This window comes from Rouxiella sp. Mn2063 (assembly GCF_049319665.1).
Classification (GTDB): Bacteria; Pseudomonadota; Gammaproteobacteria; order Enterobacterales; family Enterobacteriaceae; genus JBMOUD01.
Genome location: NZ_JBMOUD010000010.1, coordinates 115,343 through 173,013 on the forward strand (window position 1 = coordinate 115,343; position 57,671 = coordinate 173,013).

The 57,671-nt window shown below is 47.3% G+C and carries 50 protein-coding genes (1 of these 50 cut by a window edge); 21 read left to right on the plus strand and 29 right to left on the minus strand.

Features of this window, described 5'->3' with window-relative positions; translation table 11 throughout:
• Nucleotides 1-1,564, plus strand: partial view of an EAL domain-containing protein gene (locus ACL9RG_RS15525; protein WP_422793522.1) — the 3' portion only. 668 nt of this gene lie to the left of the window's left edge; only the last 1,564 of its 2,232 coding nucleotides appear in the window; the start codon falls outside the window, past its left edge; the stop codon is at nucleotides 1,562-1,564.
• Between the two features lie 62 nt (nucleotides 1,565-1,626).
• On the opposite strand, the gene ppx is transcribed toward ACL9RG_RS15525, so the two are convergent.
• From ppx to purM, 5 genes are all read right to left on the minus strand, one after another.
• Complete coding sequence (gene ppx / locus ACL9RG_RS15530; RefSeq protein ID WP_422793582.1) at nucleotides 1,627-3,168, minus strand: exopolyphosphatase; 1,542 nt, start codon at nucleotides 3,166-3,168, stop codon at nucleotides 1,627-1,629.
• Between the two features lie 164 nt (nucleotides 3,169-3,332).
• Nucleotides 3,333-5,399 (minus strand): polyphosphate kinase 1, encoded by a 2,067-nt coding sequence (ppk1, locus tag ACL9RG_RS15535; RefSeq protein WP_422793523.1) that lies wholly within the window; start codon nucleotides 5,397-5,399, stop codon nucleotides 3,333-3,335.
• Nucleotides 5,400-5,777: 378 nt separating this feature from the next.
• A complete protein-coding gene (gene speG / locus ACL9RG_RS15540; protein WP_422793524.1) occupies nucleotides 5,778-6,353 on the minus strand; it encodes a spermidine N1-acetyltransferase in 576 nt (191 codons plus the stop codon).
• A 149-nt stretch (nucleotides 6,354-6,502) separates the two neighbouring features.
• Entirely contained in the window at nucleotides 6,503-7,141 is a 639-nt protein-coding gene (gene purN / locus ACL9RG_RS15545) for a phosphoribosylglycinamide formyltransferase (protein WP_422793525.1), read from the minus strand.
• Nucleotides 7,142-7,188: 47 nt separating this feature from the next.
• The gene (gene purM / locus ACL9RG_RS15550) at nucleotides 7,189-8,226 is read right to left on the minus strand and encodes a phosphoribosylformylglycinamidine cyclo-ligase (protein WP_422793526.1); all 1,038 of its coding nucleotides are present in this window, start codon (nucleotides 8,224-8,226) and stop codon (nucleotides 7,189-7,191) included.
• A 395-nt stretch (nucleotides 8,227-8,621) separates the two neighbouring features.
• Between purM and upp the strand changes: the two genes are divergently transcribed.
• The 3 genes from upp to hda all read left to right on the plus strand — a co-directional run bounded on the left by upp (nucleotide 8,622) and on the right by hda (nucleotide 11,578).
• A complete protein-coding gene (gene upp / locus ACL9RG_RS15555) occupies nucleotides 8,622-9,248 on the plus strand; it encodes a uracil phosphoribosyltransferase (protein ID WP_422793527.1) in 627 nt (208 codons plus the stop codon).
• Between the two features lie 134 nt (nucleotides 9,249-9,382).
• Nucleotides 9,383-10,666 carry a uracil permease gene (uraA, locus tag ACL9RG_RS15560; RefSeq protein WP_422793528.1) on the plus strand — a complete coding sequence of 428 codons (1,284 nt, stop codon included), beginning with the start codon at nucleotides 9,383-9,385 and terminating at the stop codon, nucleotides 10,664-10,666.
• A gap of 204 nt (nucleotides 10,667-10,870) precedes the next feature.
• On the plus strand, nucleotides 10,871-11,578 hold the full coding sequence (gene hda / locus ACL9RG_RS15565) for a DnaA inactivator Hda (RefSeq protein ID WP_422793583.1): 708 nt from the start codon (nucleotides 10,871-10,873) through the stop codon (nucleotides 11,576-11,578).
• A 6-nt stretch (nucleotides 11,579-11,584) separates the two neighbouring features.
• On the opposite strand, the gene arsC is transcribed toward hda, so the two are convergent.
• The 4 genes from arsC to ACL9RG_RS15585 form a co-directional block, all read right to left on the minus strand.
• Nucleotides 11,585-11,941 carry an arsenate reductase (glutaredoxin) gene (gene arsC / locus ACL9RG_RS15570; RefSeq protein WP_422793529.1) on the minus strand — a complete coding sequence of 119 codons (357 nt, stop codon included), beginning with the start codon at nucleotides 11,939-11,941 and terminating at the stop codon, nucleotides 11,585-11,587.
• A 350-nt stretch (nucleotides 11,942-12,291) separates the two neighbouring features.
• Nucleotides 12,292-13,794, minus strand: coding sequence for a M48 family metalloprotease (locus ACL9RG_RS15575; RefSeq protein ID WP_422793530.1), 1,503 nt, complete (start codon nucleotides 13,792-13,794; stop codon nucleotides 12,292-12,294).
• A 246-nt stretch (nucleotides 13,795-14,040) separates the two neighbouring features.
• Nucleotides 14,041-14,508 (minus strand): thioredoxin-dependent thiol peroxidase, encoded by a 468-nt coding sequence (gene bcp / locus ACL9RG_RS15580; RefSeq protein ID WP_422793531.1) that lies wholly within the window; start codon nucleotides 14,506-14,508, stop codon nucleotides 14,041-14,043.
• A 32-nt stretch (nucleotides 14,509-14,540) separates the two neighbouring features.
• A complete protein-coding gene (locus ACL9RG_RS15585) occupies nucleotides 14,541-15,119 on the minus strand; it encodes a glycine cleavage system transcriptional repressor (RefSeq protein ID WP_422793584.1) in 579 nt (192 codons plus the stop codon).
• Nucleotides 15,120-15,266: 147 nt separating this feature from the next.
• Here ACL9RG_RS15585 and dapA point away from each other — a divergent pair, with 147 nt between their 5' ends.
• The 7 genes from dapA to ypfH all read left to right on the plus strand — a co-directional run bounded on the left by dapA (nucleotide 15,267) and on the right by ypfH (nucleotide 22,577).
• Nucleotides 15,267-16,148 carry a 4-hydroxy-tetrahydrodipicolinate synthase gene (gene dapA / locus ACL9RG_RS15590; protein WP_422793532.1) on the plus strand — a complete coding sequence of 294 codons (882 nt, stop codon included), beginning with the start codon at nucleotides 15,267-15,269 and terminating at the stop codon, nucleotides 16,146-16,148.
• 16 nt (nucleotides 16,149-16,164) lie between these two features.
• Complete coding sequence (bamC, locus tag ACL9RG_RS15595) at nucleotides 16,165-17,250, plus strand: outer membrane protein assembly factor BamC (RefSeq protein WP_422793533.1); 1,086 nt, start codon at nucleotides 16,165-16,167, stop codon at nucleotides 17,248-17,250.
• 65 nt (nucleotides 17,251-17,315) lie between these two features.
• Complete coding sequence (purC, locus tag ACL9RG_RS15600; RefSeq protein ID WP_422793534.1) at nucleotides 17,316-18,029, plus strand: phosphoribosylaminoimidazolesuccinocarboxamide synthase; 714 nt, start codon at nucleotides 17,316-17,318, stop codon at nucleotides 18,027-18,029.
• 293 nt (nucleotides 18,030-18,322) lie between these two features.
• Nucleotides 18,323-19,189 (plus strand): KPN_02809 family neutral zinc metallopeptidase, encoded by an 867-nt coding sequence (gene ypfJ / locus ACL9RG_RS15605; RefSeq protein ID WP_422793535.1) that lies wholly within the window; start codon nucleotides 18,323-18,325, stop codon nucleotides 19,187-19,189.
• A 120-nt stretch (nucleotides 19,190-19,309) separates the two neighbouring features.
• Nucleotides 19,310-19,762: a DUF441 domain-containing protein gene (locus ACL9RG_RS15610; protein WP_422793536.1), complete on the plus strand. Its 453-nt coding sequence runs from the start codon at nucleotides 19,310-19,312 to the stop codon at nucleotides 19,760-19,762.
• Between the two features lies 1 nt (nucleotide 19,763).
• Nucleotides 19,764-21,812, plus strand: a complete 2,049-nt coding sequence (locus ACL9RG_RS15615; protein WP_422793537.1) for a tRNA(Met) cytidine acetyltransferase TmcA — start codon at nucleotides 19,764-19,766, stop codon at nucleotides 21,810-21,812.
• Nucleotides 21,813-21,953: 141 nt separating this feature from the next.
• Nucleotides 21,954-22,577, plus strand: a complete 624-nt coding sequence (gene ypfH, locus ACL9RG_RS15620) for an esterase (RefSeq protein ID WP_422793538.1) — start codon at nucleotides 21,954-21,956, stop codon at nucleotides 22,575-22,577.
• 97 nt (nucleotides 22,578-22,674) lie between these two features.
• Here the strand turns inward: ypfH and ACL9RG_RS15625 are convergent, their stop codons facing one another.
• The 8 genes from ACL9RG_RS15625 to ACL9RG_RS15660 all read right to left on the minus strand — a co-directional run bounded on the left by ACL9RG_RS15625 (nucleotide 22,675) and on the right by ACL9RG_RS15660 (nucleotide 27,904).
• Nucleotides 22,675-23,067 carry a DUF943 family protein gene (locus tag ACL9RG_RS15625; RefSeq protein WP_422793539.1) on the minus strand — a complete coding sequence of 131 codons (393 nt, stop codon included), beginning with the start codon at nucleotides 23,065-23,067 and terminating at the stop codon, nucleotides 22,675-22,677.
• Nucleotides 23,064-23,918 (minus strand): DUF3289 family protein, encoded by an 855-nt coding sequence (locus ACL9RG_RS15630; protein WP_422793540.1) that lies wholly within the window; start codon nucleotides 23,916-23,918, stop codon nucleotides 23,064-23,066. The genes ACL9RG_RS15625 and ACL9RG_RS15630 overlap by 4 nt, the downstream gene beginning before the upstream one ends.
• A gap of 381 nt (nucleotides 23,919-24,299) precedes the next feature.
• Entirely contained in the window at nucleotides 24,300-24,485 is a 186-nt protein-coding gene (locus tag ACL9RG_RS15635; RefSeq protein WP_422793541.1) for a YpfN family protein, read from the minus strand.
• 18 nt (nucleotides 24,486-24,503) lie between these two features.
• A complete protein-coding gene (locus tag ACL9RG_RS15640) occupies nucleotides 24,504-25,190 on the minus strand; it encodes a M15 family metallopeptidase (RefSeq protein WP_422793542.1) in 687 nt (228 codons plus the stop codon).
• The gene (dapE, locus tag ACL9RG_RS15645) at nucleotides 25,187-26,314 is read right to left on the minus strand and encodes a succinyl-diaminopimelate desuccinylase (protein ID WP_422793543.1); all 1,128 of its coding nucleotides are present in this window, start codon (nucleotides 26,312-26,314) and stop codon (nucleotides 25,187-25,189) included. The genes ACL9RG_RS15640 and dapE overlap by 4 nt, the downstream gene beginning before the upstream one ends.
• 1 nt (nucleotide 26,315) lies before the next feature.
• Nucleotides 26,316-26,702 (minus strand): ArsC family reductase, encoded by a 387-nt coding sequence (locus ACL9RG_RS15650; RefSeq protein ID WP_422793544.1) that lies wholly within the window; start codon nucleotides 26,700-26,702, stop codon nucleotides 26,316-26,318.
• A 218-nt stretch (nucleotides 26,703-26,920) separates the two neighbouring features.
• A complete protein-coding gene (locus ACL9RG_RS15655; RefSeq protein ID WP_422793585.1) occupies nucleotides 26,921-27,355 on the minus strand; it encodes a GNAT family N-acetyltransferase in 435 nt (144 codons plus the stop codon).
• A gap of 66 nt (nucleotides 27,356-27,421) precedes the next feature.
• Nucleotides 27,422-27,904 (minus strand): tetratricopeptide repeat protein, encoded by a 483-nt coding sequence (locus ACL9RG_RS15660; RefSeq protein WP_422793545.1) that lies wholly within the window; start codon nucleotides 27,902-27,904, stop codon nucleotides 27,422-27,424.
• A 213-nt stretch (nucleotides 27,905-28,117) separates the two neighbouring features.
• On the opposite strand from ACL9RG_RS15660, the gene ypfM reads away from it, so the two are divergent.
• Nucleotides 28,118-28,177 carry a protein YpfM gene (gene ypfM, locus ACL9RG_RS15665; protein ID WP_422793586.1) on the plus strand — a complete coding sequence of 20 codons (60 nt, stop codon included), beginning with the start codon at nucleotides 28,118-28,120 and terminating at the stop codon, nucleotides 28,175-28,177.
• Nucleotides 28,178-28,326: 149 nt separating this feature from the next.
• On the opposite strand, the gene acrD is transcribed toward ypfM, so the two are convergent.
• Complete coding sequence (gene acrD / locus ACL9RG_RS15670) at nucleotides 28,327-31,494, minus strand: multidrug efflux RND transporter permease AcrD (protein ID WP_422793546.1); 3,168 nt, start codon at nucleotides 31,492-31,494, stop codon at nucleotides 28,327-28,329.
• A gap of 407 nt (nucleotides 31,495-31,901) precedes the next feature.
• Entirely contained in the window at nucleotides 31,902-32,525 is a 624-nt protein-coding gene (locus tag ACL9RG_RS15675) for a response regulator (protein WP_422793587.1), read from the minus strand.
• 194 nt (nucleotides 32,526-32,719) lie between these two features.
• Here ACL9RG_RS15675 and nudK point away from each other — a divergent pair, with 194 nt between their 5' ends.
• Nucleotides 32,720-33,295, plus strand: coding sequence for a GDP-mannose pyrophosphatase NudK (nudK, locus tag ACL9RG_RS15680; protein WP_422793547.1), 576 nt, complete (start codon nucleotides 32,720-32,722; stop codon nucleotides 33,293-33,295).
• Nucleotides 33,296-33,428: 133 nt separating this feature from the next.
• Here nudK and ACL9RG_RS15685 read toward each other — a convergent pair whose 3' ends face one another.
• Nucleotides 33,429-34,523 (minus strand): hypothetical protein, encoded by a 1,095-nt coding sequence (locus ACL9RG_RS15685; protein WP_422793548.1) that lies wholly within the window; start codon nucleotides 34,521-34,523, stop codon nucleotides 33,429-33,431.
• Nucleotides 34,524-34,951: 428 nt separating this feature from the next.
• Between ACL9RG_RS15685 and ACL9RG_RS15690 the strand changes: the two genes are divergently transcribed.
• Nucleotides 34,952-36,025 (plus strand): DUF1176 domain-containing protein, encoded by a 1,074-nt coding sequence (locus tag ACL9RG_RS15690; RefSeq protein ID WP_422793588.1) that lies wholly within the window; start codon nucleotides 34,952-34,954, stop codon nucleotides 36,023-36,025.
• Nucleotides 36,026-36,139: 114 nt separating this feature from the next.
• Here ACL9RG_RS15690 and ACL9RG_RS15695 read toward each other — a convergent pair whose 3' ends face one another.
• The gene (locus ACL9RG_RS15695) at nucleotides 36,140-36,949 is read right to left on the minus strand and encodes a 5'-nucleotidase, lipoprotein e(P4) family (protein ID WP_422793549.1); all 810 of its coding nucleotides are present in this window, start codon (nucleotides 36,947-36,949) and stop codon (nucleotides 36,140-36,142) included.
• A gap of 287 nt (nucleotides 36,950-37,236) precedes the next feature.
• Nucleotides 37,237-38,355 carry a porin gene (locus ACL9RG_RS15700; RefSeq protein WP_422793550.1) on the minus strand — a complete coding sequence of 373 codons (1,119 nt, stop codon included), beginning with the start codon at nucleotides 38,353-38,355 and terminating at the stop codon, nucleotides 37,237-37,239.
• Between the two features lie 263 nt (nucleotides 38,356-38,618).
• Here ACL9RG_RS15700 and dinG point away from each other — a divergent pair, with 263 nt between their 5' ends.
• On the plus strand, nucleotides 38,619-40,793 hold the full coding sequence (gene dinG / locus ACL9RG_RS15705) for an ATP-dependent DNA helicase DinG (protein ID WP_422793551.1): 2,175 nt from the start codon (nucleotides 38,619-38,621) through the stop codon (nucleotides 40,791-40,793).
• Between the two features lie 115 nt (nucleotides 40,794-40,908).
• Here the strand turns inward: dinG and ACL9RG_RS15710 are convergent, their stop codons facing one another.
• Entirely contained in the window at nucleotides 40,909-41,814 is a 906-nt protein-coding gene (locus ACL9RG_RS15710) for a DUF7164 domain-containing protein (protein ID WP_422793552.1), read from the minus strand.
• 348 nt (nucleotides 41,815-42,162) lie between these two features.
• Between ACL9RG_RS15710 and ACL9RG_RS15715 the strand changes: the two genes are divergently transcribed.
• The 4 genes from ACL9RG_RS15715 to ACL9RG_RS15730 all read left to right on the plus strand — a co-directional run bounded on the left by ACL9RG_RS15715 (nucleotide 42,163) and on the right by ACL9RG_RS15730 (nucleotide 47,099).
• Nucleotides 42,163-42,804, plus strand: a complete 642-nt coding sequence (locus tag ACL9RG_RS15715; RefSeq protein WP_422793553.1) for an FMN-binding negative transcriptional regulator — start codon at nucleotides 42,163-42,165, stop codon at nucleotides 42,802-42,804.
• A 63-nt stretch (nucleotides 42,805-42,867) separates the two neighbouring features.
• Entirely contained in the window at nucleotides 42,868-43,830 is a 963-nt protein-coding gene (ybiB, locus tag ACL9RG_RS15720; RefSeq protein WP_422793554.1) for a DNA-binding protein YbiB, read from the plus strand.
• A gap of 219 nt (nucleotides 43,831-44,049) precedes the next feature.
• Nucleotides 44,050-44,394 (plus strand): zinc ribbon domain-containing protein YjdM, encoded by a 345-nt coding sequence (locus ACL9RG_RS15725; RefSeq protein WP_422793555.1) that lies wholly within the window; start codon nucleotides 44,050-44,052, stop codon nucleotides 44,392-44,394.
• Nucleotides 44,395-45,239: 845 nt separating this feature from the next.
• Nucleotides 45,240-47,099, plus strand: coding sequence for a M3 family metallopeptidase (locus ACL9RG_RS15730; RefSeq protein WP_422793556.1), 1,860 nt, complete (start codon nucleotides 45,240-45,242; stop codon nucleotides 47,097-47,099).
• A gap of 189 nt (nucleotides 47,100-47,288) precedes the next feature.
• On the opposite strand, the gene ACL9RG_RS15735 is transcribed toward ACL9RG_RS15730, so the two are convergent.
• Nucleotides 47,289-47,924: a flavin reductase family protein gene (locus ACL9RG_RS15735; protein WP_422793557.1), complete on the minus strand. Its 636-nt coding sequence runs from the start codon at nucleotides 47,922-47,924 to the stop codon at nucleotides 47,289-47,291.
• A 210-nt stretch (nucleotides 47,925-48,134) separates the two neighbouring features.
• Here ACL9RG_RS15735 and rlmF point away from each other — a divergent pair, with 210 nt between their 5' ends.
• Together rlmF and ACL9RG_RS15745 are read left to right on the plus strand one after the other, a co-directional pair.
• On the plus strand, nucleotides 48,135-49,106 hold the full coding sequence (rlmF, locus tag ACL9RG_RS15740; protein ID WP_422793558.1) for a 23S rRNA (adenine(1618)-N(6))-methyltransferase RlmF: 972 nt from the start codon (nucleotides 48,135-48,137) through the stop codon (nucleotides 49,104-49,106).
• A gap of 312 nt (nucleotides 49,107-49,418) precedes the next feature.
• Entirely contained in the window at nucleotides 49,419-50,723 is a 1,305-nt protein-coding gene (locus ACL9RG_RS15745) for a methyl-accepting chemotaxis protein (RefSeq protein WP_422793559.1), read from the plus strand.
• A gap of 810 nt (nucleotides 50,724-51,533) precedes the next feature.
• Here the strand turns inward: ACL9RG_RS15745 and ybiO are convergent.
• The 5 genes from ybiO to dps form a co-directional block, all read right to left on the minus strand.
• Complete coding sequence (gene ybiO, locus ACL9RG_RS15750; RefSeq protein ID WP_422793560.1) at nucleotides 51,534-53,792, minus strand: mechanosensitive channel protein; 2,259 nt, start codon at nucleotides 53,790-53,792, stop codon at nucleotides 51,534-51,536.
• 179 nt (nucleotides 53,793-53,971) lie between these two features.
• Nucleotides 53,972-54,694, minus strand: a complete 723-nt coding sequence (gene glnQ, locus ACL9RG_RS15755; protein ID WP_422793561.1) for a glutamine ABC transporter ATP-binding protein GlnQ — start codon at nucleotides 54,692-54,694, stop codon at nucleotides 53,972-53,974.
• A complete protein-coding gene (gene glnP / locus ACL9RG_RS15760) occupies nucleotides 54,691-55,350 on the minus strand; it encodes a glutamine ABC transporter permease GlnP (protein ID WP_422793562.1) in 660 nt (219 codons plus the stop codon). Before glnP ends, glnQ begins: the two co-directional genes overlap by 4 nt.
• 161 nt (nucleotides 55,351-55,511) lie before the next feature.
• Nucleotides 55,512-56,255 carry a glutamine ABC transporter substrate-binding protein GlnH gene (glnH, locus tag ACL9RG_RS15765; RefSeq protein WP_422793563.1) on the minus strand — a complete coding sequence of 248 codons (744 nt, stop codon included), beginning with the start codon at nucleotides 56,253-56,255 and terminating at the stop codon, nucleotides 55,512-55,514.
• Between the two features lie 611 nt (nucleotides 56,256-56,866).
• On the minus strand, nucleotides 56,867-57,370 hold the full coding sequence (dps, locus tag ACL9RG_RS15770; protein ID WP_422793564.1) for a DNA starvation/stationary phase protection protein Dps: 504 nt from the start codon (nucleotides 57,368-57,370) through the stop codon (nucleotides 56,867-56,869).
• Between the last annotated feature and the right edge of the window lie 301 nt (nucleotides 57,371-57,671).

Here is a 57,671-nt window from a genome sequence, read left to right on the forward strand (position 1 = left end):
TACGGCAATGATGCTATTGCTTTGTGTGCCAAATGTCTCCGAATCTTTTGAAAAAATACTCCTTAACGATTATGCGCTTACGCTGCTTTTGCCGGTAATGATGTTTGCCGCTATGCGTTATGGTTATCACTTTATCAGTATTATTTGGTTTGCCTCGCTGATTACCCTATTTTTCAATTACCGGGCGTTTGTCAGTCAGCTAAATGTCGTAGATAACTTGCTATTTATCTCTGCATTAATGGTGGTATTTACGCAATGCCTGTTATTGATGTCGTCTATATCTTCTCGCCAGCGTATGTTGATGTATAAAATCAATACCGCGGCCTTACGAGACCCTGTTTTAGGGTTGCCCAATCTGCGGGCGTTTAGCCGGGATTTGGCGCGTTATCCTCGTTCTTTGGTCTGTTTTATGCGCGTATCTGAAATGGACGTGCTTAGCCGCAACTATGGTATGCAATTGCGCATTCAGTTTAAACAACAGCTGGCGCTGGCGATCAAACCTAGCCTTAATGCTGGCGAAAATATTTATCACTTGCCCGGATATGACTTAGTGCTGCGGCTTAATTGTCATGAAAATGAGGTTAGGTTGGCGCAGTTGCAGCAGCACCTTAATGATTTTCGTTTGATTTGGAATGGGCTGCCTGTACATCCGAATATTGGCCTGTCTTATTGTGTTGTGCATCCGCCGGTTCAACATTTATCGATCCTGTTAGGGGAGTTGAGTGGTATCGCTGAAATATCTCTAACCACCGGCGTGCCTGAGTCAAACCGCAATAATCATAATCAGGTGCATGAGATAATAAAAACCAAGGTTCAGATCCTGCATAACATTCAACGCTCTCTGGACGAAGATAGTTTCATATTAATGGCGCAGCCTATTATCGGCGTACGCGGTGATAGTTATTACGAAGTTCTGCTGCGGATGAAAAACGAGCAGGGCGAAACGATTATGCCTAATGACTTCTTCCCGGTTGTCCATGAGTTTGGCCTGTCTTATCAAATTGATATGTGGGTTTTGGAAAATACGCTTAAGTTTATGGATCAAAACCGTGAATCGTTGCCAAGTTTGCGTTTTGCTATCAACTTCTTACCCTCAACCTTATGCCGGCCAATGTTCAGCCGCGAGTTTAAAACGTTGATGCAAACCTATGGCATCGAACCCTATCAAATCGTCATTGAGCTGACCGAGTCACACTTGCTGCAGGATTTAGGATACGCGGATAAAACCATGCGTGAGTTACGTAACTTTGGTTGTCGCGTGGCAATTGATGATTTCGGTACGGGTTATGCCACCTACGATCGCTTGAAAGCGATTGACGCGGATATTTTAAAAATAGACGGCAGTTTTGTTCGTAATATGCTGACTAATCAACTCGATGCTTACATCATCAGCTCGATTTGTCAGGTTGCCAGAATGAAACGGATGTCAATTGTTGCCGAATATGTGGAGACCAAAGAGCAGATGGAGGCATTGCGCACTCAAGGGGTCGATTATATGCAGGGGTATTTACTCGGTGAACCACAGCCATTGGAGCAATTGTTAAAAAGGGAAGCCATCGTCTGACCGGGCTATATCGCCATATTTTTCCCCTTCCCAGGCCGCGGGAAGGGGGCGTTGAGGACGGCTTAAATGTCGTCGTCGATATCTTGTTCTTCCAGCATTAACTTCCAGCCAGTCACTGCATCCCAATAACTTTGCTCACGTTCAAAATCAAGCTGTACCAGGTTATTTTGTGCCAAATAACCGGTAGGGAAAACTAACGTCCAGTGGGAGTCATCGGTATGCAAATGCAAGCTTTCAGGGCGTGTTGTTGATTGACGCTGATTGTTAAGCAGTGCACCGAGGCGTAGTAACTGAATCAGCGGCAGATAATGTTTCTTTCTAAATAAGTTTAGCCGTGGCAGTTCATCAAGGCGGATGGCTTTACGGTGAAAACGCACCAGCGTTGCCAGCAGTGTTTGCTGTTCTTGGGTGAAGCCCGGCAAGTTGGAGTTTTGCAGAACATATGCCGAGTGGCGATGCAGCGCACTGTGATTAATACTCAACCCGACTTCATGCAACATGGCTGCCCATTTCAGCAGAGCACCTAGCTGTGGTTGCGCTAATTTAGGGTTTTGTTCTACCCATTGGGCATAGAGATTCTCGGTGGTATCGAGTACGCGTTTAGCTTGCTCGCGGTCAATATTATAGTGGTCTGCCAGGCTTTTCGCAGTGCGGCTACGAATATCCTGATGGCGGAAACGACCTTCCATCTCATACAGCACACCTTCACGCAAAGCACCGTCAGAGAGACGGAGCTCTTTAATTGCCAAGGCATCAAATACACCACAAAGAATGGCCAGACCTGCGACAAATACCGATTGGCGATCTTCTGCTAGTCCCGGCAGGCTTAATGAGCTGAAGTTTTTAAAGCCCATGACTTGCTCAACCAACATCTCTAAACGTTCCGGGGTGATTAGCCCGTCTTTCTCGCCCATTTCTACCAGCACTTCATGTGCGGCTTTAATGGTACCGGAAGCGCCCAATGCATATTGCCAGCCTTCAAGGCGATATTGCCAAGAGATGGTTTCCAACTTTTGCGCCGCCGCTAAGCGCGCACGTTTGAAATTATTACGGCTGATTTCACCCTGCGGGAAGAAGTATTGCGCGAAGCTGACACAACCCATTCGGCGGCTTTCGGCCAGTAATGGTTGGAAATCCTCACCAATGACTAACTCGGTAGAACCGCCACCGATATCAATCACTAACTTACGCCCCTTTTCTGGCTGCGTATGTTCAACGCCCATAAAAATTAAGCGCGCTTCTTCCTGACCGGAAATAATTTCGATTGGGTAGGGGATAACCTCGGCAGCACGCTGCAAAAAGGCTTCTGCATTGACGGCCTGGCGTAATGCGTGCGTACCGACAATGGTCACGTTATCGGCTGAGAAGCCTTGTAAGCGCTCGGCAAATAATGCCAGGCAATCTAGCCCTCGCTGCATCGCTTCTTCAGAGAGAACATTGTTACTGTCGAGTCCATCAGCCAGATGGACTCGTTGTTTCAAGCGGCCTAACACTTGAAGTGCACCGTTTACAACGCGAGCGATCACCATATGGAAACTGTTAGAGCCAAGATCAATGGCGGCAATTTCCTGTGGTTTAGTAGTTATCGTGCTATTTAGCGGCATAAAAGTTAGTTGCTCCAAGGTATCAGGCCCGGTGGTTATACCCGTCATCCTTGAAGTTGCTTCTGCGTTGGCTGCGCTTGCTTACCCGAATCACTTACGTGAGTAAGCTCATCGGGTGTGCGCTCTTGCCGCCTTGATGCAACTCCAATTATTTTGTGTATAAGTTATTTTTTATTATCGAGTTCAAAGTTTTTTAAATAATCGTACACCGCGAGTTGTGCGCGAACCTTGCGGCGATTTCCGCGTGGAACATAGCGATTACTGAGCTCTTTATCAAGATATCGTGCTTTCACCGTATCACTGAACTGGATATTCAGCAGATCCAGGACACGCTGTTTTAAGCGTGGATCGAGTAGCGCTACTGCGACTTCGATACGGTAATCAATGTTTCGAGTCATCCAGTCGGCAGAAGAGAGAAATACCTTCTGGTCGCCTTTGTTTTCAAAAACATAAACCCGGTCATGTTCCAGGAACCGGTCAACGATACTGGTTACCTGAATATTTTCACTCACACCAGGTAAACCTGGCACCAGAGAACACATGCCGCGGATCAGCATACGAATTTTTACGCCAGCATTAGAGGCAGAATACAAACGATCTATCAGCCCCTTATCGACCAAATTATTGATCTTAAGTGTAATCCCCGCACTTTCCCCGGCTTGTGCATTGGCTATCTCTTGATCAATCAAGTCATAGAGCATGTTGCGCGAGTTTTGTGGTGAAACCATCAAATGCTCAAAGGTCACCGGGCGATATGGGTTTTCAATAAAGTTAAATACCCGGCGTACTTCATTGGTGATGCGTGAATCGGCAGTCAACAACGAATAGTCGGTATAAATACGCGCCGTTTTCTCATTAAAATTGCCGGTCCCAATATGAGCATAGCGGACAATTTCCTCACCTTCACGGCGAGAGATAAGAAACAGTTTGGCGTGAATTTTTAAACCCGGCGCGGAGAAGATAACGTGTACGCCTGCTTCGGTCAGACGCTTGGCCCAATGGATATTAGCCTCTTCGTCAAAGCGCGCCTGTAGTTCGACGACCACGGTGACTTTTTTGCCATTGTGCGCAGCATGAATCATCGATTCGATAATGCGTGAGTCTTTGGCTACCCGATAAATATTAATCTTGATTGAGAGGACGTTAGGATCAAATGCCGCCTGGCGTAATAGTTCCAATACGTGCTCAAAGGTGTAATACGGGTAATAAAGCAGAACATCTTGCTCCCGGATTGCTGCAAAGCCATTGCGGAAATTATCAAACCACAGGTGGCGCAGGCGTGGCATCGGCTGATTGACCATATTGGCCTTACCGACGTTCGGGAAGCTGATAAAGTCTTTGAAGTTATGGTAGCGCCCGCCTGGGATCACCGAATCGTAATTCGATATGCCCAGCTTACCGCGAAGCAACTCCACCATCTCGTCTGGCATATCACGTTGATAAACAAAACGCACCGGCTCGGCGGTGAGACGCTGTTTTAGACTCGATGACATCAATTCCAGCAGGCTCGACTCCATTTCTGTCACCAAATCGTATTCGGCGTCGCGGGTCATCTTCATCGAGTAGGCATTGAGCGTATCGTAATCGAAGAAGCCTTTAAAAATATCGTCCAGGCAATAACGTAGGATGTTATCGAGCAAGATCATCGGTTTGCGGCGGCGCGGTGCTTCTGGCGGTAAATTGACAAAGCGTGGCACCTTATCCGATGGGATCTCTAGCAGCGCGTAATCTTTTTGCTCGCCGCGGATAATCTCGACAGCCAGGTAGGTATAGTCATCCTTAAGAAACTGCACCAGATTGGTTTCGTGGTTAATAAGAATGGGAGTAATAAACTGACGGAGGTGCTGTTTGAAATACTGACGCAACCACTCTTGTTGGTTTTCAGAAACTTGGCGCTCGTTAATCAGGAAAATCTGGTTACGTGCCATTTCCAGCAGCAGATCGTTATAGAGGGTGTCAAATTCCTGATCGATGCGGAGTACTTTGGCTTGAATTTTTTTCAGTAAATGGCGTGACGCACCGAGAAAACCTTGTTCTTCGCTGATTAAAATACGGCGTTTGAGGTCGGCGAAGCGGACCTTATAGAATTCATCAAGGTTATTAGAGTAAATACCCAGAAAGCGCATACGTTCAATAAGGGGATTGCTTTTGTCTGCTGCTTCTTGCAGCACCCGTTCATTGAATGAAAGCCAGCTCAGTTCTTTTTCAATGTATATCTTTTCCTGACCCATTTTCACTCCGTTCATTCATTTTGAAACCTGCCCCATTAGGCAGTTGAGCTATTTTTGTGTCTTGGCAACTGGCATTGACTCTAATGGGGAGTAGCTAATTTAGGGGCCTATTGTCCACTAGCATTATTGCGAAAGATTGACAGTAAAGTCCAATAGATATCAGTACTAAGCATGACATAATTTATAAAGGGGAACTGCTTGGAAAATAACAGTATTTAGTGGTTTTTTTCGCCGTTATTTTTGCAGGGGCAGCGGCAAACTGCCTCTTGCAATCGCCCTCGTCACACATCAAGTTGCGGAATTGCCGCCCACCTGCAACTTGATGTGTCTTGATAATATTGGCTGGGGCGATGAATAAATTATCTAATGCCAGATAAATCAGACGGTGCCTGCACCAATAGCGGTAACGGCGGGCGTTTGCGCCACATTGGTTTTATACATCGTCAGGAACTGTGGTTGGAAAATACACATGCGGATCACGCTACGATATTCACCATTAACAAAGAATTCGTTTTTCAACTCAGCTTCGACTTCAAAACCGAGTTTGGTGTAGATATGAATCGCTTTGTCATTCTCTTTATCAACAATCAGATAAAGTTTGTATAAATTGAGCACTGAGAAGGCGTAATCCATCGCCATCTTCGCCGATTCCACGGCATAGCCTTGGCCCTGATGGCCGGGGTCGATGATTATCTGAAACTCGGCACGGCGGTGAATATGATCAATCTCAACGAGTTCAACCAAACCACGGCGGGTTTGTTCTGACTCGACAATAAAGCGACGCTCGCTCTGATCGTGAATATGTTTATCGTAGAGGTCCTCCAACTCAACAAACGCTTCGTAAGGTTCTTCGAACCAGTAACGCATTACGCTAGCGTTATTATTGAGGCGGTGAACAAATGCCAGATCGTCTCGTTCCAATGGACGTAATCTAACAAGGGCGTTGCTGGACATGGGGGATCCTTAATGTTCCATTTTGATTAATTTTTGCAGCATAAAAGATTGCTCGCTGAAGAGGGCACTAATTTAACATATTTCGCGTTTTTTTCGTACAAAAAAGCCGACGCAAAGGTCGGCTCTTGAAATATCTACTGTGGCTTGGCTCAATCTGCGGCGTAACCTTGCTCTGGTAAAGTTTGGCCATCTAATACCGCTTGTCCATCGCGCATGATCAATCGACCGTCAACAAACCAACTGACTACCAGAGGATAAATGTTGTATTCCTGCGTCTGCACGCGGGCTTGCAACTCTTCTATGTTGTCTTCGGCAAACACCGGGACTTTGGCTTGTAAAATGACCGGGCCGCCGTCTAGCTGCTCAGTGACAAAATGCACCGACGTACCGTGGACCTCATCCTGATTCTCAATCGCCTGACGGTGAGTGTGTAAACCGGGATATTTTGGCAGCAGGGAAGGGTGGATATTGAGCATTCGTCCCGCGTAGTGCTTAACGAACTCTGGACTGAGAATACGCATATAGCCGGCCAGTACCACTAAATCTGGCTGGTAAGCATCAATAGCCTGCGCTAAAGCGGCATCAAATGATGCACGGTCAGTGAAAGCTTTGGCATCTAACGAATCGGCGGGGATCCCCGCCGATTGTGCGCGTTCTAAGGCATAGGCATCGGCTTTGTTACTAAACACAGCAACGAGTTTTGCAGCAATACGTCCCTGCTGGCAGGCATCGATCAGCACTTGGAGATTACTCCCTGCGCCGGACACCAAGACCACAATCCTTTTCATCTTTGCACCTATCAAGCTTAAATGATTAACCCGAACGCTGACTTAATTTAGTTAATAACGACGCGCTGCTCGGAATCGGAAGCTTTGATACTACCGATTTTCCAGGCTTTTTCACCCTGTGCGTTCAACAGCGCAATGGCTTCATCAACCAGCGCTGCTGGCAGTGCAATCACCATACCAACGCCACAGTTAAAGGTGCGGTACATTTCGTGGCTGCTGACGTTGCCCGCTTGCTGCAACCAGGTGAACACGTCCGGCCATTTCCAGCTAGATTCATCAATCACTGCTTGGGTATTGTCTGGCAGTACGCGCGGGATATTTTCCCAGAAGCCGCCGCCGGTCAAGTGAGCAATAGCGTGAACTTCTACGTTTTCAATCAGGTTAAGGATTGATTTGACATAGATTTTAGTTGGTTCAAGCAGGTGGTCGGCCAGCGGTTTACCTGCCAGGTCGGTAGTCAGCGGATCGGTATTGCTGACTTCCAGAATTTTGCGTACCAGCGAGTAGCCGTTAGAGTGTGGGCCACTTGCACCTAGTGCAATCAGCACGTCGCCATCCTGAACTTTGCTGCCGTCGATAATTTCTGATTTTTCAACCACACCGACACAAAAACCAGCGACGTCGTAATCATCGCCGTGGTACATGCCTGGCATTTCGGCAGTTTCACCACCGACCAGCGCACATCCAGATTGTTTACAGCCTTCAGCGATACCGGTAATTACACTGGCGGCAGTATCCACGTCCAGTTTGCCGGTTGCGAAGTAATCGAGGAAGAACAAAGGCTCAGCGCCTTGTACCACCAAGTCATTGACGCACATTGCGACCAAATCGATACCGATAGTATCGTGGCGTTTTAAATCCATCGCCAGACGCAGCTTAGTGCCAACGCCGTCGGTCCCCGAAACCAGAATCGGTTCACGATATTTTTGCGGCAGCGCGCACAGGGCACCAAAACCACCCAGTCCGCCCATGACTTCTGGACGACGAGTCTGTTTTACTACACCTTTAATGCGGTCTACCAATGCGTTACCTGCATCGATATCCACACCTGCGTCTTTATAGCTGAGAGAGGTTTTGTCGGTCACTGCGAATTCCCCACGGCGGTTTGCGATTTGTGGTTGTAGAATGAAGCGCGGCAATTCTAGCAGTCTAGGCAAACGTTTGCGAGTGGCATTATTCCTTACAACCAACATTTCACCGTATATACCCGTCATACTTGAAGTTGCTTCTGCGTTGGCTACGCTCACTTACCCGAATCACTTACCCGCGTAAGCTCATCGGGATGCGTTCCCTTGCCGCCTTGAGGCAACGTCAATTATTTTGGGTATATAATACTTTGATAGCGTCTTTTTTAATCAAAATTAGCCCTTGCTTTGATCTCGATCCTAATCCGTTGGGCTATTGGCGGTGGCGTTCGAAAAAAAAGGCGTTATAATCTCGCGATTTTTTTTAGCCAACACCCACCTTAGGAGAAATAAAAATGAAGATCGTTGAGGTGAAACACCCGCTGGTAAAACACAAGCTGGGACTGATGCGTGAAAATGACATCAGCACTAAACGCTTTCGCGAATTAGCTTCTGAAGTGGGCAGTTTATTGACGTATGAAGCCACCGCTGATTTAGAAACTGAAACTGTCACCATCGAAGGCTGGTGCGGCCCGGTAGAAGTACAACAAATTAAAGGTAAAAAAATTACTGTTGTACCAATCCTGCGTGCTGGCCTCGGCATGATGGAAGGGGTATTGGAGCACGTACCAAGCGCACGTATCAGCGTTGTTGGTGTGTACCGCGACGAGCAGACCATGCAGCCGGTGCCTTATTTCCACAAACTGGTCTCTAATATTGAAGAACGTATGGCGCTGGTGGTTGACCCAATGCTGGCAACCGGCGGCTCAATGATTGCGACCATCGATTTACTGAAAAAAGCCGGCTGCCAGAGCATCAAGGTGCTGGTACTGGTTGCGGCGCCAGAAGGTATTGCCGCGTTAGAGAAAGCACACCCAGATGTTGAGCTCTACACCGCTTCTGTGGACCAAGGCTTGAATGAGCACGGATACATCATTCCTGGCCTCGGCGATGCCGGCGACAAGATTTTCGGTACCAAATAATTTTTAGCCGACTTTATGAGTCGGCTTTTTTTTGCCCCGGTTTCCTTGCCTTGCTAAAGCCGGGGCGTGCTATGAACTGGCCCGTTTAGAGCGCCAGATATCAGTGATTACTCTTCATCAACAGGAAACTACATATGACACGTCGCGTTATTGGGGTAGAGGAACGTTTACCGCTATTGCAAACGATTCCGCTTAGCTTACAACATCTGTTTGCCATGTTTGGCGCCACCGTTCTGGTGCCGATTTTATTTAAGATCAACCCTGCGACGGTGCTGTTATTTAACGGCGTGGGTACGTTGTTGTACCTGTTCATCTGTAAAGGCAAGATCCCTGCTTATTTGGGGTCGAGTTTTGCCTTTATTTCACCGGTGCTTTTACTGTTGCCGATGGGATACGAAGTGGCATTAGGCGGGTTTATCGTTTGTGGTTTGCTGTTTTGTCTGGTGGCGCTAATCGTCAAGAAGGCGGGCATCGGCTGGATAAATGTCATGTTCCCTCCGGCAGCGATGGGCGCCATTATCGCGGTGATCGGGCTTGAGCTGGCGGGGGTTGCCGCTAATATGGCCGGTTTACTGCCTGCTGCGGGTAGCTCAGCGGATAGTAAAACGGTCATTATCTCGATGGTAACACTGGCCGTTACGGTATTAGGTTCAGTGATGTTCCGCGGTTTTCTGGCTATTATCCCGATTCTTATCGGCGTGCTGGTTGGTTATGCGCTCTCCTTCTTTATGGGCGTGGTGAACGTTAGCGCTATTGAGCAGGCGCACTGGTTTGCCTTGCCAACCTTCTATACGCCACGCTTTGAGTGGGTTGCTATCTTAACCATTTTGCCTGCGGCGCTGGTGGTCATTGCCGAGCATGTTGGCCACTTGGTAGTGACTGCCAACATTGTTAAAAAAGACCTGCTGCGTGACCCAGGCCTGCATCGTTCGATGTTGGCGAATGGTTTATCTACAGTGCTATCAGGATGCTTCGGTTCTACGCCAAACACCACTTACGGCGAAAATATCGGCGTGATGGCGATTTCCAAGGTTTATAGCACCTGGGTTATCGGCGGCGCGGCTATTCTGGCCATTCTGTTGTCCTGCGTGGGTAAATTAGCGGCAGCGATTCAAGCGGTTCCCGTGCCGGTGATGGGCGGTGTTTCTCTGCTGTTATATGGTGTGATCGGTGCATCAGGGATCCGCGTGTTGATTGAATCCAAAGTGGATTATAACAAAGCACAAAACCTGATCCTGACCTCAGTGATCCTGATCATCGGCGTGAGCGGCGCAACGGTACACATCGGGGCTGCTGAGTTGAAAGGGATGGCGCTGGCAACGATCGTTGGGGTATTCCTCAGCCTGTTGTTCAAAGTGATTGAACTGATTCGCGGTGAAGAAGAGATCATTGATATCGCCGACGAGCGTTCGCACTAAATCGATCTTCGGCTGTAAATTATCTAGCAATCGCGAGTTTTGAGACTAAAACTCGCGATTGTGTTCGCTTTGCAAGCGCTTACGCTGAGCGATAGTTCTATAATTGTGGGATCCTATGCTAGAATTCTGCGATTACTTTGCGTTTATTACTTTGCAATGATGACGTTGCAAGCATGTCTGGTTGAGAAACCAGCTTTGGTTGAGGTGCTTCTGAATACTCCGGCACAGCTTTCCCTGCCACTTTATCTTCCTGATGATGAAACTTTTGCTAGTTTTTTCCCGGGGGAGAACCCCTCTCTGCTCGCCGCCATTCAGAACGCATTGCATCAGGAGCACGGCACTTATCTCTATTTCTGGTCCCGTGAGGGCGGTGGACGTAGCCACTTATTGCATGCTGCCTGCGCCGAACTCTCGCAACGTGGTGAAGCCGTCGGTTATGTTCCGCTAGATAAACGTGCTTATTTTGTCCCGGAAGTATTGGACGGCATGGAGCAACTGGCGCTGGTTTGCATCGATAACATCGAAGGTATTGCCGGAGACGAAGAGTGGGAAGCCGCGGTTTTCCATCTGTATAACCGTATTCTGGAAACCGGACGCACCCGATTGTTTATTACCGGAGATCGTCCCCCGCGTCAGCTTAATCTGAGCCTGCCAGATTTGGCTTCTCGTTTGGATTGGGGGCAAATTTATCGCCTGCAGCCGCTTTCAGACGGTGAAAAACTTGAAGCATTACAATTGCGTGCCAAACTGCGAGGCTTTGAACTGCCGGAAGATGTCGGTCGTTTCTTGCTTAAACGCTTAGATCGCGAAATGCGCACCTTATTTATGACGCTCGATCAACTCGACAGAGCGTCGATCACCGCCCAGCGCAAACTGACGATCCCCTTCGTCAAAGAGATCCTCTCGCTGTAATTATCCTTAGAGGATCTCCAGAACTTGCTCCGGTGGGCGACCTAAACGGGCTTTGCCATTAGCAACCACGATAGGGCGCTCAATCAAACGCGGATGATCGTGCATTGCTTGGATCAACTGCTGCTCAGTCAGGTTTTTATCCCCCAGCCCCAATTCTTTATACAACTCCTCTTTGTTGCGCATTAGCTGACGTGCTGAGCTGAACCCCAACTGTTTAATTAACTGCTGCAAGGTTTCTGGTGACGGCGTTATTTCCAAATACAAAATCACATCGGGTTTGATGCCTTTTTCTTCCAGCAACGCCAGAGTTTCGCGGCTTTTTGAACAACGCGGATTATGGTAGATGGTGATGTCATGAGGCATAGATAACTCCTATGGTGGATATTCATGAATATTTATTTGAACATTGCGTTTGTTCGGTCGCTTATCACTGCGCAATGCTATGTGAGCGTTGGCGAACGCGCCCGGCAGAGGCTTTAAGGCGAAAGCCTCTGCACTCAAGCGCCTGCGCTTAGCTTGTCGGGTCGCTGCGCGACTTCCCGCGTTCATGTCTTTGGTTGGACGGGTCGGTTTCAACAATCATCCCTGATTGTTCAACCTAAATCGGCCGTCCTTGGCCGATTTCCCCTAACCAAAGTCATTCTCTTGGCCGACAAGATGCGCTATTAAGGGCAACTGCCAGGTCAAAGGCAAAGGCTTATAAGCCGTTGTCATCACCCCTTCTGATATTGACTGAAGCGTTTTTGTAACTGACGCAGTTGGTCGATTCTGGCGTCGTAGCGCGCCTGATCGAGGCTGCCGAGTGTGGAAAGTGCGCTGGCATTGCTGAGTAATTTAATCGATTGATCGAGCTGACCAAGCAACGCCAAACTTTCTGCTCGCGCCGCGAGTTCTTGTGCGCGTAGCCCTTGCGCTGCACAGGCTTGAGCTAATAAATCCCAGCCGTTGCCATCGCTTGGATGGGCGTAAGTATAGCGGTAAAGAATACGTGCTGCGTTGGCAGGCTGATTGCCTTCAACGTAGGCGTTAGCTAAGTTGAGCTGTAATACAGGTTCTTTGCTTTGCGCTGCGTTGACCTTTTCCAAGCGGGCAATTGCCTGCGGAACTTTTTTCTGGTCGATATCAATATCGGTCAGCAGGTCAAGGTACCAGACATTATTAGGATCGGCGCTCAACATTGGCTCGAGTATGGCGCGCGCGCGGTCATAGCTTTTTGCTTTATAAAATAGAATGGCTCGGCCGTACTTAGCCGCCAGTTTATCGCGCACGTTGCCATTATCGAGCGTTTGCAGATAGTCATCCGTCAACGGATGGCTCTCTGAGCCATACATGCCGAGCATACGCACTTTAGCAAACAGGAAATCTTGTGAAGATTGCACAATCTTTCTTGGCATCTGATTAGCGCGATTCCGCGCATCGGCCAGGCGACTGTCGGGCAATGGGTGAGTTAGCAACATTTCGGGCGGCTTACTCGAGTAGCGAGACTGATCCGCGAGCTTTTGCAAGAAGGCCGGCATGGCCTCTGGATCAAAACCTGAACGTTGTAAAACCTGCAAGCCAATACGGTCTGCTTCCTGCTCATTGGAACGAGTGAAGCTGATAATGCCTTGCTGTGTGCCAGCTAAGGTACCGGTCAAGGCAGCCATTCCTACCTGCGGGCTCGCCATTGCCAATAAAATAGAACCTAACGCGCCAACCCAGGTTAATGGCGCGGTACGTTGTTGGTCTTCCATGGCGCGGGCTAGATGGCGTTGGGTAACGTGGGAGATTTCGTGCGCCATTACTGACGCTAACTGACTTTCGTTATCGGTGTAGCGAAATAACGAGGAGTGCAAAACCACGTTGCCGCCGAAAAAGGCGAAAGCATTCAGTTCATCGTTATTGACCAGAAAGAAATGGAACGGAAAACGTACTGAGTGCGCGTTGGAAACCAGACGCTGGCCCAACTGATTAATGTATTGATTTAATAGAGGATCGCTAATTAATGGCGTGCTGGCACGCAGTTGGCGAACATAGAAATCACCCATTTCCAATTCTTGATTGATACTCAACGTACCGCCAGCCGATGTGCCCATATCTGGCAGATTATCAATGCTACTGACATCCCCGCTGCTAATGTCACCACTATTACTGTCTTGGGCGGCTACGTAACATGGGCTTGCCATTAAGGACATCAACAATACACTGACGAGTGTCTTTTTAAATAATTTGGTCATAACTCGCTATTCTCTCGATCCTAATAGGATTAATAATCAGCGTTCCTTTGCCAGAATAGTACATATCGTGTTAGTTGAATATTAGCGTGCAATCAATGGGCGTTGAAGCCTGAGTCCTTTGGCGGGAAGCGCTATTTTCCAACTGACGGCTAATGGCACAAGCGGCGAGCCTGATAGCAACATCGCAACGATAATAAAAAAAGCGCGACTGCGCTTTTTTTATAAGTTGATTGGCCTGATTTTACCTTACTTTTCGTTCAGGTAAGCCAATACGATGTCGTGGTGATTGCTGGTTTTGAAGTCATCAAAGACTTTTTCAACTTTTCCGTCAGCATCGAGCAGGAAGCTGATGCGGTGAATACCATCGTAGGTTTTACCCATAAAGGTTTTTTCGCCCCACACGCCAAACTGCTGACTGACCTGGTGATCTTCATCTGATAACAGCGTGAAGTTCAACAGCTCTTTTTCGGCAAATTTTGAGAGCTTTTCTGGTTTATCAGTGCTGATTCCTAACACTTCAACCCCAGCTTTCTTAAGCTGGTCCATATTGTCGCGCAGGCCACAGGCTTGCACCGTACAACCAGGCGTCATGGCTTTAGGATAGAAATAGACCAAGACTTTCTGTCCCTGGAAGTCGGCCAGATTAATTTCTTCACCATCTTGGTCAAGTAAACTAAATTTCGGCGCAGGATCACCGGCTTTCAGTGGGCTCATCACATTTCTCCATCTATTATTTTTTAGTACTACTATTTATCTTCATGCTGTGAATAACTGACGACGTTAATACTGCCTTGCGCATTCAGTTCTGTACATAGCTGATGAAACGCTTGCTCAATAATTGTCGCATGAGCGTCCGCAGGGCTATGGGCAGTAATCTGAATTGACAGTTGTGCCGCCTGTTCGCTGCTTGCTGGCGTGGTTTTCGAGGCCAGCTCAGCAATGTTCATCTGGTGAGTATGGAACAAGTTAGTGAAGCGTTCGATCAAGTGCGGTGAATCTTTTACCTCAACTTTTACCCAAACCGTAGCAGGCATCGGTGGGCGCTCATGCGCTCTGGTACGTTTCATCACGATCAATAATTCAAGCTCTGCGCCTTTCTGCGGCAGGGTTGATTCAATTAGCGTAATGGCATTCCAGCTACCAGAAAGCAGCATAATGAAGGTAAATTCATCACCGAGCATGGCAAGACGGCTATCTTCAATATTACAGCCGCAGCTGCTGACCTGTCGGGTGATCGTATTAACGATACCGGGACGATCGGCACCCAGCGCGGTGATCACTAAATAGTGTTGTTGTGGCTGTAGCAAAATCACTCTTCCTGTCATGCTCTGTGGGTTGACTACTATGGCAAACATAAAAAAAATGGTAAACACAAAAAAAACGCTTTCCTAATGACTAACAACACGTTGTTTACTTGCTTTGGTTAGGTGTCAAAAGTACCATGAGTAACCTGTTTGTGGAGGGGAAGGTCAATGTTTACGGGAAGTATTGTTGCACTGGTTACGCCGATGGACACCAAAGGTGCTGTCGATCGCGCAAGTCTGAAAAAACTGATTGATTATCATGTGGCCAGTGGTACTGCGGCTATCGTTTCCGTAGGCACGACCGGTGAATCGGCAACCCTAAGCCATGAAGAACATGGTGATGTGGTTATGCAGACATTGGAACTGGCCGATGGGCGTATTCCAATTATTGCTGGCACTGGGGCGAATGCCACCGCCGAAGCTATCGCGCTGACTCAGCGTTTTGAAAATAGCGGCGTTGTCGGTTGTCTGACAGTCACACCTTATTACAACAAACCGACGCAAGAAGGTTTGTACCAGCACTTTAAAGCCATTGCTGAACATACGGCGCTGCCGCAAATTCTGTATAACGTGCCTTCGCGTACCGGCTGCGACATGTTGCCGCCTACCATTGCTCGTTTGGCTAAAATAAAAAATATTGTTGCTGTTAAAGAGGCGACAGGGAACTTAAGTCGCGTTAGCCAGATCCAAGTGCTGGTTGATGATGAAGACTTTATTCTGCTCAGTGGCGATGACGCTAGTGGTCTAGACTTTATGCAACTCGGCGGTAAAGGGGTTATCTCGGTCACGGCTAACATTGCCGCACGAGAAATGGCCCAACTTTGCACGCTGGCGGCGCAAGGCAATTTTGCCGAAGCTCGCCGTTTAAATCAGCGCTTGATGCCGTTGCATCAGCATTTGTTTGTAGAAGCAAACCCAATCCCGGTCAAATGGGCCTGTAAGGCGCTGGGATTAATGGCAACAGATACACTGCGTCTGCCAATGACGCCGTTAACCGATGCTGCCCGTCCAGTGGTGGAAGGTGCCTTGAAAAGCGCTGGTTTGCTGTAACTCTTAGGGAAATTTGATGGCTTCTTTATTGCAACTGTCCAGATTACAAAAGTCTGGATTAGAAAAGTCGATGGTAGCGAAAGTTGTGGGCGTCTCGCTCATTATGATGCTGGCAGCATGTTCCAGCGATCAGCGCTACAAACGCCAGGTAAATGGCAATGATGCCTATCTTCAGGCTACGCCGTTGCAAGAATTAAAAGCACCAGCGGGCATGATTCTGCCATTACAAAATGGCACTTATGACATCCCTGCGGGCAATGTAACGGGGAATATCGGCAAGCAGCTTGATATTCGTCCACCGTTGCAGCCGTTGGCGCTGTTAAGCGGTTCTCGTTCTCAGTTCTCTGGCGATAGCGGTACTGTATTGTTGGAAAAAACATCACAAACCAGCGGGTTGTGGAGCGATGTGGTCAGCATTATTCAGCAAAATGGCTATAAAATTGCCAGCCGCGATGATGCTCAGCAAACGCTAACCACCGATATGGTGCAATGGAATCGTTTGGACGAAGATTCTCAGTATCAAGGCCGCTACCAGATTAGCGTCCAGCCACAAAGTTATCAGGTGGCGATTACTGTGAAAACGTTGGAACTCAAGCAGCAGGGCAATGCGGTAACCTCGCTTAGCGAAATTCAGCGTTACAACAGCCAAATGCTTAATACCATCACCGCGGGTCTGGATAAGCAGCAGCAAGATCGCGAAGCAAGCCGTAACAATGCGCGCGTTGGCGAGATTGATGTCCAAAGCGGCGCTGATGACACTGGCTTACCAGTATTGATCGTGCGTTCAACCTTCGGCGTTGTCTGGGAGCGTCTGCCTAATGCCTTGGCGAAAGCTGGCATGAAAGTGAAAGACAGCAGTCGCCCAGAAGGCACATTAACGGTGACTTACAAACCGTTGAGCGACAGCGATTGGGATGTATTGGGCGCCAAAGATCCACAGTTGGTTTCCGGTGATTATAAGTTGCAGCTCGGTGACTTGAATAACCGTAGTAGCTTGCAGTTCCTTGATCCTAAAGGGCATGCATTAAGCCAGTCGCAGAACGATGCGATGGTTGCAGTAATGCAGGCTGCTTTCAACACCAGCGGTGTGAAAAGCAAATAAACATAAAAGGGGCTCCGGCCCCTTTTTGCATTAACGTTATTTTATTGTGACTGGAGTTAGTTAAGATGCAAAAGTTAGCTGAGTTGTATCGCGGAAAGGCGAAAACCGTCTATACCACCGAAAATCCAGACCTGCTGGTGTTGGAGTTCCGTAATGATACGTCAGCACTGGATGGCGAACGTATTGAGCAGTTCGACCGTAAAGGCATAATCAACAACAAGTTCAACCAATTCATCATGAGCAAGTTGGAAGAAGCCGGTATTCCTACCCAAATGGAAGGCCTGCTGTCTGACAACGAAGTACTGGTGAAAAAACTGGATATGGTCCCGGTTGAATGCGTTATTCGTAACCGTGCCGCAGGCTCGCTGGTTAAGCGTTTAGGCGTTGAAGAAGGTCTGGTGCTCAATCCTCCGTTGTTCGACCTGTTCCTGAAAGACGATGCTAAGCATGACCCAATGGTCAATGAATCTTACTGCAAGACCTTCGGTTGGGTTAACGAAGAGAATCTGGCGAAGATGAAAGCGCTGAGCTACAAAGCCAATGAAGTCTTGAGCAAATTGTTTGCTGATGCTGACCTGATTTTGGTCGATTTCAAACTAGAATTCGGCTTGTTCAAAGGCGAAGTGGTGCTGGGTGACGAATTCTCTCCAGATGGTTGCCGCCTATGGGATACCAATACCCTCGACAAGATGGATAAAGACCGTTTCCGTCAAAGTTTGGGTGGCCTGATTGAAGCTTACGAAGAAGTTGCTAAACGTATTGGCGTTAAGCTGGACTAATTTTTTCGCTTTTTTTTAGCGTTATCACGCAATCGTTTACGCTGGTCAATAGACTGGCGTATTGACTTGATTGTCTTGTAAGGCGGTAATATTTACCGCCTTATCCTCTGGATAATTCCTCACTCACTACGCTTTATTTTCTGCCTTATATCCCCCGGCTACGTCTATTAAGCCAAATTTTCTATTGCTCCCGTTTTTGTACTGAGGTTGAATAGCGCCCGGATGACCGCGAGGTAATGGCGAAGTTGCCTTCGGTTAACTAGGATAAATAGAAACACTCAGAGGGATAATCTATGCGTTGGCAAGGGCGTCGAGAAAGCGACAATGTGGAAGATCGGCGCAATCAAAGCGCTGGAGTAGGTAGCGGCGGTGGGATGCGTATCCCTATCCGCGGTAAGAGCGGGATTGTTATTGTTATCGTGGTATTGATTGCCGGTTATTACGGTGTTGATCTGACGCCGCTCCTTAACGGCGGGCAGTCAACGGGTGCACCGGCTCAGCAAACTCAGTCAATCAGCCCGCAGGACGATCGCCAGGCTAAGTTTACCTCAGTGGTATTAGCGTCAACTGAAGATGTGTGGAAACAGATTTTTGCCGACAATGGCAAAACCTATCGTGATCCTAAGCTGGTAATGTATCGCGGCGTGACGCGTACCGCCTGTGGAACAGGACAGTCGGCGATGGGACCATTCTATTGTCCAGCCGACAGCACGGTATATATCGATCTTTCCTTCTACCAAGACCTGCAAAACAAACTTGGTGCGGGCGGCGATTTTGCTCAAGGTTATGTTGTCGCGCATGAAGTCGGCCATCACGTACAAAATTTATTAGGCATTGAACGTCAGGTCAGACAAATGCAGCAAGGTGCGTCACAAACACAGGTAAACCAACTATCGGTCAAAATGGAGCTGCAGGCCGACTGTTTTGCGGGTATCTGGGGCCATGCGATGCAACAACAGCAGGTACTGGAAAATGGCGATCTGAAGCAGGCACTCGATGCTGCACAAGCTATTGGTGATGACCGCTTGCAGAAACAAAGCCAGGGGCGAGTCGTGCCAGATAGCTTCACCCACGGCACATCAGAACAGCGTTATACTTGGTTCAAACGCGGTTTTGATACCGGCCGAATAGATCAATGCAATACCTTCGCTAGCCGCTGAGTGGCGTAGATCTGCCCCGGTTGTTCACTGGTCAAATCGGGTTAAATCATCAATAATTAACCCTCTTTTGGGAGCCTATCCGGCTCCCGTTTTTCTTACTTGCTTACTTCAGGGATTGTCATGGCCTTTCTCGATCCAACCTTACTGATCCTGCTGGCGTTCGCCGGTTTGGGGATCGTCAGCCACAATAGCGCGATTACGCTGGCGATGTTTTTTTTGCTGGCCGTACGTATCACACCACTTAATCAGTTCTTTCCCTGGGTGGAAAAATATGGCCTGACAATTGGTATTGTCATCTTGACCATCGGTGTGATGACGCCGATTGCCAGTGGCAAAATCAGTCCCAGCACTTTGTTCCACTCTTTCCTACAGTGGAAATCAATTCTGGCTATTTTGGTCGGCGTTCTGGTGTCTTGGTTAGGTGGACGCGGTGTGTCACTTATGGGAACACAGCCCCATCTGGTAGCGGGTTTATTGGTTGGTACTGTGCTTGGCGTTGCCCTGTTTAAAGGGGTGCCGGTTGGGCCGCTGATTGCCGCTGGCTTACTTTCCTTATTAGTGGGCAAGGGCTGAGATGCTTTCCGACGAGCAAGCACAGCAAATACAGTGCTGCCAACAACAGATGCAGCGCCAAGGTGTGCGACGTCTGTTAGTGCTCAGTGGTTCAGCATCCTTGAGTTTATCGCAGGCTCAGGCTATCGCCGCACTGCAGCCCGGCGACTGGCAATGGGTAGGCGATGACAATGAGGGGAATAACAACTTTGTTGCATCGAGCGCTGCGCAGCGCCTATTGGGTCAGGAGTTTTTGCACGGTGTTTTTGATGCTCGTTACGGTTTTAATGCTGAGGCGTTAGCGGCGTTCAGCGGCACCCTGAAAGCGGGCAGTTGGTTATTATTACTGGTTCCTGACAAGCAAACATGGCCGCAGCAGGCCGATAGCGACAGCCTGCGCTGGAGTGAACAGCCACAGGCTATCGCCACACCGAATTTTGTTTATCGATTCTGCGCCGGTTTATTGACTGATAATACCTGCACCTTCTGGCAGCAGAATACGCCTTTATCCCTCTCCCTTTTACCGGCCGCAGAACAATGGCAATTACCTTCCGGCGTGCCAACGGCGCAGCAACAACAAGTTTTAGCGCAACTACAGAGTGCTTCCTCCGGCGTTTATGTCCTAACGGCGGCGCGAGGTCGGGGTAAATCTTGGTTGACCGGCTATTTTGCGCAGCATCATTCCGGTTCGTGTTGGTTTACGGCACCTAACAAAACGCTGCTTGAGCCGGTATTACAACAGGCAGGGGGACTAGCACAATTTTGGGCACCAGATGCGCTATTAGCTCACTGTGAAGCCGGACATGCTCCGACTGCCGATTGGTTGATAATTGATGAAGCGGCGGCTATTCCTTCCCCGTTGCTCACGCGTCTGTTAGCCTTTTTCTCGCGGGTTTTACTGGTGACTACCGTACAAGGCTATGAAGGGACGGGGCGGGGCTTCTTACTCAAATTTTGTGCATCCTTGCCGCAGTGGCACGATCTGCGCCTTGACGATCCCATTCGCTGGGCCAAGGGCTGTCCGCTGGAATCGTTGCTCGATAGATTGTTACTGCTTACCGAACCTGTGGAGATAACGACAACGGCTCACCACAATGGGTCTATCGAGTTACAAACGCTGACTCATAATGATTGGCAACTACCGGGCGTATTAGAGAGTTTTTATGGCTTGCTGACCAGCGCCCATTATCGCACTTCACCGCTGGATTTACGGCGAATCCTTGATGCGCCGGGGGGCACTTACGCGCAGGCCAGCCTCGATGGGCAAATTTGTGCGGCAATATGGCTGGTGGCCGAAGGCGAACTTGAACCTGCGTTGGTTCATGAGGTTTGGGCTGGGCGGCGGCGTCCACGCGGTAATCTGGTGGCACAGTCGTTAGCGGCTCACGCCGGCTTTCCTGAAGCAGCAATATTAAGTTCACGACGTATTAGCCGCATTGCCGTGGTGAGCACATTGCGTCGGCAGGGCATTGCTCAGCGTTTGATCGACCAGCAAATAGCGCTTGCTCGTCAAGAGGGACTGGATTATCTCTCGGTAAGTTTTGGTTATACCGAGCCGCTGTGGGCCTTGTGGCGTCACTGCGGTTTTCGTTTGGTTCGCATAGGCAGCCAGTTAGAAGCCAGCAGCGGCTGTTACGCCGCGATGGCACTGTTACCCCTTAGCGCCGCTGGTCAACAAATTGCGGCAGATGCACAACGACAACTGGCGCGAGACTGGCACTGGCTACAGAAAATTATCCGGCTAGATTTAGTGTTTGATGAGGCAACTGACCAAAGGCTGAACGAGGCCGACTGGCGTGAATTGTCCGGCTTTGCTTTTGCACATCGCGCGTTGGAAAGCAGTTATGCTGCGCTACAGCGTTTGTTATTGGTCAGTCATCTCCCTCTGCTTGCGCTGCGACAACATCTGCAATCTGCATTATCGCCTGCCGAATGCGTTGAGAACTTAGGTCTCAGCGGCCGAAAAGCGCTATTACGTCTGTGGAGAGAAGAAAGTGCACAGGCGCTGCATTCTCTTGATGCAACGGCGTGTGGTCGTTGGCAACAATTCGTTCAACCACTCGATCGTTAATTTCAATAGATGGTTAATTGTAACAGACAGCTCATTGCAATAAATGAAGTAAGTTGTTCAATAAAACTCGATTGATACCCTATTTTGCCAGCGTATAGTGGCCTGACTATTAGATAGTGCATTGATTGCAATGAGGAAAAAATGACTATAGAAAACATTATCGTCCAGCAACCGTCGAAACCGGCACAACAGCTGATTCTGCTATTTCACGGCGTCGGTGATAATCCAGTGTCGATGGGGGAAATCGGTAAATTCTTTGCCCATGCTTTCCCAGAAGCGCTGGTGGTCAGTATTGGTAGCCCAGACGTTTGTGATTTTGGCCGTGGATTCCAGTGGTTTTCGGTACAAGGCGTAAACGAAAAAAACCGTCAGTCGCGTATTGATCAGGCAATGCCGTTATTTATTAACTGTGTACGACAGTGGCAGCAAGATAGTAGTGTCTCGGCGCAAAATACCGTGCTGATTGGCTTTTCACAGGGCACGATAATGGCGTTAGAGTCAACCAAGGTGGAAAAACTGGCGGGTAAAATCATCGCGTTCAGCGGCCGCTTTGCCATATTGCCGGAAAAGCCAATCGCCGCAGGTACTGCGGTACATTTGATTCATGGCGAACAAGATCCGGTGATAAATCCTTATCAGTCAAAAATCGCTGCCGAGCGGCTTGAAGCATTGGGGAATGTTTGCACGTTAGATTTGCAACCTAATCTGGCGCACGGCATTAATGCCGAAGCGATCTCGGTTGCGTTGGAGCATTTGCATCAGTAGCGTTGAGTTTATGCTGTTAAACTTAAATGCTTAACTCTATTAAAGGCGCTCGCTAGAGCGCTCACTTTTAATAGTGATGGTAGTTATACCGAGTTAATTAAAAGTTATATTTAATGCTACCATCGCGGTTATGCCAAATCATCATCAGAATATCCTTATCAATACAATTTCTTGGCGGGGGCATATCCTCGAAACACATCCTGTCTTCTTTACCTTCTTCTTGGTAGCCATTTCCAAAGGCATATACAGTAATCAGCATCGGGTCCATATATTTGTCAGGAATATGGTATTTTTTTCTAATTTCCTGCTGATTATGCTGCCACCAACTTATCTTAGCAGAGTTTGTAATAGGCAGATTATTTACGATGATTTGTGCACCGCCCATGTCATAGTGTGCGTCAATAACATGGACAGTCCTGTTGTTTAGCCATAATAGATAGGCAAATACAGATAAAATGATAAAAATAATCAATACTAGTAATCGTCTCATCTCTTTCCCTCAAGATTTATGACCGCTTCCATATTTGTCAGGAATGGACGAAAATTCAATTTTTTAAATTTGTGAAAGCGTTGTAACACAAACCATATTCTAAAGAATTGAAACTGGTTAAACCTCTGCTTACGTATGTCATCATTATCAAGCCCAAAATGATCTTGACCGGTAAATTTAACTTTAGCCTTCCATTTTCCATCACTGACATCAAGGGTGAGTATTTCTATTTTTGTGGCGTGAATATCGTGGACGGTAATACCCATGCCATTTATTTTATCGAATATAAGAGAATTAAACTTAGGGAGTATTGTTGGCTTGATACTCTTACGAAACTCATAGATCTTGTCCTGAGGGTATCCTTTACTTACATAATCAACGAGATTATTAATGGTTTCCCTTATCACAGCTTTTGTACTCTTTATTGAATTATCGGAACAGATCTTATTCTCGTAGGCGGCATCTAACTGAAAGTCATGAAAATCCGAGCCCGTTGACCACTGAAAGTGCCTTATCATTTGATTAATTAAATTTCGGGATGAGCCCACCCATGCGTAGGGTAGTGAGGTTGCCTGCATTTCTTCAAAAAGCAACCTCGCGCATTCCTGGACGCTGACAGAGCCACCTCTATGAGCCCCATCATATACCCCCGAAAACCTGGATTGCGGATTATCAAATGTGGTTAGTCTGGTTAATGTATATGGATCAACAACATTTGAGATATTTTTTAACCCAAACTCTCTTTTTAACCTTTCCTCTGATAGGTCACCATGTAGCATGTCATTAGCGCCATAGTCATTAAAACGTCTTTGTGTCGTGAATATTGTCTGTGGAAATATGGCATTAGTCATAGATCGTATTCCTTTACTCTCATGAAAATAGTGATGATTAATATACCCTCTGGTATAGGCTGAAAATGTAGAGTAGAGCTAAATTTATACTCTTGGAAGTGCCAGTAGTGATTTTAGGAATTTGTTATATACCCGTGATACTTGACGTTGCCCCTGTGTTTGCTGCGCTGACTGACTTAAATAATCTACCTGGCAGGTATCATCGGGACGCATCCTCGTGCTGCTTTGAGGCAACATTCCAATTACGTTGGGGAGTCTGGTTGGAACAACAATTCAGTGAGGCTGGGGGAATATCCGGCTGGCAGCACCAACCGGATATTTTGATATAGCAGACAACTTCTTAGCAAACTCAGTAGCCAACTATCGCTACCTTGCACAGTGTTATTTCTTCTTCGGCCAGTCGTCTTCGTCGTCCCACTCGGCGTTATTATCGCGGTGGGGTGGGATCTCTGGTTTATCAGCGAGGTACTTCTTCACATCAACTCGGCTGAGTTCTTTAATGCCGCTGATCAGAATACCTGCCAATATGACCAATACGATCCACCAGTAATCTTTAATCCATTCCATGATGTTATGTCCTATTGGTTAATCTTGCGTGTTACGAATAAAACGCGGGTAAATCGTGGCTAAATTTTCAATGACCCATTCAACACCCGCGACATCGCGTCCTTGCCAGGACTCAGTCAGTACCTTTGGTGTCAGCAGCTTTTCACACTCGGCAGCCAAAGGACGGTAGCTTAAATGCCAAGGCTCAATGGCAACACCGCCGCGGTCTTTATCAAATGGACGATAGAAACCAAAAGCATCCAGATGGGCATCTAGCCACAGCGTTAGCGCGTGGAAATAACCCTCCTGCTCATATTCCCAAGGCTCCAGCTGTAACGATTTACCCTCAGGGAGCAGACTAGGATCGTAGATATCCAAATCACTGCCCCAATGATGGCGACTGGCACCCGGCAACGCCGACCAACGCAGGATAAGTTCACCACGCTGAGCATCGTCAAGATGGCTAATATCCACCGGCTGACTGTTCTTATCTAATACTGGTCGCTGGCCGCGGAATTTGCCATTCCAGATAGCTAATTGCCGATCAAAATCACGAAATGTACTGGCTGGCTGCAGATTAAAACCTGCCTGGCTGGCCTTTAACTGCATAGCAGTAAAAGCCGCCGCGGCTTCTGGCTGCAAGCGGTGGTGTTCATTCAGTGCAACCAGGTGCTCGGTTGAACGGCCGGTGAGCATTTCATGATTGATTGTCAGGCGGTTTTTCATGCCACTAACTGTTCCATAATACGTTGGTACATTCTGCTCAGTAGCTGCAAGTCGGCGGCGTGTACACACTCATTAATTTTATGAATGGTAGCGTTAACTGGACCCAGCTCAACCACTTGTGCGCCCATCAAGGCAATAAAGCGGCCATCGGAGGTACCGCCGGTGGTTTGCAACTCTGGTGTGAATTCGGAATAGAGCTGGACAGCATTGACCACTGCATCAACCAGTTCTCCCCGCGGCGTCAAGAACGGCTGACCGGAGACCACCCAGTTCAGCGTGTAATTAAGCTGATGTCTGTCGAGCAGTTCGGCCACGCGTTGTTTAATCAGCGCATCGGTCAGTTCGGTACTGAAACGGAAGTTGAACTGGACGTAAAGCTCGCCGGGGATCACGTTATTGCTGCCGGTACCGGCGTTGATATTGGCAATCTGCATACTGGTCGGTGGGAAGAATTCATTACCGCGATCCCACTCGGTTGCCACCAACTCATTTAATGCTGGCATGGCACGATGCACCGGATTATCAGCCAGATGCGGATAGGCAACATGGCCTTGCACCCCGTGAATATGCAGGTTAGCGGTCATAGAGCCGCGACGACCGTTTTTCACCACATCACCGACACGGCTGGTGCTCGATGGCTCACCGACTAAGCAATAATCCAGGCGCTCATTGCGCTCCATCAGCGCGTTAACCACTTTAACGGTACCGTTAACCGCACTGGCTTCTTCGTCCGAGGTGATCAGAAAGGCTAAACGCCCTTGATGATGAGGGTTAGCCGCGACAAAGCGCTCTGCTGCGACCACCATTGCCGCCAGGGAGCCTTTCATATCGGCCGCGCCACGGCCAAATAGCATGCCATCACGCAAGGCAGGCTCGAACGGTGGTGAGATCCACAAATTAGCATCGCCGGTTGGGACCACATCGGTGTGACCGGCAAATGCCAAGGTTTTACCTTTACCGCGCGTGGCCCAAAAATTCAGCGTATCGCCAAAATTCATCGCTTCAATATGAAAACCAATAGCCTTAAGACGGGCGATTAATATTTCCTGGCAACCGGAATCATCCGGGCTGAGGGAAGGGCGGCGGATTAGCTGTTGTGCTAAATCAACAACGGGACAACTCATATTACTGCACCTCGGAGATAAACTGTTGATAGCTCTCGGCCTTAAAGCCCAGTAGCGACTGTCCATTCTTATTGGCCAGCAAGAAAGGACGTTTAATGATCGCAGGATGCGCGAGCATCAAGGCTTTGGCGGCCTGCGGATTATCACAGGCTGCGCGCTCGGCTTCATCGAGCTTACGCCAGGTTGTGCCTCGGGTGTTGAGTAAGGCCTGCCAGTCTTGTTTATCCATCAGAGTTTGCAAAAGTGCATCGTCCAAACCCTCGACACGATAGTCGTGGAAGCGATAGTCAACGCCGTTCTCTTCTAGCCAGCGACGCGCTTTCTTGACCGTATCGCAGTTTTTGATGCCATACATAATGAAAGGGGACGTTATCGTTGTTTCGGTCATAGGAAACATTACCCTCGATGTGAAATCAGTGAGCCAAATCCGCAGTCAAACGTCGGTATCGACGAGGCAGCAAAAGCTTGCCGGCTGCGAAAATCAATGGCCCACATAATGCGGTAAAACGCGGCGTGGATCTAGACGTAAGGGGAAATTGGATAGGTATTTAAGAGAAAAGGAGCAAGGCCAACGACCTTGCCATTTTAGGCTTATATAGCGGTGAATTATTGCGGGATATAGCCGGTCTTCTGCATCCGGATAAGATTCTCTTCACTAACGTGGATCATGGCGGTAAGCAAAGGGTTGAAACCGAATTTTTTATAGAAATCTATTTTATCGGGTACCGCGTAAATGATCACTTTCCCCAATGGCGTCAGGTCTTGCATGATGCGTTGCATCAGAACTTTTCCGTAACCTTGACCTTGATAGTCAGGATGGATGGCGACATCACAGACGTAAGACACGGTAGTGAAGTCGCTAATTGCCCGCGCTGCAGCGACAAGCTCGTCGCCTATATAGCCAAAGTAACGAAACTGGCTGCGGGTAAAAGCCAGTTCTAAGGTGGGTAAGTGGCGCTTATTGAGTCCACTGAGTTCAAGAAGGTCGGCCAGACGCTGCCAATCGATGGCAGGGGAGTTATGGTCGCTAGTGATTTCTATGGTCATGCCATTCTCCAATAAGCGGATAGTTTATCGGCAAGATAATGGCATAAGAAATCGCGGAAATCATGACCAAACGCGGTCTAAATCTTCGCTGTACAACGTCATCGCTCTTTTATATCGGGTGACATGTGGATGCTGGCTGTTTTCTGCCAACAGTAGCAATAATTCGCTTACCGCACGCTTGTTTTGTCCCAAATTGTACAGGGTCATCGCTCGGAATATTCTCAAATCTACAGCATCGGGAAAGCGTACTAATCCGTTTTCGAACGTTTCGAGCGATTCTTGATAGCGGCCTAGCGTGCGAAAAGTGCTGCCAAGACCTAAATAGGCCTCTGGTAAGTCTTTTTCTTCCAGATTATTGGCAATAGCCTGCTGATAGAAAGGAATCGCTTCTTTTTCAAAGCCTTGTACGTCGTATAACGAGGCTATTTTGTACATCAGTTGGGCCGAATTCGCATAAGCGTCATCTTTCAATAAATTTAGCGCGTGCTGTAATGCGGCTTGGTGATGACCTTCTTGTGTAAGTTGATCAATAAGTTGCAACATAATTCGGCTGTCCCAAATAAGGATGAAAAACAAAATAGTGGGCAGTGGTTATTAAGGCAATATTCATGCCTGTTATTTACCTCTATTACTCAGGTTGAACTGCCGTTTAATAACCAGTTTAAGCAATGTGATTAGCCTCTAATAATCGGAATAAGCAATTTATTAGTACAAAAAGCGATCGTATAATCCCCGGCGTTACATTACGAGGTTATTATGGTCGAACAAGAGTTGATTAACTGGAAAGAGTTTATTGAAGCTATGTTGCGCCGCTAGGCAAAACCAAAACTCAATAAATGACATCATCCAGGTTTGCAAGTTTGTTATACATTCTTTCACCCGGGTAGAAAATATAAAAGGGCGCTAATAATCATTAGCGCCCTTTTTATTTTTATCAGCATCCTTGCTGATAAAGAACCGTATATTTATTTCTGATCTTCAGACGTAGACTCGATTTGCGCCTCGGCCATATCTGCCATCAGTGTATTCGTCGGTTTTCCTGGAAAACGACGGCGCACGAGTACGAAGAACAATGGGACGAAGAAAATAGCCAATATCGTCGCCGACAGCATACCGCCGATAACCCCGGTGCCGACCGCATGTTGGCTACCTGAACCTGCACCGTTGCTGATTGCCATCGGTAAGACCCCAAATACAAAGGCCAGTGAAGTCATCAAAATCGGGCGCAGGCGCATTCTTGATGCCTCCAGCGTGGCTTCGACCAGTGCTTTCCCTTTGGCATTTAAATCGTTGGCAAACTCAACAATCAAAATAGCGTTCTTAGCGGACAAACCGATGATGGTCAGCATCCCCACCTGGAAGTAAACATCATTCTCCAAACCACGTAATGAAGTGGCGATAACCGCACCGATAACCCCGAGCGGTACGACCAACATCACTGAGAACGGAATCGACCAGCTTTCATAAAGCGCGGCTAGGCACAGGAACACTACCAGTAGCGAAATGGCATATAAGGCCGGTGCTTGTGAACCCGACAGGCGTTCCTGATAAGAGAGGCCAGTCCACTCCAACCCGAATCCAACCGGCAATTTGCTGACCAGTTTTTCCATCTCGTCCATAGCAGTACCGCTACTGACTCCTTTACCTGCTTCACCAACGATCTCCAGCGAGGAGTAGCCGTTATAGCGCTCCAAACGTGGGGAACCCACCTCCCAATGCGAAGTGGCGAAGGCGGAGAAGGGCACCATCGAACCTGACGCGTTACGGACATACCATTTATTGACGTCATCCGGCAGCATGCGGAAAGGTGCCGCTGCTTGCACATAGACTTTTTTCACACGGCCACGGTCAAGGAAATCATTGACATAAGTTGAGCCCCACGCGGTGCTTAGCGTATCGTTGATGGTATCAACGCTGACGCCTAAGGCTTGCGCTTTGGTCTGATCAATGTCGATTTGCAATTGCGGACTATCATCTAAACCATTGTGACGAACGCGAGAAAGCTGTGGATCTTTCGCTGCCATCTCAAGCAATTCATCACGGGCTGCCATTAATGCAGCATGTCCATGTCCGGCGTGATCTTGTAATTCCATATCAAAACCAGAAGATGTCCCCAAGCCGTTAATAGCGGGTGGACTGCTGGCAATAATTCGTGCTTCCGGGATCTTTTTGAAGGCCTGTGTCGCGCGATTGATAATATCAAACGAGCTATTGTCGCCTGCGCTGCGTTTTTCCCAAGATGCCAAACGAATAAACATACGCGCAACGTTCTGTCCGTTACCGCCAGGACCGGCACCGATAGTGGCGAATACTGACAAGACGTCTTGTTTTTCTTTAGTCAGGAAATAGTGTTCAACTTTTTCCACCACTTTTTGTGTCTGTTGCAAAGTGGAGCCAGGAGGCAACTGGATTTGCACAGTAAAGCGTCCTTGGTCTTCCTGTGGCAGGAACGATGTTGGCAGTTTGATGAACATCCAGCCCAAAGCAACCAGCAGTAATAAATAAACCAGCATATAGCGCAGACCGTGGCGCAGGACACGATTGACCCCACGTTCATAGCGATAACTGTTTTTATCAAACATGCGGTTAAACCAGCCGAAGAATCCACGTTTACCGTGATGTTCTCCTTTGGCGATAGGTTTAAGCAGGCTGGCACACAGCGCTGGAGTCAGGGTAAGCGCAACGATAACCGATAACACCATAGCGGCGACGATAGTGATCGAGAACTGACGATAAATCGCGCCGGTCGTGCCGCCGAAGAAGGCCATCGGTACAAATACCGCCGACAGTACCATGGTAATACCGACCAGTGCGCTTTGAATCTGCCCCATCGATTTACGCGTGGCTTCTCGCGGACTCAGTCCTTCTTCGCTCATTACACGCTCGACGTTCTCGACAACGACGATGGCATCATCGACCAACAGCCCGATGGCGAGCACCATTGCAAACATCGTTAGCGTATTGATGCTGTAGCCAAACTGATGCAGTACCACAAAGGTGCCGAGCAGGACTACCGGCACGGCAATAGTTGGGATCAGCGTCACCCGCAGATTCTGCAAGAAGAGGTACATCACTAAAAATACCAGCACAATTGCTTCTACCAACGTTTTGACTACGTCAGTGATGGCCGCTTTAACGAAAGGAGTACTTTCATAGGCAATCTCGGCTTTCAAACCGTGCGGGAAGTAAGGCTCTAGCTCTTTGATGCGCGCACGTACCGCGGTATCGGTTTGCAGTTCATTGGCGCCAGATGCCAGATTGATACTCATACCCGATGCCGCTTGGCCATTATAACGGCTTAGCAGAGCGTAGTTTTCCGCACCTAATCCGATAGTTGCCACTTGGCCTAGCGTCACTTGAGAGCCATCTTGATTAACTCGTAACGTGATTTTGCTAAATTGTGCCGGCGTTTCTAATTGTGATTGTGCGTTGATACTGGCATTAAGTGCCTGCATATCCACGGACGGTGCACCGCCGAGTTGTCCAACGGCAACCTGGCTGTTCTGTGATTTTATCGCGCTCACCACATCATCGGTGGTCAGGTTATAATTATTGAGCTTATTCGGGTCGAGCCAGATACGCATCGCATATTGCGAACCGTAGGCATCGATACTGCCCACGCCATCTACGCGACTCAATGGGTCCTGAATATTCGACGCAACATAGTCGGAAATATCCTGCTTATCCATGCTGCCATCGGTAGAAACAAATGCCACCATCATTAAGCTGGTATCACCGGTTTTAGTAACCGTAATTCCTTGTGATTGTACCGCTTGAGGCAGACGTTTCATCGCTTGTTGCAACTGATTTTGTACTTGTTGCAGCGCTTCATCTGGGTTGGAGCCAGCAATAAAACTAAGGTTAATCTGTGATTTACCATCGTTGCTACTTTGCGATGACATATACATCAGATTATCCAAGCCAGTCATATTCTGCTCGATAATCTGCGTCACGGTGTTTTCCACCGTTTTCGCCGACGCGCCAGGATATTGCGCAGTAATACGCACATTAGGTGGGGCTAGCTGTGGGTACTGTTCGACAGGTAACGAGTGAATCGCTAACAGGCCGGACAGAGAAACAATGATCGCGAGAACCCATGCAAAAATGGGGCGATCGATAAAAAAGTTAGCCATGCGTCAACAACCTCGTTATCACTCAAACAGGATAATTAAATAAAGCGATGAACCGGAATTAAATATTATTGTGGTTAAGGAAACCTTAGATTCTTGGCATTGACAGTGCACAAGTCAGAATGATCGCCCAACTCTATGCACTTTACTTGGTTAGCGTAAGAACAACGTGAAGAAAAAAAGGAGATGATGTAAAAAACCGCCGTGATGCCTTCTGGGGGAAGAAATCAGTCATTGTTGGTCACTCCCACTGCGTGAGTGGTTATCTTTCAATATATTGATAATAAAGGATTAAATTGAAATTAATTCGAGTGATGGCCTGAAGCAGAGCGGAAAGCATATGTGCTATGTTTATGCACTGCGTCTAAGTTCAGGCCATTGGGGCAGGTTAAATAATGGTTAGTTGCTGATTATTTGTGGTCAAAAAATAATATTGTCGCGGCAATTCGTGAATGAACGCCCAGTTTTCGTAACAAATTACGGATATGAACTTTGACAGTTTCTTCGGAAATACTCAGTTCATTAGCGACTTGCTTATTTGATAGCCCTTTGGCAACTTCACCGAGTACGTTTTTTTCACGATTAGTGAGGAGGTCCATCGGGTTTGATTTTATCTCATGGCAATTTAGCGTGTCGCTCACTCTGTCACTGAGTTTATTTTGGCCTAATACGACTTGTGATATTTGCTCAAAAAGCTGCTCAGGCGAGCTATCTTTGAACAAATAATCATTGGCACCGGCGCCCATCATTTTCACAATGTCATCCGGGTTATCTGAATCGGTAAATACGATGATTTTGACTTTGCTATCTCGCTTACGTAGCGAGTTAAGCATCTCAAGTCCTGATATATCATGCATATTGCTACCGAGAATGATTATATCAAGTGGTAAGTGGCTAGCGTTAATGAGGGCATCGTTTCCGCTGTCAGCCTCTGCTGCGATATCAAACTGTGGGTTACGAGTTAACAACTGGCGTATACCACGACGCATTAATGGATGTGCATCAACGATCATCACTCTAAAGCTTTGTTTCATCACTTGTACTGCTCCTTTAATTGGTACTATCCCTTCCTAGAGAATGTGAACTGCTAACCCTTATACGATATGACTGAATCGCAAAAATCACTCAATAGCATCGTTATTGAATAGCAATGTTACTGAATAAACTTTGTTTTTCGCTGCTTAAGGGTTCTATCATTGCGCAATGACGACCTGATTGGAGATGAGCCGTGCACGACAAGATAGAAATCATTAAAAACCAGTTACTATCAGATAATTGGTTTGTACTGCGTAACTATACCTATGATCTCATTAAAAAAGATGGTTCGACCATACGACATAAACGTGAAGTTTACGATCGCGGTAATGGCGCGACCATCTTGCTTTACAACCGCGCGAAAAAAACGGTTTTGTTAATTAACCAATTCCGTCTTGCTACTTATGTTAACGGAAACACCAGCGGTATGTTACTCGAAACTTGTGCCGGTTTACTTGATCACGACACGCCAGAAGACTGTATTCGCAAAGAAGCTATTGAGGAAACAGGTTTTGCCGTTGGTGAGGTTGAAAAACTGTTCCAATTATACATGTCTCCGGGTGGCGTCACCGAAATTCTGCACTTTTTTGCCGCAGAATATCATGAAGATCAACGCAAAAATGCTGGTGGCGGCGTGGAAGATGAAGATATTGATGTTATCGAGTTGCCTTTTACCGACGCTTTGGCAATGGTAAAAAGCGGTGAAATTACTGATGGTAAGACGGTGATATTACTACAATATGCGCAGACTCAGGGCTGGATGGCCTAAGCATTGATGTTGATGATTATTATCCGGTTTTAGCCAAACTGGATAATAACCTTGTTTTTTGTGTAACAAATTATTGGCAAGCAATCTACCGACGCGTGCATCGGCCTAAACGCAGTATTTATGTGTCTGGTATTTATTGCTTTGGTAATACCAATGCCACCCCGCCGGGATGTTGTTCAATATAGTTCCAGGGCAATACTGACCAGCTGATATTTTCACAAACACGCATTGCTCTGGCAAACGCGGGGACCACCATTAACCCTTTAGGGGTAAAGTACCAATTAGGGTAGTACCAAATTTCATCATCACGGTAATCACAATCATTATCTCTTCTATTTTTCTGCATTTTATCTGGATACAACAGATTTAGCGTTGAAATCAGTGATGAAGCAAATCTCTTTTCCCGGTAGCTCAGATAGGTTTCAAAGCTTACATTGTTGGCTTCTTTATTATCGCGATTGCCATTATATAAATCGCTTTCTGCGCCATATGAGTAATGAAATGGTTTCTCTTTCCCAACCCAAAATACATCCTCTAACGCTAAATGTTTGCCGGTTTGTGCATTAAGGTTAAGTGAGGAATCACTCATATCAGGGTGCGCACCGCCGCAGTCATATTCAGTAATTACTTTGGCACTGATAACCGCAGAGGAAATGAATTCTGGGGTAACTGTTTGTTTGAAAACAGCTTTAGAAAAACGACTCGCGCTGAGCATACAGCTATGATAATTAATCACTTCCTGCATCATCCGCGCTTTTAGCTGGTTATTTAACAGCGCGAGTTGAGCATCGGGAAAGCCGGAGACTAAAGTAAATAAAGCAATCTTAGACTGGGGTTCATGCCACCATTGCAGCTTATAACCCATGAATGTTTGTATTTTGCCGGGCACCAGTGGCAAATCACTTACCCGTAAATACTCATAAGGATCGTTTTGCAGAAGTCTATCCAAATAAGTGCCATTCTGGCTTGGTAAGAGTGACACAGGCATGAGATGTAACGGCAATATCTTCCCTTGCGTATCCGTCCAACTCCCTTGCCAGCCTGAATAGCCGTCCGGTTGTAACATTAACGTTGGGCGTGGTGAGTCATTTAAGTTATCGGTACCTTCTTTTAAAATAAGCGCTTTGCCATCCATTGCGCCGTTGAGCGGTAAATCCATTTTGTATTTTTGATAAAAATAGCGCCCTGTTATTGCCTCTGGCCGATTGAAATTTAATTCAAAGACCACCGCCGCGGAACCTAAGGTGCCACGAAATACGGCCAGCGGAGATTCTGCCCACGCTGATAGCGAAGCAAGGAGCAATAGCAACAGGGTTAGCTTCAGCTTTAATTGACTAAAAATGAGAGATACCCCTCTTACCATCCATCGACGCCTTTTAACGAATTCACGCAGTATTTCTTCACAGAATATCAGTCCTTTGTGTTGGTAAGCGTTTAACAGAGCAACAAAACGTGTGCGGAATGTCATATTCGTCATACTTACTGCGGTCAGCGTTGCCAGTGGCCTCACTATTTTGAATAGCTTTAGGGGTTGGCATACTCAAATTGCTGGTATTCCTTTCTCATTACAGATAAATAAATGATGATTTCTAACCACTTCCTTTGTGCCGATTGCGGTAATATTAGGAAGATTATTCCGCAAAAGAGCCGAGTGTGATGAGACTTTATTGGATAACTGCCCCTTTGCTGCTGATGGTTTCCTTACTAGGAAATCGCCTCCATGCTGAGCCGTTACAACGGGTTTACACGGATTGGCAGCTCAGTTGCGATAACATTAATCGTTGTCTGGTGCGCAGTACGCAGGACAGTCAGGGATTGGTGTTACAACTCTATCGGGAAGCCGGTCCGGAAGGTAAAACCAGTCTGACGATTGATTATCAAAAAAATAATGATGAGCAATTAATGGATGCGGTTTTGGCTAATCACTTAACACTCAACGGGAAACCGCTGAATTTTAACCGCCGCGAATGGGAAATCAGTAAAAGGCATATCAGCAGTAATAATCATCTGGTCATCGGTGATTTTATTGCCAATATCCGTGATGCCAACCAATTACAATTGAGCGGCAAACTCGATTCGCAACAAACGATTCACCCCACGCTTTCTTTGAAGGGATTAAAAGCCGCGTTGCTGGCAATTGATGAACAGCAAGGCCGCATTGGTACTAAGAGCGCATGGAGCGGGCGAGGGAATAAGCCGGTGAACAGCGTTCCTGCGGCACTTACAGCACCACTGCTTGTTCGTTTTAATGCACCACACCCGCTTAACGAAGGGGAAATCTCAGCCATTACCCAAAGTATGGCGACCAGTATTGATAATAATGATTGCAGCCTGGAACAGTCTGAACGAGAAGTGCATCTCTATGCGTTAAGCAATGATAAGGCGCTGATGACAATCGATTGTGATATGGGTGCTTACAATCAATTTATGCTGGCTTTCAGCGTTTCGCGGCAGCCGCCTTATAAATCGGCAGCTTTACAGTTAACCTTGCCGTTCAAGCTTGGCGATGATGATAGCGCACCAGAGTTGATTAATGCCGATTACGATCCGAAAACTGGCGAACTCTCCACCTTAGATAAAGGACGAGGGTTAGGGGATTGCGGGGTATCAACTCGCTGGGTATTTGATGGATCGGCTTTTCGTTTAGCCTCTTATACCTCGGAGCCAAGCTGCGATGGATTCAGCCGCGATGGGCAATGGCCAGTATTATGGGTAACGAAAAAGCCCTAAGCGTTTTTACCGTCAATTCAAATACGGCGTCTCTCGCATAACAAGATTCAATTATTGCCAGAGACGCCGTTATTAGGTTACATCAATATCAGTATCGTATGTTCTTATGGCAACTTACTTGCCATCCCACACTTTCAAGTTGGCATCACGGGTTTGCAACTGCTGCTCTGGGGTAAGTTTGTTATAACCTGCCGCCAATCCACTTTCCCAATCACCGTACAGTGGGTTAGGCAACACAATAAACTGCGTGCCGAACAGCTTGTGGTTCTGGTTCACAAAGTCACGACGCTCTACGTTACCTTTATGGTAAGTCGCTGCACCGAAGTCATTCAGGTTGTCACCTAAATACAACACCACATTGTAGCCTTCGGCCTTAATGGCATCGAAGCGCGCCTGTTTATTAGAGCTGCCGGTATTTAGACGCACGGTTTTTTCCGTTACGTTCGGGAAGCCTAAGCGTTGCAGATTGGCAACTGTCGCAGCGTAGTCTTTTTGGTCACGGTTTGAGACATAGAATATGGTGCCGTCATGGCTATCAACATAACGAGCAAAATCAACTGCGCCTGGGATAGCAGTGGCTTGTTTAGCCTGCACCCATCTTGACCAGCTTTCGCTATCGAAAGGCTTACCTGCTTTAACCTGCCATGCGCTATAGGCGCTGTTGTTGATCATGGTTTCGTCGAGATCGACGATCACCGCTTTTGGTTTACCCGTTAACGACGCCGCATGGTCAAAGGCTTGAGTGGCGATGCTGAAAGATTGATAAGTCAACGCTTGATACTCGCCAGATTGCTGGAACCAGTTCAACGCCATGACGGTTTGTTGGTTTAGCTGGGCCTGCGCATCTTGCTTGTTCTGTTGCGCGCAACCGGTGAGTGCCAGTAGAACTAAGGCACTGACGCTATAAAGTGAAACTTTTTTCATGACTTTCTTCACCCTTTCTCATTATGGTTAGAAGATCAACAATGATCCCTGTTGTATTTCGACATGCTGTTTAGCAGCACATTATGACAAAAGCCATAAAACTTTAGCAGATTCAGCAAATTGAGAAAGCTGGAAATGGTAAAAATCCGAGAACGAACGGATTTATCCCCAAAATCATTGCCCTGCAATTTGAAGTATGACGGGTATAGACGTAAAAAAGCCGGGAGGATGAATCCCGGCAAAACAACACAATGAATGTTTATAAACTAGACGAGGGTAATAACAGCTTAGAACTGGTAAACCAGACCTACAGCAACGATGTTATCGCTGTTCAGGCCCAAGGTATTGTTAGAACCTAAACGGTTGATTTGATAATCAACGAAGGTCGACATGTTTTTGTTGAAGTAGTAATAGGTTGCTACGTCAATGTATTTGGTCAGGTTAGCATTGCCCACGCCTTCGATATCTTTCGCTTTGGTCTGCACGTAGCCCAAAGATGGACGCAGGCCGAAGTCGAATTGATATTGCGCAATGGCTTCGAAGGTCTGAGTTTTGTTCGCATAACCGCTGACTGAGCTTGTTGTCAGGCTTGAAGCACCAGCAGGGACAGATACCGGCAGCATATTACGTGTTTCAGCATAGATGGTTGCCAGGTAAACGCCGTTGTTGTCATATTTCAGACCGCCGGTCCAAGCTTCAGCTTTGCTGCCTTGGCCAATTGCGGATTGTTGTTGGCTCAGAGTACGGTTAGATGATGCGTAAGCACCCGCAGCCGTGAAACCAGCGCCAAGATCGTAGCTTGAAGATAAGGAGAAACCATCGCCATTAGCCGCTTTGGCTGCACGACCGTTACTTCCGGTAGTGTCTTGGTTTTTGCCTTGGTATTGCAGGGCGATATTCAGGCCATCAACCAAACCGAAGAAGCCACGGTTACGGTAAGTTGCCAAGCCGTTAGCACGACCAGTCATGAAGCGGTCAGCTTTGGTGTAACCGTCACCACCAAATTCTGGCATAACGTCGGTGAAGGATTCAACGTCGTACAGTGTGCCGTAGTTACGGCCGTAGTCGAATGAACCATATTGACCGAATTTCAGACCAGCAAAGCCCAGACGGGTTTTAGTGCCAGAACCCGCAGTACCTTGTGATTCTGCGGCGTTATCAGCAACCTGATATTCCCATTGACCGTAACCGGTCATCAGGTCGTTAATTTTTGTTTGGCCTTTAAAACCGAAACGCACGTAGCTTTGGTCGCCATCGTTGGCGTTTGAGCTAGAGAAATAATGTTCGGCTTTCACTTTTCCATATAGATCAAGCTGGTTTCCGTCTTTGTTATAGATTTCTGCTGCTTGTGCGCCGGAGGCAATGATTAATGATGGAACTAAGATCGCCAAAATATTGAGTTTCATGTTTTAAATGCCCTGAATTTTAGTATGAAAGATCGTTGCTATCATGTGTGTGCTGGTGGTCTAAGGTGGACCTCAAATTTTCACAGCGATGGGATTTTTACCGTATCTTTGTTATCGATTTATGACAGTTCGAAATAACTCTCCTTTTTATCCTCATAATCCCTTGACGTTTGTTGAAGAAAAAACCAAAGGTATTTTGTTGGCTGACGCAGAGGAATGTCTGTGGGACAATGGCGGCCACACTTCGTATAGATAAGAGATGCATGGCGCTGTCTTTTGCAGTAAAAGAACAAATCAGTCAGTGGTATAAGGCGTTACAACAACAAATCCCTGATTTTATTTCGCGAGCTCCGCAGCGGCAGATGATTGCCGAGGTGGCTAAAGCGTTTTCTGGTGACAGTGCGCGACATTTAGCCATTGAAGCACCGACAGGTGTCGGTAAAACGTTGTCATACCTTATCCCCGGTATTGCAGTCAGTCGTGCCGAGGAGAAGCCACTCATTGTCAGCACCGCCAACGTTGCGTTGCAGGATCAGATTTACAGTAAAGATTTACCGCTGCTGAAAAAAATCATTCCCGATCTTAAATTTACCGGGGCTTTTGGCCGTGGCCGTTACGTGTGCCCACGTAATCTGGCTGCTATGACCAATGAGAATTCTCAAGGTGATTTAGGATTATTTTTGGGTGATGAATTGGCTCCTTCCAACGGTGAAGAGCATCAGTTATGCAAAACATTGGAAGGCGCTCTCACACGTTATCAATGGGACGGGCTGCGCGATCACTACCCACAAACTATCCAAGATCCGCTGTGGCTGAAGATAAGCACCGATAAAGCCAATTGCTTATCACGCAACTGCCATTACTTTCGCGAATGCCCTTATTTTGTCGCGAGAAAAGAGATTGAAAGCGCGGATGTGGTGGTAACTAACCACGCATTAGTGATGGCGGCACTGGAATCTGAATCGGTATTACCGCCAGCCAAAGATTTGTTATTAGTGCTCGATGAAGGCCATCATCTGCCGGAAGTGGCGCGTGACGCGTTGGAAGTGGACGCCGAGATCACCGCAGTATGGAATCATCTGCAGTTGGATAATTTTGTTCGCCAAATCGAACAATGCCTGGCGTTGTTCACGCCGAAAAATCCACCGCCATTGGCCAATGCTGAGCGTTTACACAACCATTGCGCTGAAATGCGCGAATTGCTGTTGCTGATAGAGCAGCAGGTCACACTTTACTTACCTGCTGAACAACCTGATGCGGAATATCGTTTTGAAATGGGGCACCTGCCTGCCGAGTTGCTAGAGCTGTGTGCCCGACTGTTTAAGCTAACGGATGGGTTGCGCAGCCTGGCCGAATTTATGCTTAATGATCTCAGCGAAAAAACCGGAAAACATGATGTGATGCGCTTACATCGTGCCATTTTGCAGATGAGCAGAATGTTGGGTTATCTGGAAACCATGAGTAAATTATGGCGATTAGCGGCAATGGATAAATCGTCTAATGCGCCAATAGGTAAATGGGTTTCTCGCGCCTATTTTGATAACCAGACTCACCTGATGTTCCACTGTGCCGGGTTACGGGTCAGCGATCAGCTGGAAAAAATGCTCTGGCGCAAAGTGCCGCATGTGGTGCTGACATCGGCAACGTTGCGCTCTTTAAACAGCTTTTCCCGCTTGCAGGAATTGAGCGGCCTAACGGAAAAAGCAGGCGATCGTTTTATTAGCCTCGATTCGCCGTTTAATCATATCGATCAGGGGAAACTGGTGCTTCCGCAGATGAAGCATGAACCACTGATGGCTAATGAAGCAGCACATATCGCCGAGATGGCAGAGTTTTTCCGTGCCGAACTGGCCGAGGCAAAGCACTTGGGCTTATTGGTGCTGTTTGCCAGCAACCGCGCGCTGCAGCAATTTGTCGAACTGATGCCGGATTTGCGTTTAATGCTGTTAGTACAAGGCGACCAGCCTCGCTATCGTCTGGTAGAAGAACATCGTAAACGGGTTGAAGCCGGTAAAGTTAGCGTGTTGATTGGTTTGCAGTCTTTCGCCGAAGGGTTGGATTTGAAAGGGGAGTTGTTGACTCAGGTTCATATCCACAAAATTGCCTTCCCGCCGATCGACAGCCCGGTAATTCTTACCGAAGGAGAATGGTTGAAAACCCTCAAACGTTATCCTTTTGAAGTGCAGAGCTTGCCTAGCGCCTCATTCAACTTAATCCAGCAAGTAGGGCGGCTGATCCGTAGTCATCAATGCCATGGCGAAATCGTTATCTACGACCGTCGTTTGCTGACTAAAAACTATGGCTCTCGGCTGTTGGCCGCTTTGCCCGTTTTCCCGATTGAACAACGTGAAATGCCCGAGGCGGGTAAATATGTTGCGGTAAAACTGGCGAAAACGGTGGTCAAAAAAAGCGGGCGTAAGCGTACAACTCGGCGCTAGAGTAATATGATTATCGAGGGATAAATATATCTCTCATCAACCTTGAGAACAGAATGTATTCTGTCTCTTAAAGTATGATGAGTTTTTATCCCTCGATTATTTTATTATTTCACTATTAATTTGGCAGATAACCTGCTTCTGCCTTAATGTCTTCTATTGATGACATGCAAATCCAATGGCAGTATTGATTGATTTTATTTTTATCCAAGATGTCTGGAGAAATATAGTCATATTTCCCATCCCGGTAGTCAAATTTAGAAAAATAATCAGTGGTATGTACGCCATGAATGTGAAGGGTGAGGGTATCAATATCCTGCTCATTATTACTTTCTATATCCAATATGCGCTCGCGCCCATTTTGTAAAAAATCCCCCCATCTTTCATTTGCCGTAATTTCTGCGGCATACATGGTTGTTACTCCGCGGCACCAGTGTGGCCACTCTCCCCAGTTTGCAGGATCGGTTCCAAATTCCTGCATCAGCACGCGGCTCCAATGAAGTTGTCGTTGTAAGAAATCGATAACAAGTTCAGAGCTTGCCATGATCGAATGGCCACAGCCAAATCTATGATGATGTTTAACCCGGTGTTTCTCACAAAATAGGAGCATATTCTTTTTGAAATCATCACTGAAATAATAGTTTCCGCGGCCATGTACAGGAAAATTAGGCTTAAACGATGCCAGATTTTTTGTTAAAAAAACATCGGCATCAGTACGCAATAGATAGTCGTAATGGCGCGCAACTTTGCTCACTTCATCGCCAGTCAGACAACCAATTGAGTTGATAAAATGGTAATCCTTAAAAAGAGGGTCAGTATGGGATGTTGGTAAACAAGGAATAAGAACGACGCCGGCTTCTTTAGGTAATTTCTCCGTTATTTCTGGATGGTGAACAACAATAAGATCGGAGGTACGCCAACAACCGCTGTAAATCCAGCTTTTATAGAGCCAGGAAAAGTCTTCTAACATTTTTTTTGAGCTATCAATATAAGTCATAATTCCGAGTGATTTTTTCTCTTTCACTATCTTACTTCTCCATGTAATTGAGTCGAAATGAGCTATTTAGTTTTTATATTTTATCATGCGATGATTTTTTATAATGAGTAGATTCGCTTCGCCGATGTTTATATTAGGAATTTAGCCCGGTACTTTTTCTTAAAGCACGAATTTGCAGATGTCTTATAGGAGGAGTGATTTAAATGATATTGATATGTGTTATGAAACTGGCGGCAAAATAATTAAAATATTTCATTTTCATATTGTGAAAATGTTCCCTTGTTAAGTTCTCGAGCCTTCAGGCTGAAAAATTGATTGTTACAGCAAATAATGTATAAGTTATCTCATCGTATTGGCTGCTAAAAGGAAGGTCTGGTGTACTCACCTCAATCATTTTCTCTGGATGAGATTAGCGCGCAATCGGAGCTGATCTCTCGCTATCCACTTGGGTTACTTATCTCCAATACCCCGCAGGGAATAGAAGCCAATCCGCTGCCTTTTTTGGTGGATGTCGATACTCATGGCGTGATGACTTTGCGGGCTCATTTCTCCAAAGCCAACACGCATTGGCAGTCGCTGTGCGACAACCCTGAATGCTTGGTCGTTTTTCAAGGTGAGCAGGGTTATATCTCGCCATCGTGGTATGCCTCAAAAGTACCAAGCGGGGGTAAAGTTGTACCGACCTGGAATTACGCGACCGTACAGGTTAGTGCTACGGCAAAAATTATTGATGATCCTCAGTGGCTGCGCACTCTGCTAGAAAGGCTCACTCATTTACATGAAGGCCAGCGGCCTGAGCCTTGGCAAATTAGTGATGCGCCGGATAATTTTATTGCCTCAATGTTAAAAGGTATTGTAGGTATCGAGTTAGTCGCGCATCGGGTGGTGGGAAAAGCCAAGCTAGGACAGAACCGTTCTGCCGAGGATGTTGCAGGTGCAGCTAAGGGCTTGTACGAGTCTGAAGGGCAAAATAGTCCGCTTGCTAGTGCAATGAAAAAAGCCAAAGACCTGCTTTGATAATAGCGACGGCATTACTCAATGAGTATGCTTAGCAAGTTCTTATTTATAGAGTCAGCCACAATGGATTACACCAAAATAATTAAAGAAGTCGGGCGTGGAAAAAATCACGCCCGCGATCTCGATTTTGAACAATCGCTTGAGCTGTATCGTTTGATGCTGGCTGGAGAAGTCCCTGATTTACAACTCGGTGGGCTATTGATCGCCTTGCGTATTAAAGGCGAATCAGAGCAGGAGATGCTTGGTTTCTATAAAGCGATGGCGGAGCAGGTTATGCGTTTGCAAGCCCCGGCTGAACAGCCAATACCGGTAGTGATCCCAAGCTACAATGGTGCACGCAAGCAGGCCAACTTAACGCCATTACTGGCTATTTTACTCAGCCGCTTAGGTTTACCGGTAGTGGTTCACGGCGTCAGCGAAGATCCGAGCCGCGTCACCACGCAGGAGATTTTTCATGCGCTTGGCATCGAGCCTGCTCTCAGTCAGCAACAGGCGCAGCAGCAACTCGATAGCGGCAATGGCCCGGTGTTTATCCCGGTATCAGTATTATGCCCAGCCATTGACCTGCAATTGCAGTTACGCTGGCAAATGGGTGTGCGTAACAGCAGCCACACGTTGGCCAAACTGATCACGCCATTTATCGACCAGCCGTCTCTACGTTTATCCAGCGTATCTCACCCAGAATATGTGCAAAAAGTTTCCTCCTTCTTCTTACAAATAGCGGGCAGGGCATTACTTTCACAAGGCACGGAAGGTGAAGTTTATGCCAACCCGCTGCGTAGCCCGGCGATTTATATGATTGCTGATGGTGAGCAGTCGATGCTGTGGGATAAACATGAGTTTACTGAGGTGACATTGCCGGGTGCCAAGGATATCGACACTACTGTGGCGTTTATCAATGATTGCTTACATGGCCGCTGTGCCATTCCACAAGCATTATTAAATCAACTGAGTTGCTGTCTGGTTGGAACCGGCGTTTGCAGCGATATCAACGAGGCAAGAGCTATCGTCGAGCAGCTATTTTAACGATATTTCATCATGGGCAATAATAGGCCAAAATCCTTTACCTCTATCAAAAGTAGGGGTAAACAAGTAAAATACGACAACTTTTAAAATGACTTCATGATTTTAATGGAATTAGTCTATCCAAAATAATTGGAATTGCGTCAAGGCGGCAAGTGAGCGTAGCCAACACAGAGGTAACTTCAAGCAGGATGGATATAAATTACTTTTAAGGATTTTGTGATGGAAACTTTGCCAAATTGCCCAAAATGTCAGTCTGAATTCACCTGGCAAGACAATGAAATGCTCAACTGCCCCGAATGTGGCCATGTCTGGTCGCTAAACGGTGAATCTGCCGCGCAAGATGACGACGTATTAGTTGTGATCGATGCTAACGGTAATACTTTAGTTGATGGCGACGCCGTCACCGTGATCAAAGACCTGAAAGTCAAAGGCAGTTCATCGATGCTGAAAATCGGCACCAAGGTGAAAGGCATCCGCCTCTGCGAAGGCGACCATAACATTGATTGCAAGATTGATGGTTTCGGGCAGATGAAACTAAAATCTGAATATGTGAAGAAGATCTAGACCGAGATTTTTGCGGTTTCTTTAAGCCAGAAGGGCTTAAAAATCCTTTTTCAAATAGTAGATTGGTGAATGTTTCGGTTTGCTCAAGCTTAACCGAGCTTGGGGCGGTTTTGTAAAACCGGGAACGGTGAATGTTTCGGTTTATCAGCGGCGGTTATCAATAGTGGTCCGTCGCCTAAACCGACCGAAGGGGCGGTAAGCGCCGCCCCTTCCGGCTTCCCGCGCTTTTTGCTACTTCAATTCTGCATCCAGCGGAGGCCATGTTTCAGGTACCACGGCGACAGGCGCAAATGTCGCTGCTCCGCAGTGCCTTCAGTCGGGATTCGGACTCGCTCAATAAACACTTCGCGATTTCTCACCACTCCTTCAGCGTCATTTCGAGCGCGCCACCGGGCATTTTTAGAATCAAAAGCTAAAACTTCCTTTTCCTTTGAACTTGATTTAAAAGTTGCCTGGCGCACTCAAAATTTCACTGACGAGTGGTGGAGAGACGGCGAAGTTTTTATTGAGCAGGCTCGAACCCGAGGAAGGGATGGCGGAGCCATGAAATTTGCGCCAGTCGTGGTGGTACCTGAAACATAGTCTAATTGGAATCCAATATAACACCATGAAAAGGCGCGGGATTTTCAAGGGGAGCGCCTCTCCCCTTGAAGCGGCTTAGGCTGCAATGTCAAATTGAACACTGCATTTGAGAAGCCGAAAATTACACAGTTCCCGGTTTTACAAAACCGCCTAAATCTCGGTCCAGATTTAATAATCTATTGTATATTTTTAGAAGGATTTAAAACCATTCTGGTTTTACACTGAATCAATAAACCCCTTTATTACCCAACAGCCGAGTTTATATGAAAAAATCCCAAGCATATTTCGATGCCCTAAACCACGATTACTTGAAAATCCACCAAACCAAAGAAGAGTTGTTCTGGCAGAACTATATGGGGACGGGGGAGGAAGATGTGTCGGCTCGTTATGCGGCGGCCGAATCGGCTTATAAACGTTTTATTGCTGAGCCGAGCCGTTTGCAGGAGATTCGTGAGCTGATTAGTGAGTTGGAAGCTGAGGCATCGGCAGATAATCAACCATTATTAGATGGGCTGCGCGGCTGGTATCGCTTCTTTGATTGTAATGCGATTGAAGATCCGCAAGCGCAGGTGCTGCTTGATGAAATTATCCAGGCGGAAGCGGCGTTATTTGCGAAGAGAAAGCAGCAGCGCTTGACTCACATTAATAGCAAAGGCGAGCGGGTTAATGCGTCGCTGGGTGAGCTATTAACTAACCAGGCAAACAATGAAAACGAAGCCTATCGTCGCAGCTCACATAATGCACTACGCGAATTAGAGCAATGGCTGCTGCACAATGGCTTGTCTGAGTTAGTCGGGCTGCGTAACCGCTTTGCTCGCCAACTGGGCTATCGTAACTACTTTGATTACAAAGTGAATAAAACTGAGCGCATGTCGCCAGAGCAGTTATTCGCGATTTTAGACCGTTTTGAAGAGCAAACCCGAGAATCCAACGTCCGCAGCCTGAATGAGCTGGTGGCGAGGGAAGGGGATGCGGCGCTGATGCCGTGGAATATTCGCTTTACCAGCGCCGGTGATGTAACTCGACAATTGGACCCTTATTTCCCGTTTGCTGATTCGCTCGCGCGTTGGATCAATAGCTTCAAACGTTTGCATATTGGCTTTAACGGTGCCGAGATGCAGCTCGATTTGCTAGTGCGTGAAGGCAAATATGAGAACGGCTTTATGCATAGCCCAGTGCCGACGTTTTATGACAATGGCAAATGGGTGTCTGGGGTGATTAACTTCACCAGCCTGGCTAAGCCGGACCAAATTGGCAGCGGTGCAAGCGGGATTAATACGTTATTCCACGAAGGCGGCCATGCGGCGCATTTTGCTAATATTCGCCAGAACGCGCCTTGCTTCTCTCAAGAGTTCCCGCCGACGTCAATGGCCTATGCTGAAACACAATCAATGTTTTGCGATAGCTTGCTTGATGACGCCGACTGGCTCAAACGCTATGCCCGCAATGCACAGGGTGAGCCGGTGCCGGATGAACTGATTCAGGAAAGTATTGCCGCACGTCAGCCAATGCGTGCCTTTAATGAACGTCATATTTTACTGGTACCATATTTTGAGTGGCAACTGTATCAATGGCCGGATGAGAAACGCACGCCAGAAGCGATCACCGCTTTAGCTCGTGATGTGGAAACGCATATTCTTGGCGTCACCGGTAGCCCACGGCCGACATTAGCAATACCTCATTTATTGTCACTGGAGTCGGCCTGTTCCTATCAAGGCTATTTGCTGGCGCTGATGGCCGTTGAACAAACGCGCGCCTTCTTCTTGAAACGTGATGGCTATTTAACAGATAACCCGGCGATTGGACCAGATCTGGCGAAACATTATTGGACTCCAGGTAATAGTGTCAGCCATGACGACACGTTGCGCAGTTTGACCGGTGAAGGGTTCAATCCTGATTATCTGGCACAAAGCTGTAATCAAACCGTGGCGGCTGCCTTGCAAGAAGCACAGCAAACCATCGCTAGCGCAGCACAGCGCGAGCAGCCTGCCGCCGACTTTGATTTGCAGGTACATATCAAAGTGGTAGATGGTAAGCGAGTATTGGCGGATAACGCTGATGGCGATGAAGCAATGTGCCTGGATTTTGCTGATTTTGTTCAGCAGACTTACATGAAAAATTAAGACTCACAGCAAGTTGGGTGAGAGCAATTCCCCTCAACAGCGTGCCGTTGAGGGGAATTGAGATGAATAAAGCTATTATTGGCCTATAGCGGCATTGGTGCAGGTTTAGCCACTTATCAATACATCGTAATATGCCAGCGCTGTCGAGAGCGTCCGGCAAAGGCTTTTCGGCTAAAGCCTAGAGGTTGGCTATTGGTCTATTTTGGGGCGGAATAGATCAAAGCGCTGATCGTCAGAGATGCCGTAGTAGGTGGAGGGTCCGCCGGCGCGTAGTACGGGGTTGGCAAGAGCGGTTTGGTAGACGCCGTTGTCATCCAATAAATGTTTGTCGATATGCACGGCGATTACCTCCCCCAAGACTAACCAGGTGTCGATTTTCTCACCGCTTGCGGATTGTAATTGAATACATTGGCTGAGTTTGCATTCAAAGTTTACCGGGCTTTCTGCAACGCGACTGGCGCTTACTCGATGTCCAGCCAGTGGCGTCAGGCCTGCAAAGTCGAACTCGTCGCGGCCGTGAGCGAGCGCGATGGAGCTGGCATTCATTTTTTCTGTCAAATCCCTAGTCGTCAGATTCCAGACAAACTCGCCAGTTTCAACAATATTCATCACGCTGTCTTTCCAGCCAACGCTGGCAAAACCGATAATGGGCGGATGGTAATTAAAACAGCTAAAGAAGCTGTAAGGCGCAAGATTGCGCTGTCCTGCTTTGCTAAGTGATGAAATCCAACCAATCGGGCGCGGCCCGATGATGGCGATTAAAGGATCGTGTGCCAAACCGTGCCCATTAGCCGGTTCGTAGTAGTAGCGATCATCAGAACTCATTATTCACCTTTGCCCATCAATTAACACTCCACACTCATTCTTGGCCCAAGCTAGCATAACTGCGTTGAACTGGATGTAGCATTCTAGGCGGCATCGCGTGCTGGCGCGATAGTTAGCGCCAGTTTGTGGTATCTTACGCGGCAGAAAGTGCCAAGAGGGCGGCACTTATTATTATTGTCTTAGCATTATTGTTATCGGAGAGTCATTCAGGTGGAACAAAAGAAAATCTTCCCGCAGGAAAAAAGCGGACTTCATGCGCGAAATCGCCACCGCAGTCGCTATGACTTTCCGGCGCTTATCGCCAGCAGTCCAGAACTGGCGGAATTTGTGTTTGAAAACAAATGGGGCGATTTATCGGTCGATTTCGCTAATCCGCAAGCTGTTAAAGCCTTGAACCGTGCGTTGCTTCGCCATTTTTACCAGATCGAAAACTGGGATATCCCTGCTGATTATTTATGCCCGCCGATCCCAGGACGCGCCGATTATATCCATCATTTGGCCGATTTACTGGCAGGCAACAATGCGGGCAACGTTCCGCAAGGCAAAAATGTTGCCATTCTAGACATTGGTGTCGGTGCTAACTGTATTTACCCGATCATCGGATTGCGTGAATATGGCTGGCGTTTTACGGCGAGTGAAATTGATCCGGTATCGATGGCAGCGGCGAAGAAGATTGTTGCCAGCAATCCACAGCTCACCAACCAAGTGCGTTTCCGCCTACAGGCAAAACCTGCGCGTATTTTTGACACCATTATTCGTCATGACGAACGTTACGATGCAGTGCTGTGTAACCCGCCGTTCCATGCTTCGGCAGAAGATGCCGCTGCTGGCAGCCAGCGTAAACGTCAAAACCTTGGGCTGGAACGTCCTTGGGGAAATAAAAAAGCGGAATTGAACTTCGGTGGGCAACACAACGAATTGTGGTGCGAAGGCGGTGAAGAAGCCTTTGTGGTGCGTATGGTAGAAGAAAGTGCGGGTAAAGCCCATAACTGCCTATGGTTCACCGTGTTAATCTCTAAAAAGACCACTTTACCTCTGATTTACGAAGCACTTGAAGAAGCCGGTGCTACCGATATTCGCACTGTAGAAATGGCGCAGGGGCAAAAAGTCAGCCGCTTTGTCGCCTGGACTTTCCTGACCGTTTCTCAGCAGAAAGCCTGGGCTGGCAAGCGCTGGAATTAAGCTCATTTAACTGAAACACGCTAAAAAACCTGCTATCTCTTGCTCTGGATAGCAGGCTGAAAAAAAATTACCCCAAGAGCTTTCTTTTTTTGACTTATAAATTATGCTTAGTTGATAACAATACGATTGTTACAATAATTAATTATTTTTTTATATTTTATATAGTTGACTTCATTTAAGCGATGAAAAAGCGGTTTTTCCTTTCCAGGGGCTATCCTTAAATTTTCTAAAAAGTACTGATAACACGGTTTTGAGTCTCTCAACTGTGTTTTTCGATTAATTTAAGCCATTAAGTATAGGGTAACTGGGAATATGAATTTATTCGCTAATCAGTTTAGTACCGCATGGCGTGACAAGTTTTCCGCAATTTCTAATGCCGTACCGGTGATTGTTTTCACTCCAGAAGGTGTGGTTACAGAAGTGAATAGCTTGTTTCTAAAAGGTATGGGCTACACTCGGGAAGAAGTGATAGGTAAGCCTCACAGAATATTTTGTACGCCGGAATTTGCTGCAAGCGCCGCGTATAAAAAACATTGGAATGAGCTAAGCCACGGTAAGCCGATCAGTGGCAATATCAAACGGGTCCGTAAAGACGGCTCATTGATTTGGCTCGAAGCGACCTATGTTCCGGTATTGAATAAACAGGGAAAGGTTGCTGAGATCATCAAAATTGCCAGTGATGTCACTGAGCGTATTAATCAATCAGGCGAACACCAGGGAATTATCCAAGCACTTGACCGCTCAATGGCCTTGATTAGTTTTACTCCGGAAGGGGTTGTACTTAATGCCAACGGCAATTTCCTTAAAACTATGGGTTACTCTCTAAATGAAATTAGAGGGAAAACGCATGGATATTTCTGTCTGCCAGAATGGCGAGATTCCTCGGCATACATAGAGCATTGGCAACGTTTGAGAAATGGCGAGTTTATTTTGGGACGTTTCGAAAGGGTTAACGAAGCGGGACAGAGCGTGTGGCTGGAAGCCAGTTATAACCCGGTAATAGACGATGAAGGTCGGGTAGTGAAAATTGTTAAAATTGCCCAAGATGTGACTAAACAGATGAGGCAATTGCAACAGCAAGAAAGCATGATGATGCATGTTCATGAGTTGTCACTAAACACCGACAAAACAGCCTCTCAAGGCGTCACCATTGTCCAAAAAGCAGTGGAAGATATGCAGGAAGTCGAAGCGTTAGCCAAACGTGCCTCGGATATTATTGGCCAGCTTGGTGAAACCTCTTCTCGCATTGGCGAGATGGTCGACACTATCAGAAAAATTTCTTCGCAGACCAATCTATTAGCCATCAACGCGACTATCGAAGCCGCTCACGCAGGAGAGCAGGGCCGCGGCTTTGCTGTCGTTGCTGGAGAGGTGCGTTCTCTTGCTGACCAGTCGCGTAAAGCAGCGGTTGAGATTGATCAGCTCACGCAAAGCATTCGCGACGGTGTATTAGCCGCCATCGATGGTATGGGGAGTTGTGTCAGCCGCGCAGGCGGTGGCGTTACGCTCAGCCGCAATGCAGGGGATGTGATTAATCAGGTCAATCTCGGGATGCAAGACCTGGTCAAGATGATGGCAGAATTATCAAATGATGGGTCTGTTCATACAAGGCACTGAATCTAGACCGAGATTGGGGCGGTTTCTTTAAGCCAGAAGGGCTTAAAAATCCTTTTTCAAAACCGGGAACGGTGAATGTTTCGGCTTCTCAAATGCAGTGTTCAATGTGGCATTGCAGCCTAAGCCGCCTAAAGGACCGAGGCGCGGTCCTTTAGAATCCTGCGCCTTTTTCTCACCTCATTATTCAGTCCAGTGGAGGGCATGTTTCAGGTGCCGCAGCGATAGGCGCAAATTTCATGGCTCCGCCATTCCTTCCTCGGATTCGAGCCTACTCGCAAAACAGGCTCGCCGTCTCTCCACCACTCGTCAGTGAAATTTTGAGTGCGCCACCAACCTTGTTACGTCAAAAACTAATTTGCCTTTGCCTTTGCCTTTGCCTTTGTACTTTTTCATTTGATTTAAAAGCCGCTAAGCGCACTCAAAATTTCACCGGCAAGAGGTGAGAGACAACAGTTTTACCGTTGGCTCGACCCCGTAGCCGGGCATCCCAGATGGGATGAAATTTGCGCTATCACTGAAGCTACTGAAACATGGCCTCCGCCGGACTGGATATGGAGGTTGGAAAAGGCGCAGGATTGCGAAGGAACGCGCCTTCGTTCCTTTGCTCGGTTTCGGCTGCGGGGCCGCATTGATCACTACACTTCAAAAACCGAAATATTCACCGTTCTCGGTTTTACAAAACCGCACCAAGCTCGGTTAAGCTTGAGCAAACCGAAAAATTCACTCTTCCATATTTGAAAAAGGATTTTAAGCCATTCTGGCTTAAAGAAACCGCCCAAATCTCGGTCCAGATTTAACCTATTCGTTTGATCAGCTTTCCAAAGCTGAAACATCCGGTTTGGGCCGATGTGGCCCATCTTCCCCGTATAGTTTCATCGCCTGTTTCGGCATGGTTATGCCCGCTTTCTCAAAGTGAATCTTCACTAAGCGGTCTAACGCGTATTGTACATTCCATTGTTCTAACGCTTTGGTGCGGATCAATACCCGTACGGTGAATGACTGGTCGGCGAGGGCGACGACGCCTTGGTAGGTAGGTTCGCCGAGTAGCGATCCTCTGACGTTTTCGTCCTGCCATAGCGCCTGAACTGCTTCGGTCAGGATCGTGTTGACGTGGTCGATATCTTCATCGCGACTAACGGTATAGGCAGCACGGTACACACCGAATTCTCGCTCGTAGTTAGACAGCGTGGTGATCGACGAGTAGGGCACAATATGATAGACGCCATAGATATCGCGCAGACCAATAGAACGGATAGTCATTTGTTCCACTGTGCCGGTAATACCCATTGCGGTGACGTATTCGCCGGTGTTCATGCCGTTTTCAAATTGGATGAATACCCCGGTGATAACATCTTTCACCAGCGTTTGTGCACCGAAGCTTATCGCTAAACCCAATGCTCCGGCACCGGCTAGCAGCGGGGCGATGTTCAAACCTATCTGCGAGAGAATAATCATGATGGTAATGGTGCAAATCACAATAGCCAGCACATTACGAAATAGCGTTAGCAGCGTGCGCTCCCGGGCGCTTGGGCGATTACCGTTACTCATTTCCAGTGCTAAACGATGTTCGATGATACTGGCTAGTAATGTCCAGGAAACCACGGATAAGAACAAAATAAACAGGATGTGGGCAATGCTGCTGACGACCTTGCTGCCAGATTCAGTGATAAGCCACTGGTGAAGATTGAAAATCTTCCACGCATCAAGCAGGGATAGCGTGACGGTGAGTACCACTAAAACACGCAGTACTTTCAACCCGCCAGGAATGTAGGAGTTGATACGCTTTTGTAGGTGCGGATAGCGGCGGTTGATATCCTCGGGCAGCGTGATGCGTTTTAAAATCCATCGCGACAGCAGGCCAGAGATCACCGCGCCAAGGACAATCACTGCCAAACTTTTTACTGTGGAGGCCATCATAAAGGTCAGGCTGTCGGCGAAATCAAATTGAGATAGGAAGAACAGCACTACAAAATAGGTTACCGCTAAAATATGCCAGATATGGCCCAACGTGCGCAGAATGATGCTAAAAAATGCCAGTGAATTTTGCGCTAATCGGTTGAATTCATCGCGAATGTTTTTACGGTTATGCAAGATAAGCCAACTGGCATACAGCGTTAACGCCAGCATCACCACAAAGTTCACTATTGCCGCAGTGGGGTAGTTTATTTGGGTGGCAACGATCGGAACTACTACCATTAATCCGTAGCCAATTAGCCCGCTGACCCAAGCTAAGCGAGTGTTCCAGTAGCTTGCGGTTTTATCGCTAAGCGGGAAAGGACGTAAATAGTCAAAATTGGGTGCGAAGAGTAAACGCAATACCGCCTTAAAAAACTCAATAACCGCAAACGCACTGAGAAACAATGCCTGCTGGCGAGCAATCAGCGCGCTGCCGCCATTCACATATTGTGTAAAGAGATTCCCCGCCGCGACGGTGAGTAGCAATATGGCAATATCGATAGCGAATGCACTGATAATACTGGCCGGCAGCTGGTACCAACGGGCCTGTTTGAGACGGGCGTGATGTCCCCAGTGGCCCAGACGTTTGTAAAGCGGGCCGATGAGCATGCGTACTAGATGGAATAGGGCAAAGGTCACGAATACCGTGAGGATAAAGTATCCTGATGCATGGAAAAATCTATCAGCATCAAAAGTCTGCCGTGGGCCTGAGTCTATAGTCTTTTTGAGTGTCTGAACTTTTTGCATCACCATTGATGCGTAACTTTGACTGACATCGGCTAACTTATCGCTAAGCGATGGTATTTCAGCCTCTTTTTCGGCTGAGTTTCCTGTTGTGCTTTGTGTGGCAGTTTGTTCAGAATTGGAAGACTCTCCCGCGGCAGCACGCAGATGAGCAATGAGCTCCGCGCGTGATTTATCATCTTGCAGAATATCGGCAAGCGCGGCATAAGACGCTTTTTGCTGATTGTTATCCTGAGACGGCGCTTGTACCGTGGTTGCTGCATGAGAAAAGTCGCTGAATAGACTCAGCATAAGGATCAGAAAAGGCAAGACAAGCAGCACGGGATTTTTATGTCGTTGCGATAACGCATTCCAGTCGTTATTCGGCATTGTTCCTCACTCTTGAAACATGGGCTTATGAAAACAGCAGGTATGGCGAGTCGATTTCTGTCAAAGCAGTGATAGAAAGCGATTGATGTAAAACAGTGTAGGAAACTTATCGCGGGATGGGCAAAAAAAAGCGGATATCCGAGGATATCCGCTTTTTATGGAACAGACCTGTCTTCAAATCAGGAGACGTGTTGCAAGAACTCGCGCAGACGTTCGCTTGGCGGGTTGCTAATAAGTTCAGCCGGTGGGCCGTCTTCAGCAATACGGCCTTTGTCGATGAAGATCAGACGTGAGGCCACTTTTTCAGCAAAGCCGACTTCGTGCGTCACGATGACCATTGTCATACCTTCTTCCGCCAAGTCTTTCATTACGGTCAACACTTCGTGACGTAATTCCGGGTCAAGGGCCGAAGTTGGCTCATCAAAGAGCATCAGTTTCGGTTTCACCGCCAGCGCACGAGCGATAGCAACACGTTGCTGCTGGCCGCCTGAGAGTTCATACGGATAGTGATGACCACGTTCAGAAAGGCCAACTTTAGCCAGCAATTCCTGAGCAAGTTTGGTGGCATCTTCTTTATTCGCGCCACGTACACGAATAGGGCCAAATGCCACGTTTTCCAACGCCGTCATATGTGGGAACAAATGAAACTGCTGGAAAACCATCCCGGCTTCCTGACGGATCAGGCGGTCATCTACCTTGGGATCATTAACCTTCAAGCCATCAACGATTAAATCACCAGTGGTAATCTCTTCGAGTTTGTTAATACAGCGCAGCAGAGTGGATTTGCCTGAGCCAGATGGCCCGATAATCACCACTACTTCCCCTTGGGAAATATTCAGGTTGATATCGTGCAATACCTGAGTTTTGCCGTAGTGTTTTGAGACGTTCTTGAATTCAATCATATAATTTTCAGTTTACGTTCGAGGCGGCGCATAGCGAAGCTCAGGGCCAGCGTGATAATCAGATAAATAACGGCGACTGCACTCCAGACTTCCATCGCGCGGAAATTACCAGCGATGATTTCTTGTCCCTGACGCGTTAGTTCCGCAACGCCGATAACGATAAACAACGACGTATCTTTGATACTAACAATCCACTGGTTGCCCAATGGAGGCAGCATACGGCGCAGAGCCAAAGGCATAATGATGTAGCGCAGTGTTGCCTTGCGAGACAGACCTAAAGCCAGGCCTGCTTCACGGAAACCGTTATTAATCGACAGTACCGCACCACGAGTAATTTCCGCAATATAGGCACCAGAGTTGATCACAATGGTCACCACGGCAGCGGTGAACGGATCGATGCGCAGACCACTCACCATCATCGGCAAAGCGAAGTAAATAAACATTACCTGCACGACGATGGGGGTGCCACGAATGACTTCAATAAATACCAAGGCGATATGGTTGCTGATCCAGCCACCAAAAGCGCGCGCAAAACCGGCGACTAAACCGATAACCAAGCCGCCAACCAAGCCGAGGATCGAAATCCACAGCGTCATTTTGGCGCCTTCTAGAAGTATAGGAAGAGCGGACCACACCACGCTCCAATCAAACTGCATGAATCATTCTCCAACGAGTTAATCAATCCTGTTGCCGGTTATGTTTAACCAACAAATTATGCTACCGACAATCAGGTAATTTAATGCCGAGGGAACGGTCTCGGCATTAAATCTCTTTCTGTCACTACTTCTGTGTCACAACTTAACGGGTGCTGCCTGACTTATTTTGGCTCGCTGTCGAACCATTTTTTGTAGATTGCTGCATAGGTGCCGTTAGCACGCAGCGTTTTCAGTGCGGCGTTAACTTTGTCACGCAGCGGGCTGCCTTTCGGGAAGGCTACGCCGTAATCCTGACCTTGAACTGTAGCACCTACAGTTTTGAACTGACCGTGGCCAGCAGTTTTGATGTAGTACAGAATGTTTGGTGTATCGAACAGCACAGCATCAGCACGGCCAGTACCTAATTCCATATAAGCGCTGTCGATGTTTGGGAATTGGCGAACGTCTTTTGGCTTCAGGTTAGCAGCAAGGTAGTTAACAGAACTGGTTCCGCTTTTTACTGCCACCACTTTGCCGTTCAGGTCTTGAGCACCGGTGATGTCTTTGTTGTCTGCTTTCACCATAGTGATCAGGCCACTGGTGTAATAACCATCAGAGAAATCAACCGCTTTTGCACGTTCTGGGGTGATAGTCATCCCAGCCAAAGCAACATCCACGTTCTTAGTCTGCAATGCAGGGATGATGCCATCAAAGTCCATTGGCTTGAGGGTGTAAGACACCTTCATCTCTTTAGCCAATGCTGCCCATAAATCGATATCGAAACCGACGTATTTGTCACCTTGTTTAAACTCGAAAGGAACAAATGCAGTATCAGTCGCTACGATCAGCTTTTGTTCTGCTGCATGTGAGCTAACGGCGAAAGAGAGTGCCAATGCCGCCAAGGAAACTTTCAACAGTGATTTCATAAATGGAATATCCTTTGTAATAGGTTGGGAAAATCTGCCCCTTTTATTGTTGCGAGCATCGTTAAGCAATAAGCATGCCTGTCTTTGATTGTTACCTACATTCAAAGACTTATCTTAAATTACCGGTATTTCCTTTACCATACGAGCCTGCAATGCACTGTGATGGTGCTTTTTGCTGGGCTAAGAGTATTCTTATGGTGCAACGGGTTTTTAATTAAACAGAAAGTTGGCGAATAACAAACAGAAATTAACAATTTGCTTTTCATATTGATAACTAAAGCTAACTTTGAAAATTTTTTGAGCAAAAAACGGCCCAAAATGAGCGGGGATTTGTAGGGAAGCATGTGCAACTGTGTCGAGGGTGAAAATGGTTGCACCAATTTTGTGCATGGCGTTTGCGGCAAAAGACTGAATGGAAGATATGTGGAAAGATATGGGGCATAAAATGAATCAAGGGCCAGCAAGATGAGCGTGCTGACCCTTGATAGCGCATCATATTTTATCGAGCCGTCCCGTTGTCGGAGGCCGCGTTATCGAAAACATGCTGCGACGCTGTTGTCTTATCGCTGAGACACGCTAGGTTCTCGATGTAATTTATCGTTTTACAGAAATTACTCGATATTGGATTCGATAAACCACAGGAATTTATCTAAATCACGAGAAGCCGCAGTGAAGATATCTGCTGTATCTTCGTCTTCAACTTCAGTAACGGCTTTGCGGGTATGGTTAGCAACCACGGCATAACGTTCAGCCAGTGCTTTCAAGTGTTCTTGCACCGTGTGGATATTGGTCGGGTAGCTTTTCAGCGGGGTTTTATCGTTAACCACTTGCACTGTACCTAATGCTACGCCACCCAACTGCACTACGCGTTCGGCGATGTTATCTTGATGCTCTGTGATGGCTGCGCGAAAACCGTCTAACATTTCATGTACGGCAATGAAGTTTGCGCCACGCATATTCCAGTGAGCCTGTTTAGTAATCAGCGACAGGTCGATGTATTCGGTCACCAGGCGATTAAGTACTTTGATCGTATCGAGCTTCACACCTTCATCAACGTCGTTACGAGTGTAAAGAAGTTCAGAAGATTTCGTTTTTACCAGTTTAGCGGTACTCATGTTGATATCCTCTTAAGTTGAGTAGTTTTTACCCTTCTTTTGGGTAGTATGTCTCGAACAGTAAATTTTCAATAACGTTATGTTTTCTTAAAACACGAATTTGGTTACGGAAATAAGTATAGCAAGATTTTCTGATGTTGCCGGAAATTAATACCTATTGATTGTATTGATATAACCTACTGTGTTTTTTTGAATCTCTTTCCCTTATTTTTCTTGCGCTTTATTTCAAGGTGGAAATATGAAATAGCGTTAATGAATAACCTAAGGTCTTATAAGCTATATATCAACCCTGAAAATTAAA

Coding starts and splice junctions, on each gene's coding strand:
- ACL9RG_RS15730 (WP_422793556.1), top strand. CDS start 45,240: ATGAAAAAATCCCAAGCATATTTCGATGCCCTAAACCACGATTACTTG.
- ACL9RG_RS15575 (WP_422793530.1), bottom strand. CDS start 13,794: ATGACCAAATTATTTAAAAAGACACTCGTCAGTGTATTGTTGATGTCC.
- ypfJ (WP_422793535.1), top strand. CDS start 18,323: ATGCGTTGGCAAGGGCGTCGAGAAAGCGACAATGTGGAAGATCGGCGC.
- ybiB (WP_422793554.1), top strand. CDS start 42,868: ATGGATTACACCAAAATAATTAAAGAAGTCGGGCGTGGAAAAAATCAC.
- bamC (WP_422793533.1), top strand. CDS start 16,165: ATGGCTTCTTTATTGCAACTGTCCAGATTACAAAAGTCTGGATTAGAA.
- glnQ (WP_422793561.1), bottom strand. CDS start 54,694: ATGATTGAATTCAAGAACGTCTCAAAACACTACGGCAAAACTCAGGTA.
- ACL9RG_RS15660 (WP_422793545.1), bottom strand. CDS start 27,904: ATGTTGCAACTTATTGATCAACTTACACAAGAAGGTCATCACCAAGCC.
- ACL9RG_RS15675 (WP_422793587.1), bottom strand. CDS start 32,525: ATGAAACAAAGCTTTAGAGTGATGATCGTTGATGCACATCCATTAATG.
- ppx (WP_422793582.1), bottom strand. CDS start 3,168: ATGCCGCTAAATAGCACGATAACTACTAAACCACAGGAAATTGCCGCC.
- glnH (WP_422793563.1), bottom strand. CDS start 56,255: ATGAAATCACTGTTGAAAGTTTCCTTGGCGGCATTGGCACTCTCTTTC.
- ACL9RG_RS15695 (WP_422793549.1), bottom strand. CDS start 36,949: ATGAAAAAAGTTTCACTTTATAGCGTCAGTGCCTTAGTTCTACTGGCA.
- dinG (WP_422793551.1), top strand. CDS start 38,619: ATGGCGCTGTCTTTTGCAGTAAAAGAACAAATCAGTCAGTGGTATAAG.
- dapE (WP_422793543.1), bottom strand. CDS start 26,314: ATGAGTTGTCCCGTTGTTGATTTAGCACAACAGCTAATCCGCCGCCCT.
- ACL9RG_RS15635 (WP_422793541.1), bottom strand. CDS start 24,485: ATGGAATGGATTAAAGATTACTGGTGGATCGTATTGGTCATATTGGCA.
- ACL9RG_RS15650 (WP_422793544.1), bottom strand. CDS start 26,702: ATGACCGAAACAACGATAACGTCCCCTTTCATTATGTATGGCATCAAA.
- glnP (WP_422793562.1), bottom strand. CDS start 55,350: ATGCAGTTTGATTGGAGCGTGGTGTGGTCCGCTCTTCCTATACTTCTA.
- arsC (WP_422793529.1), bottom strand. CDS start 11,941: ATGCCTCATGACATCACCATCTACCATAATCCGCGTTGTTCAAAAAGC.
- uraA (WP_422793528.1), top strand. CDS start 9,383: ATGACACGTCGCGTTATTGGGGTAGAGGAACGTTTACCGCTATTGCAA.
- ACL9RG_RS15640 (WP_422793542.1), bottom strand. CDS start 25,190: ATGAAAAACCGCCTGACAATCAATCATGAAATGCTCACCGGCCGTTCA.
- purN (WP_422793525.1), bottom strand. CDS start 7,141: ATGAAAAGGATTGTGGTCTTGGTGTCCGGCGCAGGGAGTAATCTCCAA.
- ypfH (WP_422793538.1), top strand. CDS start 21,954: ATGACTATAGAAAACATTATCGTCCAGCAACCGTCGAAACCGGCACAA.
- acrD (WP_422793546.1), bottom strand. CDS start 31,494: ATGGCTAACTTTTTTATCGATCGCCCCATTTTTGCATGGGTTCTCGCG.
- speG (WP_422793524.1), bottom strand. CDS start 6,353: ATGTCCAGCAACGCCCTTGTTAGATTACGTCCATTGGAACGAGACGAT.
- ACL9RG_RS15630 (WP_422793540.1), bottom strand. CDS start 23,918: ATGACTAATGCCATATTTCCACAGACAATATTCACGACACAAAGACGT.
- ACL9RG_RS15745 (WP_422793559.1), top strand. CDS start 49,419: ATGAATTTATTCGCTAATCAGTTTAGTACCGCATGGCGTGACAAGTTT.
- ppk1 (WP_422793523.1), bottom strand. CDS start 5,399: ATGGGTCAGGAAAAGATATACATTGAAAAAGAACTGAGCTGGCTTTCA.
- dapA (WP_422793532.1), top strand. CDS start 15,267: ATGTTTACGGGAAGTATTGTTGCACTGGTTACGCCGATGGACACCAAA.
- ACL9RG_RS15700 (WP_422793550.1), bottom strand. CDS start 38,355: ATGAAACTCAATATTTTGGCGATCTTAGTTCCATCATTAATCATTGCC.
- ACL9RG_RS15610 (WP_422793536.1), top strand. CDS start 19,310: ATGGCCTTTCTCGATCCAACCTTACTGATCCTGCTGGCGTTCGCCGGT.
- purC (WP_422793534.1), top strand. CDS start 17,316: ATGCAAAAGTTAGCTGAGTTGTATCGCGGAAAGGCGAAAACCGTCTAT.
- ACL9RG_RS15735 (WP_422793557.1), bottom strand. CDS start 47,924: ATGAGTTCTGATGATCGCTACTACTACGAACCGGCTAATGGGCACGGT.
- ACL9RG_RS15585 (WP_422793584.1), bottom strand. CDS start 15,119: ATGACAGGAAGAGTGATTTTGCTACAGCCACAACAACACTATTTAGTG.
- ACL9RG_RS15725 (WP_422793555.1), top strand. CDS start 44,050: ATGGAAACTTTGCCAAATTGCCCAAAATGTCAGTCTGAATTCACCTGG.
- ybiO (WP_422793560.1), bottom strand. CDS start 53,792: ATGCCGAATAACGACTGGAATGCGTTATCGCAACGACATAAAAATCCC.
- upp (WP_422793527.1), top strand. CDS start 8,622: ATGAAGATCGTTGAGGTGAAACACCCGCTGGTAAAACACAAGCTGGGA.
- ACL9RG_RS15690 (WP_422793588.1), top strand. CDS start 34,952: ATGAGACTTTATTGGATAACTGCCCCTTTGCTGCTGATGGTTTCCTTA.
- ACL9RG_RS15625 (WP_422793539.1), bottom strand. CDS start 23,067: ATGAGACGATTACTAGTATTGATTATTTTTATCATTTTATCTGTATTT.
- ACL9RG_RS15615 (WP_422793537.1), top strand. CDS start 19,764: ATGCTTTCCGACGAGCAAGCACAGCAAATACAGTGCTGCCAACAACAG.
- dps (WP_422793564.1), bottom strand. CDS start 57,370: ATGAGTACCGCTAAACTGGTAAAAACGAAATCTTCTGAACTTCTTTAC.
- bcp (WP_422793531.1), bottom strand. CDS start 14,508: ATGAGCCCACTGAAAGCCGGTGATCCTGCGCCGAAATTTAGTTTACTT.